The 57,671-nt window shown below is 45.9% G+C and carries 52 protein-coding genes, 1 tRNA gene and 2 pseudogenes (1 of these 55 running past the window's edge); 20 read left to right on the top strand and 35 right to left on the bottom strand.

Annotation, left to right across the window (positions count from 1 at the left end; all coding sequences use genetic code 11):
- A pseudogene (locus tag L5M29_RS18320) lies at positions 1-154 on the bottom strand (IS110 family transposase); the annotation flags it as partial.
- A 491-nt stretch (positions 155-645) separates the two neighbouring features.
- Here L5M29_RS18320 and L5M29_RS18325 point away from each other — a divergent pair.
- On the top strand, positions 646-2,298 hold the full coding sequence (locus tag L5M29_RS18325) for a metal transporter (protein WP_263169406.1): 1,653 nt from the start codon (positions 646-648) through the stop codon (positions 2,296-2,298).
- A gap of 61 nt (positions 2,299-2,359) precedes the next feature.
- The gene (locus L5M29_RS18330) at positions 2,360-3,163 is read left to right on the top strand and encodes an NRDE family protein (RefSeq protein WP_113941261.1); all 804 of its coding nucleotides are present in this window, start codon (positions 2,360-2,362) and stop codon (positions 3,161-3,163) included.
- A 39-nt stretch (positions 3,164-3,202) separates the two neighbouring features.
- Here L5M29_RS18330 and L5M29_RS18335 read toward each other — a convergent pair whose 3' ends face one another.
- A complete protein-coding gene (locus tag L5M29_RS18335) occupies positions 3,203-3,655 on the bottom strand; it encodes a YybH family protein (RefSeq protein WP_263169328.1) in 453 nt (150 codons plus the stop codon).
- A gap of 133 nt (positions 3,656-3,788) precedes the next feature.
- Between L5M29_RS18335 and L5M29_RS18340 the strand changes: the two genes are divergently transcribed.
- Entirely contained in the window at positions 3,789-4,352 is a 564-nt protein-coding gene (locus tag L5M29_RS18340) for a lysophospholipid acyltransferase family protein (RefSeq protein ID WP_113941259.1), read from the top strand.
- 26 nt (positions 4,353-4,378) lie between these two features.
- Positions 4,379-5,002: a LysE family translocator gene (locus L5M29_RS18345; RefSeq protein WP_263169332.1), complete on the top strand. Its 624-nt coding sequence runs from the start codon at positions 4,379-4,381 to the stop codon at positions 5,000-5,002.
- Here the strand turns inward: L5M29_RS18345 and L5M29_RS18350 are convergent.
- Positions 4,999-6,267, bottom strand: a complete 1,269-nt coding sequence (locus L5M29_RS18350) for a mechanosensitive ion channel family protein (RefSeq protein ID WP_131525677.1) — start codon at positions 6,265-6,267, stop codon at positions 4,999-5,001. The two genes, L5M29_RS18345 and L5M29_RS18350, sit on opposite strands and share 4 nt — an antisense overlap.
- Positions 6,268-6,475: 208 nt before the next feature.
- Between L5M29_RS18350 and L5M29_RS18355 the strand changes: the two genes are divergently transcribed.
- The gene (locus L5M29_RS18355) at positions 6,476-7,054 is read left to right on the top strand and encodes a hypothetical protein (RefSeq protein ID WP_105250961.1); all 579 of its coding nucleotides are present in this window, start codon (positions 6,476-6,478) and stop codon (positions 7,052-7,054) included.
- Between the two features lie 26 nt (positions 7,055-7,080).
- On the opposite strand, the gene L5M29_RS18360 is transcribed toward L5M29_RS18355, so the two are convergent.
- Positions 7,081-7,473, bottom strand: a complete 393-nt coding sequence (locus L5M29_RS18360) for a DUF1090 domain-containing protein (RefSeq protein ID WP_105250960.1) — start codon at positions 7,471-7,473, stop codon at positions 7,081-7,083.
- 212 nt (positions 7,474-7,685) lie between these two features.
- On the opposite strand from L5M29_RS18360, the gene L5M29_RS18365 reads away from it, so the two are divergent.
- Positions 7,686-8,315, top strand: a complete 630-nt coding sequence (locus L5M29_RS18365; protein WP_263169334.1) for a DUF3157 family protein — start codon at positions 7,686-7,688, stop codon at positions 8,313-8,315.
- 138 nt (positions 8,316-8,453) lie between these two features.
- Complete coding sequence (locus tag L5M29_RS18370; RefSeq protein WP_263169336.1) at positions 8,454-9,449, top strand: DUF481 domain-containing protein; 996 nt, start codon at positions 8,454-8,456, stop codon at positions 9,447-9,449.
- On the opposite strand, the gene L5M29_RS18375 is transcribed toward L5M29_RS18370, so the two are convergent.
- Positions 9,446-9,877, bottom strand: coding sequence for a VOC family protein (locus L5M29_RS18375; RefSeq protein ID WP_263169339.1), 432 nt, complete (start codon positions 9,875-9,877; stop codon positions 9,446-9,448). The genes L5M29_RS18370 and L5M29_RS18375 overlap by 4 nt on opposite strands.
- Positions 9,878-9,895: 18 nt before the next feature.
- A complete protein-coding gene (locus tag L5M29_RS18380; RefSeq protein ID WP_263169341.1) occupies positions 9,896-10,534 on the bottom strand; it encodes an MliC family protein in 639 nt (212 codons plus the stop codon).
- Between the two features lie 451 nt (positions 10,535-10,985).
- Here L5M29_RS18380 and L5M29_RS18385 point away from each other — a divergent pair, with 451 nt between their 5' ends.
- A complete protein-coding gene (locus L5M29_RS18385; protein WP_113941250.1) occupies positions 10,986-12,314 on the top strand; it encodes a M48 family metallopeptidase in 1,329 nt (442 codons plus the stop codon).
- 128 nt (positions 12,315-12,442) lie between these two features.
- Here L5M29_RS18385 and yedF read toward each other — a convergent pair whose 3' ends face one another.
- The 3 genes from yedF to fdhD all read right to left on the bottom strand — a co-directional run bounded on the left by yedF (position 12,443) and on the right by fdhD (position 14,837).
- Complete coding sequence (yedF, locus tag L5M29_RS18390; protein ID WP_263169343.1) at positions 12,443-12,676, bottom strand: sulfurtransferase-like selenium metabolism protein YedF; 234 nt, start codon at positions 12,674-12,676, stop codon at positions 12,443-12,445.
- Positions 12,676-13,890 carry a selenium metabolism membrane protein YedE/FdhT gene (gene yedE, locus L5M29_RS18395; RefSeq protein ID WP_107946195.1) on the bottom strand — a complete coding sequence of 405 codons (1,215 nt, stop codon included), beginning with the start codon at positions 13,888-13,890 and terminating at the stop codon, positions 12,676-12,678. The genes yedF and yedE overlap by 1 nt, the downstream gene beginning before the upstream one ends.
- A gap of 110 nt (positions 13,891-14,000) precedes the next feature.
- Positions 14,001-14,837 carry a formate dehydrogenase accessory sulfurtransferase FdhD gene (gene fdhD, locus L5M29_RS18400; RefSeq protein ID WP_113941247.1) on the bottom strand — a complete coding sequence of 279 codons (837 nt, stop codon included), beginning with the start codon at positions 14,835-14,837 and terminating at the stop codon, positions 14,001-14,003.
- 141 nt (positions 14,838-14,978) lie between these two features.
- On the opposite strand from fdhD, the gene L5M29_RS18405 reads away from it, so the two are divergent.
- Positions 14,979-15,073, top strand: a tRNA-Sec gene (locus L5M29_RS18405).
- 69 nt (positions 15,074-15,142) lie between these two features.
- Here the strand turns inward: L5M29_RS18405 and selB are convergent.
- From selB to hutC, 9 genes and pseudogenes are all read right to left on the bottom strand, one after another.
- Positions 15,143-16,990: pseudogene (selB, locus tag L5M29_RS23815) on the bottom strand (selenocysteine-specific translation elongation factor); the annotation flags it as partial.
- Complete coding sequence (selA, locus tag L5M29_RS18410; RefSeq protein WP_263169407.1) at positions 16,987-18,408, bottom strand: L-seryl-tRNA(Sec) selenium transferase; 1,422 nt, start codon at positions 18,406-18,408, stop codon at positions 16,987-16,989. The gene selA and the pseudogene selB, both read right to left, overlap by 4 nt.
- A 96-nt stretch (positions 18,409-18,504) precedes the next feature.
- A complete protein-coding gene (gene fdhE / locus L5M29_RS18415) occupies positions 18,505-19,410 on the bottom strand; it encodes a formate dehydrogenase accessory protein FdhE (protein WP_263169345.1) in 906 nt (301 codons plus the stop codon).
- On the bottom strand, positions 19,410-20,051 hold the full coding sequence (locus L5M29_RS18420; protein ID WP_263169347.1) for a formate dehydrogenase subunit gamma: 642 nt from the start codon (positions 20,049-20,051) through the stop codon (positions 19,410-19,412). The genes fdhE and L5M29_RS18420 overlap by 1 nt, the downstream gene beginning before the upstream one ends.
- Complete coding sequence (fdxH, locus tag L5M29_RS18425; protein WP_168826883.1) at positions 20,048-20,959, bottom strand: formate dehydrogenase subunit beta; 912 nt, start codon at positions 20,957-20,959, stop codon at positions 20,048-20,050. The genes L5M29_RS18420 and fdxH overlap by 4 nt, the downstream gene beginning before the upstream one ends.
- A 2-nt stretch (positions 20,960-20,961) precedes the next feature.
- A complete protein-coding gene (gene fdnG / locus L5M29_RS18430; protein ID WP_263169348.1) occupies positions 20,962-23,976 on the bottom strand; it encodes a formate dehydrogenase-N subunit alpha in 3,015 nt (1,004 codons plus the stop codon).
- Between the two features lie 674 nt (positions 23,977-24,650).
- Positions 24,651-26,192, bottom strand: coding sequence for a histidine ammonia-lyase (gene hutH / locus L5M29_RS18435; protein ID WP_263169351.1), 1,542 nt, complete (start codon positions 26,190-26,192; stop codon positions 24,651-24,653).
- Between the two features lie 54 nt (positions 26,193-26,246).
- On the bottom strand, positions 26,247-27,914 hold the full coding sequence (gene hutU / locus L5M29_RS18440; RefSeq protein WP_263169353.1) for a urocanate hydratase: 1,668 nt from the start codon (positions 27,912-27,914) through the stop codon (positions 26,247-26,249).
- Positions 27,915-28,068: 154 nt separating this feature from the next.
- Positions 28,069-28,776 carry a histidine utilization repressor gene (gene hutC / locus L5M29_RS18445; RefSeq protein WP_263147157.1) on the bottom strand — a complete coding sequence of 236 codons (708 nt, stop codon included), beginning with the start codon at positions 28,774-28,776 and terminating at the stop codon, positions 28,069-28,071.
- Between the two features lie 173 nt (positions 28,777-28,949).
- Between hutC and hutI the strand changes: the two genes are divergently transcribed.
- Positions 28,950-30,182, top strand: a complete 1,233-nt coding sequence (hutI, locus tag L5M29_RS18450; RefSeq protein WP_263169356.1) for an imidazolonepropionase — start codon at positions 28,950-28,952, stop codon at positions 30,180-30,182.
- 94 nt (positions 30,183-30,276) lie between these two features.
- Here the strand turns inward: hutI and L5M29_RS18455 are convergent, their stop codons facing one another.
- The 3 genes from L5M29_RS18455 to L5M29_RS18465 all read right to left on the bottom strand — a co-directional run bounded on the left by L5M29_RS18455 (position 30,277) and on the right by L5M29_RS18465 (position 34,827).
- The gene (locus L5M29_RS18455) at positions 30,277-33,414 is read right to left on the bottom strand and encodes a hypothetical protein (RefSeq protein ID WP_263169357.1); all 3,138 of its coding nucleotides are present in this window, start codon (positions 33,412-33,414) and stop codon (positions 30,277-30,279) included.
- A 116-nt stretch (positions 33,415-33,530) separates the two neighbouring features.
- Positions 33,531-34,274 (bottom strand): siderophore-interacting protein, encoded by a 744-nt coding sequence (locus L5M29_RS18460; RefSeq protein ID WP_263169359.1) that lies wholly within the window; start codon positions 34,272-34,274, stop codon positions 33,531-33,533.
- Positions 34,267-34,827: a MarR family winged helix-turn-helix transcriptional regulator gene (locus L5M29_RS18465; RefSeq protein ID WP_263169360.1), complete on the bottom strand. Its 561-nt coding sequence runs from the start codon at positions 34,825-34,827 to the stop codon at positions 34,267-34,269. The genes L5M29_RS18460 and L5M29_RS18465 overlap by 8 nt, the downstream gene beginning before the upstream one ends.
- Before the next feature lie 262 nt (positions 34,828-35,089).
- Between L5M29_RS18465 and L5M29_RS18470 the strand changes: the two genes are divergently transcribed.
- From L5M29_RS18470 to L5M29_RS18490, 5 genes are all read left to right on the top strand, one after another.
- Complete coding sequence (locus tag L5M29_RS18470; RefSeq protein ID WP_263169363.1) at positions 35,090-36,310, top strand: NupC/NupG family nucleoside CNT transporter; 1,221 nt, start codon at positions 35,090-35,092, stop codon at positions 36,308-36,310.
- Between the two features lie 15 nt (positions 36,311-36,325).
- On the top strand, positions 36,326-37,036 hold the full coding sequence (gene deoD, locus L5M29_RS18475) for a purine-nucleoside phosphorylase (RefSeq protein ID WP_263169364.1): 711 nt from the start codon (positions 36,326-36,328) through the stop codon (positions 37,034-37,036).
- Between the two features lie 254 nt (positions 37,037-37,290).
- On the top strand, positions 37,291-37,893 hold the full coding sequence (locus L5M29_RS18480) for a Crp/Fnr family transcriptional regulator (RefSeq protein ID WP_263169366.1): 603 nt from the start codon (positions 37,291-37,293) through the stop codon (positions 37,891-37,893).
- 131 nt (positions 37,894-38,024) lie between these two features.
- Positions 38,025-38,642 (top strand): FMN-binding negative transcriptional regulator, encoded by a 618-nt coding sequence (locus L5M29_RS18485; protein WP_263169368.1) that lies wholly within the window; start codon positions 38,025-38,027, stop codon positions 38,640-38,642.
- Positions 38,643-38,814: 172 nt separating this feature from the next.
- Positions 38,815-40,638, top strand: coding sequence for a glycerophosphodiester phosphodiesterase (locus L5M29_RS18490; RefSeq protein WP_263169369.1), 1,824 nt, complete (start codon positions 38,815-38,817; stop codon positions 40,636-40,638).
- Between the two features lie 7 nt (positions 40,639-40,645).
- On the opposite strand, the gene L5M29_RS18495 is transcribed toward L5M29_RS18490, so the two are convergent.
- Entirely contained in the window at positions 40,646-41,077 is a 432-nt protein-coding gene (locus tag L5M29_RS18495) for a hypothetical protein (RefSeq protein WP_263169371.1), read from the bottom strand.
- 381 nt (positions 41,078-41,458) lie between these two features.
- Between L5M29_RS18495 and mtnC the strand changes: the two genes are divergently transcribed.
- On the top strand, positions 41,459-42,139 hold the full coding sequence (gene mtnC, locus L5M29_RS18500) for an acireductone synthase (protein WP_105253037.1): 681 nt from the start codon (positions 41,459-41,461) through the stop codon (positions 42,137-42,139).
- A gap of 117 nt (positions 42,140-42,256) precedes the next feature.
- Here the strand turns inward: mtnC and L5M29_RS18505 are convergent, their stop codons facing one another.
- The 6 genes from L5M29_RS18505 to L5M29_RS18530 form a co-directional block, all read right to left on the bottom strand.
- Positions 42,257-43,348 carry a hypothetical protein gene (locus L5M29_RS18505; protein WP_263169374.1) on the bottom strand — a complete coding sequence of 364 codons (1,092 nt, stop codon included), beginning with the start codon at positions 43,346-43,348 and terminating at the stop codon, positions 42,257-42,259.
- A gap of 269 nt (positions 43,349-43,617) precedes the next feature.
- The gene (locus L5M29_RS18510; RefSeq protein WP_263142254.1) at positions 43,618-44,004 is read right to left on the bottom strand and encodes a carboxymuconolactone decarboxylase family protein; all 387 of its coding nucleotides are present in this window, start codon (positions 44,002-44,004) and stop codon (positions 43,618-43,620) included.
- Positions 44,005-44,220: 216 nt separating this feature from the next.
- Positions 44,221-44,571 carry a MerR family transcriptional regulator gene (locus tag L5M29_RS18515; protein WP_263169376.1) on the bottom strand — a complete coding sequence of 117 codons (351 nt, stop codon included), beginning with the start codon at positions 44,569-44,571 and terminating at the stop codon, positions 44,221-44,223.
- A 3-nt stretch (positions 44,572-44,574) separates the two neighbouring features.
- Complete coding sequence (locus L5M29_RS18520) at positions 44,575-44,970, bottom strand: GFA family protein (RefSeq protein WP_263169378.1); 396 nt, start codon at positions 44,968-44,970, stop codon at positions 44,575-44,577.
- 25 nt (positions 44,971-44,995) lie between these two features.
- Positions 44,996-45,574, bottom strand: coding sequence for an NAD(P)H-dependent oxidoreductase (locus tag L5M29_RS18525; RefSeq protein ID WP_168826866.1), 579 nt, complete (start codon positions 45,572-45,574; stop codon positions 44,996-44,998).
- Between the two features lie 67 nt (positions 45,575-45,641).
- Positions 45,642-46,001, bottom strand: coding sequence for a MerR family transcriptional regulator (locus L5M29_RS18530; protein ID WP_105250930.1), 360 nt, complete (start codon positions 45,999-46,001; stop codon positions 45,642-45,644).
- A 194-nt stretch (positions 46,002-46,195) separates the two neighbouring features.
- On the opposite strand from L5M29_RS18530, the gene L5M29_RS18535 reads away from it, so the two are divergent.
- From L5M29_RS18535 to L5M29_RS18545, 3 genes are all read left to right on the top strand, one after another.
- The gene (locus tag L5M29_RS18535; protein ID WP_263169408.1) at positions 46,196-46,624 is read left to right on the top strand and encodes an acyl-CoA thioesterase; all 429 of its coding nucleotides are present in this window, start codon (positions 46,196-46,198) and stop codon (positions 46,622-46,624) included.
- A 61-nt stretch (positions 46,625-46,685) separates the two neighbouring features.
- Positions 46,686-46,952 (top strand): GNAT family N-acetyltransferase, encoded by a 267-nt coding sequence (locus L5M29_RS18540; protein ID WP_263169380.1) that lies wholly within the window; start codon positions 46,686-46,688, stop codon positions 46,950-46,952.
- 92 nt (positions 46,953-47,044) lie between these two features.
- Complete coding sequence (locus L5M29_RS18545) at positions 47,045-47,827, top strand: hypothetical protein (protein ID WP_105250928.1); 783 nt, start codon at positions 47,045-47,047, stop codon at positions 47,825-47,827.
- 73 nt (positions 47,828-47,900) lie between these two features.
- Here the strand turns inward: L5M29_RS18545 and L5M29_RS18550 are convergent, their stop codons facing one another.
- The 7 genes from L5M29_RS18550 to L5M29_RS18580 all read right to left on the bottom strand — a co-directional run bounded on the left by L5M29_RS18550 (position 47,901) and on the right by L5M29_RS18580 (position 56,299).
- Complete coding sequence (locus L5M29_RS18550; protein WP_131524567.1) at positions 47,901-48,449, bottom strand: HPP family protein; 549 nt, start codon at positions 48,447-48,449, stop codon at positions 47,901-47,903.
- 123 nt (positions 48,450-48,572) lie between these two features.
- Entirely contained in the window at positions 48,573-48,983 is a 411-nt protein-coding gene (locus L5M29_RS18555) for an acyl-CoA thioesterase (RefSeq protein ID WP_168826862.1), read from the bottom strand.
- A gap of 125 nt (positions 48,984-49,108) precedes the next feature.
- The gene (locus L5M29_RS18560) at positions 49,109-51,565 is read right to left on the bottom strand and encodes a toxin-antitoxin system YwqK family antitoxin (protein WP_263169383.1); all 2,457 of its coding nucleotides are present in this window, start codon (positions 51,563-51,565) and stop codon (positions 49,109-49,111) included.
- A gap of 142 nt (positions 51,566-51,707) precedes the next feature.
- Complete coding sequence (locus tag L5M29_RS18565; RefSeq protein WP_263169385.1) at positions 51,708-53,516, bottom strand: AMP-dependent synthetase/ligase; 1,809 nt, start codon at positions 53,514-53,516, stop codon at positions 51,708-51,710.
- Positions 53,517-53,708: 192 nt separating this feature from the next.
- Positions 53,709-55,025 (bottom strand): ABC transporter permease, encoded by a 1,317-nt coding sequence (locus tag L5M29_RS18570; protein ID WP_263169387.1) that lies wholly within the window; start codon positions 55,023-55,025, stop codon positions 53,709-53,711.
- Positions 55,022-55,885, bottom strand: a complete 864-nt coding sequence (locus tag L5M29_RS18575) for an ABC transporter ATP-binding protein (RefSeq protein ID WP_263169388.1) — start codon at positions 55,883-55,885, stop codon at positions 55,022-55,024. The genes L5M29_RS18570 and L5M29_RS18575 overlap by 4 nt, the downstream gene beginning before the upstream one ends.
- A gap of 42 nt (positions 55,886-55,927) precedes the next feature.
- Entirely contained in the window at positions 55,928-56,299 is a 372-nt protein-coding gene (locus tag L5M29_RS18580) for a GntR family transcriptional regulator (RefSeq protein ID WP_131524556.1), read from the bottom strand.
- A gap of 93 nt (positions 56,300-56,392) precedes the next feature.
- On the opposite strand from L5M29_RS18580, the gene L5M29_RS18585 reads away from it, so the two are divergent.
- Positions 56,393-57,671, top strand: the 5' portion of a protein-coding gene (locus L5M29_RS18585) for an alpha/beta hydrolase (protein ID WP_263169391.1). Its footprint extends 341 nt past the window's final position; only the first 1,279 of its 1,620 coding nucleotides appear in the window; its start codon is at positions 56,393-56,395; the stop codon falls past the right edge of the window.

A 57,671-nucleotide genomic window follows, 5' to 3' on the forward strand; every position in this document is an offset into this window, starting at 1 on the left:
CCATAACGATAAGGCAAGGCTCAATTTTCGCGACAAAGGGCAGCAAGTCTTTGCGTCTAAGCATTTTCTTTTTGATTAACTTGCCCGCTTTATCGACGCCAACAGCATGAAAAACAGACTTTGCGATATCTAAACCGATTGTAGTAATCTTCATAGGTGGACCCGTCCTCTTTCTGATGAGTTTTAGCGACTACATCGTGGCCCATTGCGAGGCCGATTTAAAGTGGATGGGTCCATTCCATTATCCATCCATGGCGATTGCGGTTATTTGCGGACCTAGTGGGCTAAGTTAAAAATAACCAACACGGCATAAAGTACGTTACAACCCGCCGGAACGGAGCGCCTAGGGAGCTCCACTTCCGTGTTGCAACAATTCAAAAGGTGGCCGACATTCTGTCATTGATGCGCCTTGAATTGAAGCACCCTAGGCGCTCTGAAACTCGTATATTCAGGTAGCTTGGGTATAGTACCTTTTCTCGAGTTAGATCTGAAAATTTCTCCGCAGAATGGCCAAAGTGAATAAAATTCTCACCTTCAAAACACAGTATAAAATGTCAGTTGAGTAAATTGCCTGCAAGTCACTGCTCACTTTGCTTTACAGCTGGTATACTATGGCGTTTTTTCAGCAAATTTTCCGTGGAATCCATGCTCTATCTTCTTGCTAGCTGTATCGCACTCTTAATTGGCCCTCTGTTTTATCGCTACTTCTCATCGAGTAGTGGCTTACAAAAGGGGCTCGATGGTTTTATATTCGTCTCATTAGGCGGATTAGTGCTGATCCACATCTTGCCAGAATTACTCGAGCATGGTGGCATGCTTGCGATCGTCTTTGTACTCCTCGGCATCTGGGGGCCTACCGCCAGCGAACGCCTATTTCACCGTTATTCAGAAGTCACCCATAATTTTACGCTTTTCTTGGGTATTGGTGGCTTATTACTGCATACCATCACCGATGGCACCGCTATGGTTTTGGCGCAGCAAGACGATAACTCCATTCTGCTAGCTCTTGGTGTCATACTCCACCAATTACCCGTCGGTTTTGCAGTATGGTGGATACTAAAACCCCATCTCGGAACACGTTGGACACTTATGATCTTTGCAGCCCAGATGCTATTTACAGGCATAGGCTATTTCGCCGGTGAGCAACTACTTCCTTATTTAAATATCGATGACACTGTCTACTTACAAGCCTTTATTACTGGCACAATTCTGCATGTGGTACTACATCAACCCCATGGTCAGCATGAAAGTGATACGCAAGGCAAATATGAATACCAAGCTGGCATAGGTAGTTTGCTCGGCATCGGTTTACTCGTGATATTGCTATTAATGGATTCAGGCGGCCACGAACATGCCCACCATGATCACAGTACAGAGCAATTAATGACTTGGCTATTAAAGCTCGCACCCGTGTTGCTGCTAAGCTATGGTGCGGCTGCGCTACGCTTTAAATTAGGTTTGACGCCGCAGGATGGCAGTTTAGCCCGTCGCTGGTTCCAACGCTTAGCAGGGCCTGAAGCCTTAGTGATCACAGCTCTACTTCTTGGTCCTTGGTTAGCGTTATTCCAATTGCTTGTAGTGTTTATTCTGAGTGCATATTTAAGCCATGCTAACGTCACCATTACCGATCCACACACTAAATTACCCAGCAATTCACTGCGTTTCGGCTTTGCTCATTTAGTCGATCGCAGCGCACCTTGGATTTTACTCAACCTAGTATTAGTGAATTTAATTGGCCACCCTTCAATACCCTTAAGCAATCCATTGCTACAGGTTGTTGTGCTATTGCTTGTATTTTTACCTATGCGTTTCTGCAACTTAGGCGCCGCCGTCCTCGCTCTTGCACTGGCCTATAGTGGCTGGAGTCCTATCGCGATTATGATGCCGCTGATTGCAGCACCTGTGCTCAACATAGCTCAGCTTAAGTTAATGACATGGACGCAAAGGGCGATATTACTGAGTATTATTGCGCTGAGTTTAGCCGCAGCATTACGCTTGCCACTTTGGTTCTCCTTATTTACCTTGCCTGAAGTCGTGAACTTAATTGCACTACTGATCCTCTCAGGGTTGTTTGCTGCCAGCTTACTGCGCTTAGGCCCACGTAAATTTTTACGCCGCTTAATGCTCAGCAAACCTGCAGCTCATGCGCATGGTCACGCCCATAACCATTCCCACGAGAATACACATACTCATGAATCTAGCGCTTCGCACACAGACGAGCAGAAACCTGTTGCGACACCTAGTGCCGATAAACATGTACATGAACACGCAAAAACGGATAAGCACTCGCACCACTAACGCTGTTCATTTGTGAGCAGACAGGCTAAGTTAATCTACCTTTGGATTAATTTAGCCTGCTATGTGCATACTCTTTGTCGCCATTAATGCCCATCCTAAGTATCCCTTAATCATCTGTGCCAACCGCGATGAGTTTCATCATAGACCAACTGCGCCAGCGCATTTTTGGCCGCCGGAAGAAAACATACTCGCGGGTAAAGATCTGCAGGCCGGTGGCACTTGGTTTGGTATCAATAAACAAGGACAAATCGCTGGCGTAACCAATCTGCGCGTTCCGCAAAAGAACCCTGAAGCCATGCGTAGTCGTGGCGAGCTGATTACTATGACGCTCAACTCAGGATCGCTCGTGTGCCCTAATTGGCTCGTTGAACATAGCGACAATTATCAGCCGTTCAATCTCATCTTCGGCCAAGGTACAGACTTATATTGTTTTAACAGTATCAATAAAGACACAGTAAAACTTGCCGATGGATTTCATGCCATTAGCAATGGTGCACTCGATGATATTTGGCCGAAAATGGCGAAGGGACAGCAGGCGTTAGAAGCGGCAATCAGCCAGTCCAGCAGTATAGAAGTGCAAGTACTGTTACAACTAATGAAAGACGATTCCCAGCCGCAAGATAATGAGCTGCCTAATACGGGAGTAGGGATCGAGTGGGAACGGCGTTTAGCTGCGATTTATATTCGTCACCCCGACTATGGCACCCGCTCCACCAGCATTCTGCTTGAAGATGCTGAGGGCGGTATGCATTTCACCGAAGTGAGATACGATGGCAAAGGTAGACAGCTTGGACAGCAAGATTTCCATTTAACCCTGCCCGCCGAGCCGCCCGCCAAACCAGACTGTTTATTATCGCAAATCTAATTTGAACTGCAGTGCAGTACTGAGTGTAAAGGACACGGTTTAGTCTGAACTGTGGTCCATAGTGATCACCCAACGATCGTCGATTTTTTCAATCAACAGAGTAAACACGCCCGTTGGGGCATCTTTTATCCGCCGTAAATCCCAGCGCCCAACAACCATAGCGGCGTAATTACTGAGCATTTTGATTTCTTTGATAGTGAACTTCAGTTCACCAAGCGCTTCTTTATTTGGATAATTTTTCTTATAGGCAGCGAGAGTTTCTTCCCAGCCAAAACGAAACTTACCATTAGAGACAAAACGCAGTTGATCACTCTTCCAATAGCCTTGCATATAAGCATCGAGATCGCCGCGATTCCAGGCGTCTTCTTGGCCTTTGAGCATCTGCGTAATTTCATCCGTCGGCACCGCATTAACATGACAAGTCAGCAAGAGTAACAGTGCCGCAAAAACACGCTGCCAGATAACCTTGTTTACTAGTCCATTTTTCAACATAGTATCGTTCCCCCGCAATCAATCAGGTTAAACTGTACTATACCGAATTAAGTACAGACTATCTTGTTTAAGCCAGTTTAAAATCTAAAAAAGCTGATGATATTATTAATTTTTCGACTCTGGGCACCGAACTATGTTTACACCACTTTGCCGTTGGCTACTTAAAACTTCAGGCTGGCAGATAGAAGGCCAACTGCCCGACTGTGCTAAATACATCATCATAGTTGCGCCGCACACTAGTAACTGGGACTTCATTGTCGGCATTTTAGCCCGTGGCGCCCTAGGTATCCGCATTCACTTTCTCGGCAAACACCAACTCTTTATCCCGCCTTGGGGCTGGTTTTTCCGCGCCATTGGCGGCAGTCCGGTGGATCGGCGCAAGAACAACAACTTAGTCGATGCCGCCGTGCAGCTGTTTGAGTCAAAATCCGATTACAAGTTAGCGCTAGCGCCAGAAGGCACCCGCGGCCCAGTGACGCGCTGGAAGTGCGGCTTTTATCATATCGCCAGCAAGGCCCAAGTACCCATTACACCCGTTGGCTTAGATTTTAGCCGCCGCACTGTCGTTATCCGCACACCACTGCAACCCAGTGACGATATCGTGACCGACATGCAAGAGATTTTGAGCTTCTATCGCACCATTAAAGGCCGTCATCCCAAGGTGATCCCTGATTTTATAGCGAGTGCTAAACATTAACATTTATTCCATTTAGAGCAGCAAATATGCAACCCGAAACTTGGTTACTCTATCTCTTCGCCATTGTATTGATTGGGATTTCACCCGGTCCTATCGCTATGTTGTCTATGTCCCATGGGATCCACTTCGGCAAGATGCGTAGCATAGCCACAGGCCTTGGCAGTGTTAGCGCCGCTTTAATCTTAATGATGGCGTCAGCGGCAGGATTGGGGGCGATTATTAGCGCCTCAGAATACGGTTTTACCCTGCTCAAATGGTGCGGCGCGGCCTATTTAGTATTTTTAGGTATTAAGCTGTTATTGACGAAAAACCAAGGTCAAGCCCTTGAAGTTAGCCCGTCAGAGGGCAAAGGTACGCCTGCGCAGCTTTATAAGCAGGCGTTTCTAGTGGGGATCAGTAATCCGAAGGATTTACTGTTTTTTGCCGCCTTGTTTCCGCAATTTATCAATCTTGCCGCGCCGCAATTACCGCAACTGACCATTCTTGCAGTCACTTGGGCCGTGGTGGATTTTAGCTTTGTGATGATTTATGCCTGCATGGCCAATGTACTTGCGCCCAGCCTAAAGGCGAGCAACAAGCTGCATTGGTTTGACAGAACCAGCGGCGGTGTTTTTCTTACCTTAGCCGCGATTCTGCTCAGTCGAGACTAACCCTCGACCTTCACCGATTTTAAGCTGCGAATATCATTGCCGGTGGGCGCTTGGAACGCCTGCAGACCAAACTCAGGCAATATTGCAAAAACATGGTCGAAGATATCCGCTTGTATCGCTTCATAAAATGCCCAGCGAGTGTCGTTAGTGAAGATATAAATCTCGATCGGTAGACCCTCTGTGGTTGGCGCGAGCTGCCGCACCATTAGGGTCATGTCCTTGTGCACCTTATCGTGACGCTGTAGGTATTCCTGCAGATAAGCGCGGAAGGTGCCAACGTTAGTCAAATGGCGACCATTCACTTTCATATCAAGGTCAGAGACTCTGGCATTCGCCTCACGAATTTCATTTATTTTTGCGGGGAAATATTCTTTTAAGCAATTGATCTTACTGAGACGTTCGCGCTCTTCCTCGGTCAAAAACTTTATACTGTTGATATCGATATTGATCGCGCGTTTGATCCTGCGACCGCCCGACTCAGACATACCCCGCCAGTTGCGAAACGCATCCGACACTAAGGCATAAGCAGGGATCATAGTGATGGTTTTGTCCCAGTTACGCACTTTCACTGTGGTCAGCGAGACTTCTTCTACCGCACCGTCAGCGCCGTATTTGTCCATCTGGATCCAGTCGCCTTTACTCACCATACGGTTAGCCGCTAACTGAATGCCCGCCACAAAACCTAAGATAGTGTCGCGGAACACTAACATCACAAAACCCGTTGCCACACCTAAGCCGCTGAGGAAGTACACAGGTGATTGATCGGCCAAGATTGAGATAGAAACGATAATCCCAACAAAGAATAAAAATAGCTTAGTTAACTGTACGAAACTCTTAACAGGCAAGCGCCGACTCACCAGATTCACATCTGAAATTTCATCAACCGCATCCATACCTGCATACATAGCGCGGATAATCAGCACCACTAACCAAATACTCAGTAATCGGTCGACTAGCCCGCTTAGCAGTGGATGCTCAGTCAGCGCGATTGGCACCAATAGATTAAGTACGATAGCGGGCACAAGCATGGCCAGCTTTTCAAGTACCTTATAACGCATGAATACATCGTCCCACGTCGCCTTAGAGCGCAGGATTACCATATTCACCGCACGAATCACCACGCGTCGGACAATAAAATAAGCGATGCTCGCTAACAGTAAGCAAGCAATGACCATAACTGTGGTCGATATTCCATCAGAGGGTTGGCTATCAATCCCAAAGCCCGCTAACCATGCCGAAATTTCGAGCCTTATTTCCTGATCCACAATTTCACTCCAACGTAGGCGCTAGCGCAACAAACCCATACGAAGGTAACTGCCGAGTTGACCTCGGTTAAATGTCACCCTAGAAAACACTCAAATCAAAACACAAATATTTACAAACACTTATTTTAAAAGAGATTTTAGCATTTTGAATTGACCCCGCACACAGGAAAATGAACAATATTTCCCCTATCCCTAAGGAAACCATCCCATGTGTCGTCATTCATATACGCTAGCCTGTCTTAGCATTGGACTCCTGAGCCTATGCCAACCGCTTCAAGCGGCCGAATATAGCACTTCTAAGCAATTAGTTAGGCCAGATAAATCAGACGAAACTGCCAATGCACCTTATATCGCTCTCATGCTCGATTATATTCCCGCCACAGATAATCTCTATGGCATTACAATCGCCCCCTATCATTTCGATAATAATTACCAACAATGGGGTTATTACCTAGGCTATGCCCGCAGTCGTGAAACCGATATTATCGTGCCAGAACCCGCGGAATCCTATCGCCAAGAAAGCCTCTTCCGCTTAGGCTTAAGCTACAGCTTAACGGCAGATTTAAGCTTTTATGCCGGCGGCAGTGGCTATATCAGCACAGTGTCTTACACGAATAACATTTCACCCAAAATTGTCGATGGCAAACCCACATGGGAAGAAGATAAAACAACCCGTTGGGGCGCAGAAGCTGGGCTAAGATATCGAATCACTGAGCACTTCATACTGAGTGCCGGTTATAACTCCAGCACAGAATCCACTATTTTAAGCATAGGTTACGCGGGCTAAGCTCCTAGCGATTGGGCTTGAGCTATTTATTGCGTTAGCTCGGCTCGCGCCTTAGCAAGATCAGCCTCGACTTCGGCGACTTTATTGCGTTTCTTGTTGATTTTATCCATAGAACGACCTTCTTCTATGGCTTTGGCCAATTCGTTTTGGCGCTCGGTGAGTTTTTCCTCTAAGGCCTCAACTTTAGCGACTCGCTCGGCGTATAAGCTATCATCGTCGCAATGGGTTGAAACTTCGTCATAGGCCTTTTCAAGTCCCGCGACTTTATGCTTATTACCTGCCGCTTTTGCTTGGGCAAGTTCGGCACTAATGGCATCTAATTTCGCCGCGCAACCCACTTTCGGTGCTTCAGCAGCCAAAGTGACTGTGCTAAATGCCAATCCAATCACTAAGCCATAAATTCCATGTTTCATCTGCATCTTAATCTCCTGTTACTTTATTCATTGAGCATACCGCTCATGTCCCCCTAATAGTGCCACAGTCAGCTAGCTCAATCTGTACTAGCGTTAAAATCTCGCCTTTAAATCCACTTTATTCATCAAAACACGACTTAGACAGTGACTAACATGCGGCAAATTGTTTATGTTAGGGCAGAATATTGACTCAGACGGATATCGGAGCCAGAAAATTAATGCACACTTCATTACGCCTTAGCGCACTTAGCTCATTGTTATTGCTAACATCATCGGTTATGGCGGCCGACGTAGCCAATATCACCCTAGAAAATGGCGCCCAAGTCAGACTCAAAGACGACTTTACCTGGGAATACGTGATCACTGAAACCAAAGCCGCGCCCAATGCCTTAGCCACTGCAGCCGTAGCAAGTGCATCGAGCAATGTTGCCAGTGTCCCAAGTGCCGCAGTTACCACTCAAACTGTTGCTGCGCCAGTCACCACATTGACCGCCACTGCGATTACCCAACCTGAGCTATTAGGCTCAACGGCAAAAGATGGGATCAAAGTCAGCTTTGCTGAAGGTCAATGGAAAGGCGACAAACTCGGACTCAGCTTCGATCTCGCCAGCACCAGCAATGAACACGTTACCTTAGTTGAAGTTGAAGCTAGCTTCTTCGCCGATAATGGTACTTTGCTCAAAACCGAAAAACTCGAAGTGTGGGAAGCCATTTTCCGCATGCCTGAGACCTATCTACGCAAAGGCGAACAGCGTAAAAGCAGCGTCATTTGGGTCGAAGGCATAGATAAATCCCAATGGCAGAAGCAGCTCATTAACCTCAAAATAACCGAAATTAACTCACGCTAACTGGCCAAGAAGTAAGGGATTGCGAACCCGTTTTCAATCCCTTATCAACACTTTTATCAAATGTTATTGCTTTGTAGAGCCTGTGTTCGAGTAGAATGACAACACTTACTCTCCCCTTATTTTGAGCCCACAAGCAAGATGCATAATCTGATATCCAATCCAGCATTGTACCTTGTTGCTACGCTCTGTAGTGTCAGCCCCTTGTGTTATGCCGACACAGTTTTTTTGCTCAATGGCGATAAAATTAGCGGTGAAATTAAAGAGTTTAACGATCAAAATCTCATCATCAACACCAGTTATACCCCTAAAATTACCATTCAACGCAGTGCCATTCTCAGCCTCGAAGTCACAGATACTAGACCTTGGAGTGTCAGTCGTTCCATACAGGACATAAGAATTCAAGCCTCTAATGAACATGGCATGGTATTAATTAATAACCAGCACACTCCCGTGAGTGAGTTGAGATTCTCGCAGCACTATGCAAACTCAGATTGGAATTTTAACGGTAGTGTAGAAACCACACTTGATGTCACCAAAAACAAGAAAAATAGTCAGAAGCTACATATCAAAGGCGATATCACAGCGGAAACCTTGCAATGGCGACATAATCTCAAGACCGAAGTGCGCTACGAAACCGAAGATGACGTGACTAAGCGCAACACCCTCGAAGGACATTATTCATTAGACTATCTACTCAATGAGCATTGGCTGTTACGTCAGGAAGATTTTTATGAAGAAGATAAACTCGGCATCGATAGCCATAGCTATTATGCAGCGCTCGGTCCTGGTTATCGCTTTTGGGGTGCTGGGCGCGATAAATTAGACTTCGTCGTAACCTACAACCATTTTTGGCTTGAACAACAGTCCTTTAAACAAGAACTAAATGCTTGGGCGGCCTCACTTAACTATAAACAATATTGGTTTGGTGGCATTTTAGAGTCCTATGCCGATCTGCAAATTGCCTTCCCAGATATGCCTTCGATTGATTACATCTCAAACTCGACAGTAGGACTTAAATATCTGCTAACTCAGCGGATTTATTTGTCATTTAAATATGACTTCAATGACACTAAAACTGTGATAGGCAATACGAGAGATACCAGCTACACCTTAGGATTAGGGGTTAACTTCTAATCCTGATACGCTAACCTGTGAGCCATAGGATGTTCATCATTCAATTGCAGTAAATCCCATAAGTTACCGTAAAGATCTTTAAACACAGCGACTGTGCCATAGTCTTGTTCTTGCGGCTCGCGCGCAAACTCCACGCCATCGGCGACCATGCGGCGATAATCACGCCAAAAGTCATCGGTATTTAAAAATAAAAACACCCGACCACCCGCCTGATTACCGATAAAATTGAACTGTTCAGGTTTAGACGCCCGCGCTAACAAGATAGAAGCGCCCTTAGAACCCGGTGGGGCAACAACGACCCAGCGCTTATCTTGTTCGGCTTGATAAGTGTCTTCGACTAATTCGAATTTTAATTTATTCACATAAAAATCAATCGCCTCGTCGTAATCTCTTACGACCAAGGCGATATGCACGAGAGCTTGTTTCATGGCGACCTTAAATCAATCCTATTTAGTCACCAGTTTACAGGTCATTTCTGGTGCTTCGTAGCCCCAAACCACTTTCGCTTCGCCTTGATGTTCCCATAGGCTTTCATTGCGGCCTTGATACTTAGCGCCGCTGCCGCTGGGTTGCACAAACATTAATGAAGTACTATCACCATGTTCAGCAATCAGGGTGGCAGGTTCGGTTTTAAAATAAGTCACCACTACTTCGTTAGCTGGATTGCCGTCACAGGCATAAAACACTGGGCCGGTCATGTCGACTAAACGATATTGTGCCTGCAGTTCGGCAATGCGGGTTTGATAGCTAGATTCAATACACGCGTGCTTATCGTCGCTCTTCCAGCATTCATTACGGCCTTTCACCCAGCCACGTTGCATCGCCTTTAAAGTAGGAGGTTGTTCATTCTTCGCTTTTTCAAGCGCTTGGCTATAAACCTTAGCTAACTGATTATCAAGTTGGTTCAGCCCTGCATCCTTACAGACCATGTCTTCAATACTGCCAGCATTCACTTTCGTGCAGTCAAAAGAAGGTGCGTTAGCCGCCATTACTCCCGCACTTAACGCGCTAACCATCATGCCTGCGGCACAATACCATTTGAAACCCAGTCGATTACTTATCATCTTATTTGTTAACTTAGCCATCTCAATTCCTTTGTATTTCTGTGGTTTGTTTCAACGCTTGCCATAGCTAACCCTATATAGGCTTAACCGAGCCTGACTCAAAGCACTATGCCTTGAAGAACCATGCCTTAAAGTGCACTCATAGTGATGTGATTTACTTTTATCTCGGTTCTAACTTAAGACTTAACCCTCAGCCGATATACTGCGAAAACACCTAATTCTAGTGCGCTGCGAGGAAAATGCCCAGAGACTAAGAGCCACTTACCAACCTGTGTCCGCCTGCATAATTGGACTCTCTGGCGCTAAAAAACCACAAAATGCTGATGAAATCGACCTACTCCAATTTGCGCATAGCTGATTAAACTAATGACAAAACGGTTAATTTTTTGCTTTGCACGCGATAGTGGTTGAATTTTCGAGTAAAATTGACTACTTTCACGCCGTTTGTCTCTTCACAAGGAAAAGGATCAACATGGAACAAGTTATTACCGCAGGGAACGAGAATCCCATTCAAATGACAGATATTGTCTATTCGAAGGAAAAATCGCTGTTCACTCTGTTAGCTATTATTTCTGGGATCGTCTGGGCGGCATTGATCATAGGCACTTTTGGCATGGCGCTGCTCTATGTGTTGATGTTTTTCATTATTTATCTCTTTAGCCACTCCGCCTTTATCAGCTACTTAAAAGGCACGGCTGTCGAAATCAATGCAGAGCAATTTCCTGAATTACATAAACAATATTTAGCGTGTTGCGAACGTTTAGAAATGCGCGAGCCACCACGCGCTTACTTATTGGCAGCTGATGGCATGTTAAACGCACTGGCGACACGCTTCCTCGGTCGCAACTATATAGTGCTATTTTCATCGATTGTGGATGCGCTTGAGTCAGATAAAGATGCGCTCAACTTCTATATCGGCCACGAGTTAGGCCATATTCGCCGCAATCATATAGGTAAAGCGCCCTTCTTAGTCTTCGCCACTTGGTTACCTTTAGTGGGTGCGGCTTATTCTCGCGCCTGTGAATATACCTGCGATCTCCACGGATTACGTTGCTGCAACAGCTTACGTTCAGCCACAAATGCCGTTGCTGTGTTAGCCGCTGGTGTCGAGCAATGGAAACGTATGAATGTGGATCAATATATCCGCCAAGCCAGTGAGTCGAGTGGTTTTTGGATGTCGCTGCACGAGCTTAATGGCAGCTATCCTTGGTTGACCAAGCGCATGGCGAGAGTCCAAGCCAAAGCACAAGGAGTGGAATATGCACCGCCATCACGCAGTGCATGGGCCTATGTACTCAGCTTCTTTATGCCACGTTTAGGCACAGCAGGCGGTGGATTGATAATCTTCGCTGCGATTATTGGTATTGCTGCAGCAGTCGCGTTGCCAGCGTATAAGGACTATCAAGAGAAAATGGGTGCCGCCACGAGTTATGAGGCGCCAACCACGACCGAAGCCACACCAGCAGCATTGAATGTACCCGATGCGGCACTGGCCATTGCCAGTATCGACCAGCAACATCAAGCACTGGCACCGATCACTGACATCTTAGTCGGTTACTATCAAACCAACAAAGCTTGGCCAACCGAATTGGATGTGCTTGGACTCACGGACGAGCAGATTGCGACATTTAATCTGTACACAGATGGCATAGTCGGTTTTATAGGAAGCGAAGCACTCGGGGATTATCAAGGCTATGAAGTCTATCTATCGCCTCAAGTTGATGAGCAAAATAATATCACTTGGGTTTGCAGCAGCAACGGTATTCCGGATGAATATCTGCCAGTAGATTGCCAAGGCTAATCCTGAATTTGCCCAATTAGCTGAAAGAAACTTTTACTGAGGAAGCTAATTGTATTTCCTGAGGAAATAGTAAAAAGCACAAACATAAGTTTGTGCTTTTTTGTTTTCATAATCGCGAAGGTCAGTGATTAACGCTGGATAAGATAACGAATAGTCGGACCATTCTGCTCAATTTCCAGCACTTTATAACCATGATTTCTAGCGTCGAGGGGAATGTTGTTAATAGACTGCGGGCAGTCACTAATCACCTCGAGAATTTCACCGGGCTTTAACTTTGGCATAGCCTCAAGGGTAGCCACTGCGGGATAAGGGCAAGGTTCACCCACCATATCGAGTTGATAATCTGGAATATATTGAGCCATTACGCCGCCTCCGCTAGCAATTGTTCATCACGCTTCGCCTTACGAGCAAAGAAACGTTTTTCCCACAGCAACATAGCGCCAAAGGAGAGCCCCAGCAGCACATAGGTCAGCAATAATCCGCCTTTATCGCCAAAGCTGGTCAGTAAATTAACTTTGTCCCAGTTCGTTGCTAATGGCTGAGCGATATCATCCCAGTAATACGCCAGTAAGGTTGAACCCAACACGTTACCTAAGCCCACCCACCAGAAATGCACTTGGCCTTCGACTGCACGATACATCCAACCCGTTTCACAACCACCAGCCAGTACAATACCAAAACCAAACAGTAAGCCGCCGATCACCGCATTAGGGCCAGCCCACATGATCTTAGGTGGCACACCCAGTTGCACATAGCTGTAAATGCCTATCGCACTGACCGCCATGCCTAAGATAATCGCCTTCGCCATGTGAGTACGACCAGTGATCCACATATCGCGGAACGCTGAGGTAAAGCAGATTTGCGCCCGTTCGATTAATAAACCAAAACCAACACCACAGAGCATAGCAATGCCTAGTTTAGGCGCATTGAACATAGTCAATAACCCCCAACCGACGATGCCTACAAACACCAGCATACCGATACGGAAACGACGTCTAGCTTGGTTTTCGTCCTGCTTGATTGAAGTCGCTTTATTTACCTTTTTCAGTTTTATCGGAATACGGAACATCGGCAGTAAGGTAAATCTTGCACCAAAGTAAGAGCCTGCCGCAGTCGCCAAAGCAAAGAACCAAGCATGTAAAGAGAACTGAGGAATACCCGTGAAGAAGGCGGCAAGGTTACAACCCATAGCTAAACGGGCACCAAAGCCAGCAATAATGCCGCCGATCAGTGCCTGAGCAATACGGATACGGCTCTGTGGCATACGCAGTTTGACGTTATTGGCCCAAAGCGCAGCGGCAATACAACCACCAAACATACCGATAATCATCATGCCGTCGATACGATCTAGAGGAGAGCCCTGCAGACCTATCACTTTAAAATAACCCCAGGTTTCAGGCTCTGCACCTAAAAACTGCAGTAAATGACCACCCCAACGAGTGAATTCCCCAGTAACAGCCCAGAAAGTTCCGGTCAAACCAAAATAGTAAGTAGAAAGGATACCCGCAGCGATAACCGCTGGCATAGGTGCCCAAAAACGGACTAAATATTCTTGTTTAAATTGTTGCCATGTCATGTCATTACCCTAATGAACGAGACTATAAAAAATAAGCGCAATGCGCTTATAACCTGTGTGCCAGAGTGATTGAAGTCGTTCGACAACTTCAATCTCAAGTGGCCTCACGCTTAAATGGCTTTAGCTAAGCTGACACACTGCTGCCCCAACAGGCGATAACCGTGGGTGTAAAGCGTTGCCCTGCCATTACGGCAAAATCCGATAAGCGTGATATTGCTTTTCTCTGCTAATTCCAACGCCAGTGAAGTCACGGCGGACATAGCAAACAGAATTTGGATATTGGCACTAGCGGCCTTTTGCACCATCTCAAAACTCGCGCGACTGGTGAGCAATACGGCCACTGGACGTTCCACATTGTGAGCGGAAAAGGCGCCAATTAGCTTGTCTAGTGCGATATGCCTGCCTATATCCTCATAGGCGGCAATGATCTGTCCTTGATGGTTAAGCCCCATGGCCGCATGAGTGGCGCCCGTCAGCTTAAAATGTTGTTGATTATCTTGAATTTGCCCAAGTGCAACCTGTAAGTGTTCGATATCGAATCTGGCATCTGAGTCCACCCGCATCACAGGCTTGACGGCCTCTTCGAGCTGGGCAACACCGCACAATCCACAACCTGTGCGCCCCGCCATATTGCGCCTTTGTTGCTTGAGTTCCATAAAGCATCGTTGGTTGATTTCCACTTGGATCAACACGCCTTCACTGGTGAACTCGAGCTCCACCCCTTTGATATCATTGATATGGGAAACGATACGTTCAGATAACGTAAAACCAATAGCGAAGGCTTCTAAATCTTGAGGGCTCGCCAACATCACGGTATGCGCTATGCCGTTATAGACCAGTGCGACCCGCACTTCATTAGCTAAGTAGTCAGTCAGCTCAGATGCGTGCCCATGTTCTAACAAGATCACGTTTCTTTCTGTCACCACTTCATGTGAATGATATTCCATAGCGCCCCTTTAAAACTATAAAACCAAATAAAAACAATTAGTTTGATGACAATTTAAGACTTGTATCACAAACCCATAAACTAAATAAGAATCGCCTTGAATCATCTTTACGCATTTTCTACTATCCCTAAGTCTTCTATTGGAAGAACGTCGTCTCCGGTGAGGCGTCCGGATTTCAAATCCGGGTAGGGCTGCCAGCAGTCCTGGGTAGGTTCGACTCCTATGTTCTTCCGCCAATTCTCATGGGAAAAAAACAACTCCGCATCCCGAACTTCTCGGCTATTACTGCGATACTTCCTACGGGTAAAACCACTTCTGTCAAAGAACTCAAGCAGTTGAATACTCACCTTACGTCCAAGCCCAACCATGTCTTTAAATTCTGCCGTTTCGAGCTTGCCGTGTTCTGTAATATGAGCACGCACTAAACTGGCGTAGTAACAGATTTGTTCACTGAGCAAATACCTGTCCTTCACCACAGCAGTAATAAACCCCTGCTGCACCAGCTGAAAACACAACAACCTTAATTTGGCAGGTTCTAGCGCAAGGTATTCGCCCATTTCGGTGACCCATACAGGAGCGGTTTGCTCGGCAAGCCAAGGTGCAAGCGCCTGCCAACAATGCTGAGCCTCAGCGTCTAGTACTATTTTGTGTTCAGCGAGCTGCAACAAGGCACCACGCAGTACCATGCGACCTTCTTGGCAAAGCGTGTCGAGCACTTTATTGGCTAATTCGGGCGGCAAAGCGCTATGGCTCATGCGTTGCAGGCGATTACGTCCCAGCCCAAGTTGGTCAGGATGCTGTTGATGGAACTCGTGAAGTAAAGTAATAAACTGTTGTTTTTCTTGCTCAAGTAAACTTGTCGCTATAGCAAATGCCCCAAAACGGACTAAACCCGCTTGGGCTAACAGCATAGCGAGCCCTTCGTCGGTTAATTGCCAACGCCACGCAATTTCAGCAAGTTCTAGTGCCTGAGTTTGACCGAGTAAAGCCACCACATGGGCAGGATTATCCAAGCGCGCTAATTGCTGTAACCTCGCAACTCGTTCAGGCGTGCGCTTCTTACGATTGGGTACTTTAAGTGCCAACACTCGCCCTGCACCTAAAGTCTGTTTGCCGCCAATGTGTCGCAGGACGATGGGATCGTCTTGGCATAAAAGTAGCGGCTTTTCGAGTACCAACTCTGCTAGATAACAACCTTCTGCATCAGCTTCATTTAACAGGGAAACTCGACCTAAAGTATGATCGGCGCCATGGTGACAGTGGACATTTTGCCAATGCACCAATGACTCACAGCCTAAAAAATCGAAGGCTCGAATGTGCACTACTGGGCGACTACAGAGCTCGGCTTGAGGCAAGCTGCTCAGCCAATCGCCACGCTCTGGCTCCCTATGGTTATCAACGCCGGTTAAATTGAGTGCTACGCGTGTCCCCGTGACAGCCCTTTGGGCTTCTTGTCCCTGACAATGTATGCCTCGCACTCTGAGTTTGGCCTTTTGCCCTGAGCTAAAAAGACTATCCCCCACGCATACGCTGCCGCTGATCACTGTGCCCGTCACGACACAACCCGCACCTTTCACACTAAAAGCGCGATCGAGCGTCATCCTAAAGCTGCTGGCATCCTCCGCCCGCTTTGACTCTTGCTCACCTAAATCAAGAATATGCGCCTTCAGCGCCGCCACGCCATGAGATGTTAAGTCGGCGGTGCCATTCGCCGACACTTCAAAAACACCACTGGCTTCAATGCCATACTCGGCGAGCAAAGTGAGTCCATCGGCGACAAGCTGTGCCGCCGTGCCACTATCAACTAAATCCCGCTTAGTTAGCACTAAGGTCAAACTGTGCAAAGGTAAGAGCGCAAGAATTTGCAGATGCTCACGGGTTTGCGGCATTACGCCATCGTCACAGGCCATCACCAACAGGGCGTGTCGAGCATGACTCACGCCCACCAGCATGTTGTTGATAAATTTTTCGTGGCCGGGCACATCAATAAAAGCAAGCCGCGAACCATCTCGAAGTGGCATAAACGCATAGCCAAGATCGATCGTCATACCACGGCGTTTTTCCTCCGGCAGACGATCGGTATTCATCCCCGTCAAAGCGCGAATAAGCGTACTCTTGCCATGATCGACATGACCCGCAGTAACAATGATCACAACTGCACACCTAAAGTGCTCAACTCGGCGAGGAGTTCGGCTTCACTATCAAGACCGCGCAGATCTAATCTGAGTTGGTCCTGACTCATGCGACCTATGATAGGCCGTGCCGCCTGCTTAAAATGTTGCTCTAATAGGCTTAAACTGCCGCCATTGAGTGCGGTAAAACACAGCGCCACTGAGGGTAAAAAAGTATCTGGCTGCGAGCCACTGCCGACCTGTGTTTGGCACTCGACTAACTCAATGCGATAACAAGGTTCAAAATGTGGAACCAAAGCTTGCTGTAAGCGACGACCAATCTGCCATAACGCCTCTTGGCTACGGGCAAATTTCGCCATAATAGGCAGCTCAATGTCTAAGGTTTCAGGGTTAAGATAGTGGATCAATGTCGCTTCTAACGCCGCCAAGATCAGCTTATCGCAACGCAGGGCGCGCTTTAGTGGATGACTCTGTAACTGCTTAATCAGCGACTGTTTGCCAACGATCAAACCAGACTGAGGGCCACCCAATAGTTTGTCGCCGGAAAAACTCACTAAATCGACCCCATCGGCTAGCATGGCTTGGGGCGTAGGTTCTTGCTTTAGACCAAAGCGGCGCAGATCAGTCAGTGAACCGCTGCCAAGATCCGAAATGAGTGATATGCCACGCTCACGGCATAACTGACCCAGCCTTGCCTCCTCCACTGCGGCAGTAAAACCACTGATATGATAATTACTGGTGTGGACCTTCATTATCGCAGCGGTATTTTCAGTAATGGCCTGCTCATAATCCTTAAGGTGAGTCCGATTGGTGCTGCCGACCTCGACTAAGGTGCAGCCCGCTTGGCGCATAATGTCAGGGATACGAAACGCGCCGCCAATTTCCACCAACTCACCACGGGAGACGATGACTTCTTTCCCCGCAGCCACCGCTGACAACATCAACAACACAGCTGCGGCATTGTTATTCACGACACAACAAGCCTCGGCACCCGTTAAGCGCTGGATTAAAGCACTGATTGCATTATCCCTGTGACCACGTTCACCAGCCGCAAGCTCAAACTCCAGCGGTGTGGGGTAGCGCATAACAGAAGTGACAGCTCGAATTGCCGCTTCTGACTGCTGCGCTCGGCCAAGGTTGGTATGCAATATGGTGCCAGTGAGATTCCACACAGGTTTTAAGCTGTGGCTGTAATCATTAGACAGTTGATCAACCAAACATCTGTGCAATTGCGCAAGATCGCCACACCATGTCGGCAAACGGTGCTCGCGGCCGATTAAGCTGCGCGCCGCCTTTAACTGGGTATCCAGTGCGGCCTTTACTGCCGCTTTGCCGTAGGACTGCTGCAATACCACAAAACTAGGCTCTGCAAGTAGGCTATCCATTGAAGGCAAAGCTCGGTACAGAACTTGTAGTGTTTCAGGTGCTTGGGTCATCATCTGTGTCATTTTGTTTATATTATTGCCATTGGTTTATAAAAAGCAGGAAGGGATCAGCAACCCGACTCCCTCCCGCATTTGTTTAAGCTATGTGGCTTACGTGGTTTCGTGGGCCAGTAGCAGTGGGTTCAGTGTTGTTGCACCAAAGCCCTTAGCATTTAGCTCACTGTCTAACATCAAGGTTGCGAGATCGTCTGCCGCCACATCCATAGACGGCGAGTTTTCGACGAACATCATCTTGGTATAGCCATGACATTCATCGCAGCTTTCGATCCGCACTTGAGCCTTGGCATCATCTAGCGACCAAATCGTCATCTCTTTGTCCTGACCGCAACTGGTGCAATGGGCACGAATGTAATGCCATTCGCTCTCGCACAGACTGCAATGCAGATAGCGCAAACCAGCTCGAGGCTGATCGACAATCACACTCGCCACCGGATGACATCCACACACGGGACACATACTCTGCTGCGCCACCTTGCGCTGATCCATCCGCTTGATGACCATAGGTGCCCAATGCGACCAATAAACGCCCATCGCCGCCCAGATGAATAAGCTAAAACGGGCAGGCACTTCACTGACATGCCCTTGGCGTAGTGAACGCCCCCACGAACTCAGTTGCTTGGGCGATTGCTGCATCAGCAAACGCACTACCCGAGCTATGGATTCATCCACCTGCGGCAACAAATCACTTAACAGTTGCTGTAGCAGTCCTTGCCAATAGCTATCTGCCTCTGAGCCCAAAAGGGAAAGCGGAGTCGCCTCATCTTTCCCCCAAGCGAGAAGCTTACCGAAGTCAGCCTCCTGCGCTAACCTGGCCTGTATAGAGACCAAACGGCGACATAGCTCAAAGTAGTCAGCCAGCGGCGAGTCCTTGGCCAATGACAGCAAACGCTGCGCCCTTCTGTGATACACAGCTTGGGGATCTGCCGCTTTTAACGGTTTAAGTTCCAGCGGTGATTCGCTGCCTTGGGCCAGAGGTATCTCGGCTGTATGACTCATTAATGTTTCTCCACGTCCGAATGTTCATCCAACATCACAGGGTGATGTTTGCGGCACCAAGCCTTAGAGACTTTGCCGTAAAGCATGCCTGTAACCGACCCTTCCACCCATGTCGCCATCCAAAAATGTACCATCACAAAAATCAACATGATGAGCGCACAAATGGCGTGCAACAGAATGGCCCAACCCACCACAGTGGCTGAGAAATAGGGCGCAAAGTAAGGCTGCCACATGATGATTCCCGTCACCGTTAAAGTGATAGATGTCAGCACGAAGGCGCGAAACAATACCTTTTGCCCAGGGTTGTAATGGCCGATAGGCGGGATTTTCTCCTCGTTCTCGAACATCACATCCTTAATGGCGAGCATCCAAGCGAGGTCGTGCTTTTCCCATTTGTTGTGTTTGTAGTAACGCACCAACATCAACATCAGAGGAAAGCACATCATCAAGCCCGCAATGGGATGAATAAACTTCGCCAATTGCGGTGTGCCCGCTATCGCCCCCAGCCATTGAAACGACGGATAGAAGAAGGAGAAGCCAGTGAGAAATGTCACTAGGCCAACCGCCACAATGAACCAATGACAGATGCGATCGAACAGCTTGTGACGCACTATCATTTCTTGCTTATCATGCTTGCTCATTTGTCGGCCCCCTCTTCCTGCTTAGCCTCTTCCTCTGGCGGTTGATAACCCGGTTGGTCTTCTTCGACTATATTGCGACCGACGGTGATCTTATGCAGACAAGCGACGGCGGCAGTGGCAAGAATGCCCATAGTGCCTAAAGGTTTGACCCAGTCCTGCCACAGAGTGAGTGACAGTGGGATCTGCGGGTTATCAGGCATGTTGTAGCTTTCGGGCTGATTGATATCGTGTAATATCATCATCATACCCGTGCCACCTACGCCCTCAGGGTTATAAAGTCCTGCCTTAGCAAAACCCTTTTCCTTCAGTTCTTCGACCCGTTTTTGCGAGTAGAACAACATGTCCTCACGGGTGCCAAAACGCAGCGCCCCTGTGGTACAGGACTTAACGCAGGAAGGTTCCAATCCCACAGCCAAACGGTCAGAGCACATAGTGCACTTGTAGGCCTTGTTATCCTTAGGATCGATTTTGGGCACATCGAAAGGACAAGCACTGGCGCAATAACCGCAGCCGATACATTTGTCCGAATCGAAGTCCACCACACCATTGGCGTGCTGGATAATCGCGCCCGAGGTCGAACAGGCCGTTAAGCAGGCAGGGTCGGCACAGTGCATACAGGCCGAGTGGGTAAATTGCCAACGCAGCTTGTTGCTTTCCATCACCTCATGGAACTCCATCAGGGTCCAACATTGGCCCGATAGCGACATAGGGTTTTGGTAACTGCCTTGGAAAGTACCTACCTCTTCCCGTAAATCATTCCACTCAGAACACGCCACTTGGCAGGCTTTACAGCCATTACACTTAGTGGCGTCGAACAGCTTGGCGACCTTTTCTGACGAATTACGCCCCTTTGCCGCAGGCGTCACCGCTGAAGTACCGGAGCGGCGGATAATGTCTTGTGATGCCATAATCAGATCCCCTCCGCTTTAGTGATGTTAACCAAAAATGCTTTGAACTCAGGCACCTGTGTATTTGCATCCCCCACTTCCGTGGTGAGTACGTTACAGGAGTAACTCTTACGAGTGAGTGCATTATGGCTGCCGTGACGGGGTAACCCGACGGTATGGACTAACTGGCCATTTACCTTTAACGGCTGTAGCCGTTTAGTCACTAAGGCTTTGGTTTCAATGCTGCCGCGTTTAGAGCTGACAGTGACCCAATCCCCATTGGCGATACCTTTTTCTGCCGCTAACATTTCATCGATTTCGACGAAGGTTTCAGGCATAGAAATCGCAGCTAAACGAGCATGCGTAGACCAGAAGTTAAAGTGTTCAGTTACACAGTAAGTAGTTGCCACATAAGGGAAGTCCTTATGGGAACCTAAGGTTTCCTTCACACCCGGTAACATACGTACCGCAGGGTTACTGGTGACCTTGTGTAACGGGTTCAACCCAATAGGCGACTCCATCGGCTCGTAGTGCTCAGGGAACGGACCTTCGGCCAATAATTTAAGGGCGAAGAAACGACCCACACCTTCGGGTTGCATGATGAAGGGGCCAGCGGATTCCTGTGGTGTTAACTTCATATTGAAGTCGCCCACATCGATACCGTGCCACTTACCGTCAACCCACTCGACGATAGTGCGTTTTGGATCCCAAGGTTTGCCGTTGATATCGCAAGAAGCGCGGTTATACAGCACACGACGGTTTGCTGGCCAAGCAAATGCCCAACCCGGAGTAACACCTTTACCGGAAGGATCATGGTTGTCACGGCGAGCCATCAAGTTGCCTTCTTCGGTCCAAGAACCCGCATAAATCCAACAGGCGCTGGCGGTACTACCATCAGCTTTCAGTTCAGCAAAACTACTGAGCTGACGTTGAGTCACGAGATCCTTACCGTTAAGCTCGCGAGCGATTTCTTCAGCGTGCGGTGAGTGAGGATTGTGGTAATTCCAGCTCATCGCGTGCACTGGCTCAGGCAGCTTACCGCCCTCTTGTTTGTACAGTTCACGCATTGCCATTAAGACGCCAGAGAGAATCTCAGCATCTGGCTTGGCTTCACCCGGCGGGTTAGCGCCCTTCCAATGCCACTGCATCCAACGGCCAGAGTTGACGATGGAACCTTCTTCCTCGGCAAAACATGTCGTAGGTAAACGGAACACTTCCGTCATGATTTCAGCGGGATTGACTTCATTGAAGCCATCGGCATTTTGCCAGAAGGTTGCGGTTTCCGTTGCCAAGGCATCCAACACCACCATGTATTTAAGATTACTCAAGGCTTTGAGTACCTTATTACGGTTTGGCATAGAGTTAATGGCGTTAACACCTTGGATAATGTAGCCATTCACTTCGCCGTGGAAAGCCATATCTAAGTGTTTAGTAAAGTCGTACTGCTTGTCCCATTTCGGCAACCAGTCATAACCAAAGTCATTTTCAACCGTGGCGTTATCGCCCCAAAAGCTCTTCATTTGCGAAACAAAGAATTTAGGGTAATTTTGCCAATAGTTGGTTTGACCCGGACGCAGAGCGACAGGTGTATAGTTGTGGAGATAGGTTTTAAGATTAATGTCTTTTTCGTTCGGCAACTTGAGGTAACCGGGCAAGCTTTGACACAATAAACCCATATCGGTCGCGCCTTGCACGTTCGAGTGTCCGCGCAGAGCGTTAACACCACCGCCCAACACCCCAATGTTACCCAGCAGCAACTGCACCATGGCCATAGAGCGAATGTTCTGCGCCCCTTTACTGTGGTGAGTCCAACCTAAGGCATACATAAAGGTCGCGGCTCTATCGTGGGTATGAGTGCTACCAATTTGTTGGCAAACGATCTCATAGTCCGCAATCGGCGTACCGGTAATATTGCTTACTGTTTCAAAGTCATAGCGTTCTACATGTTGCTTCATTAAGTTCCACACACAGCGTGGATGTTCGAAGCTAGGATCGATTTTCGCGTAACCCTGTTCGTCTAACTCGTAGTACCAAGACTCTTTATTGTAGCTATCTGTTTCTTCATCGAAACCGCTGAACAGACCTTCACTAAAAGAGAAGTCTTCGCGCACTATGTAACTGGCATTGGTATAAGCCTTCACATAGTCGTAGTTCACTTGTTTAGTTTCAATAAGATAGCGGATCACCCCGAGCAGGAAGGCGATATCTGTGCCCGAGCGGATCGGCGCATAGTAATCGGCCACAGCGGCGCTACGGGTGAAGCGAGGATCGACCACCAAAAGTTTAGCGTTGTTATGTTGCATAGCTTCTGTAACCCAGCCGAATCCGACAGGGTGAGCCTCTGCAGCATTACCGCCCATAATAATGATCAAATTAGAGTTTTTAATATCGATCCAGTGGTTGGTCATGGCACCACGTCCAAATGTCGGAGCAAGACTTGCTACCGTTGGAGAGTGTCAGTTACGCGCAATAGTATCGATTGCAACTAGGCCCAGTGCCCGTGCAAATTTCTGGGTGATATAGCCACCTTCATTCGGCATCGCCGACGAGGTCATCATCCCAGTGCTAAGCCAACGGTTAACCGTCATCCCAACAGAATTCTTTTCAATCAAGTTAGCATCACGGTCATTCTTCATCAGACGGGCGATGCGTTGGTAAGCTTCAGTCCAGCTGATACGAGTCCATTCATTACTGCCTGGCGCACGGTACTCAGGATATTTAAGACGATTAGGGCTGTTCACATAATCCACTAGACCAGCACCCTTAGGACACAAGGCCCCGCGGTTGACTGGATGGTCTGCATCCCCTTCGATATGGAAAATACTTTGTTCGGCGTTTTTGCCGTTACTTCCTTTGCTGTACATCAGCAATCCGCAACCCACTGAGCAATAGCAGCAGTTATTGCGGGTTTCTTTCGCGCTAATGAGTTTGAATTCTCGAACGGCCGCATAGGCCTTTTCGGACATCAATCCCAACGCTGAAATTGCTGAGGTGGCAGCTCCGGCAGCACACAGTCTAAAAAACTGGCGTCTGTTCATTGCGTCCTCTCACACTCTTGTCGTTATGAGTCTAGTGGTTGCTGTGGTAAAAATGGCAACCGATTGAGTGAGTCCTACTAAAGACCACACTTAATTTAAGATTATCCCCAAAGAAGAAATAGATAACAAATAATGACATGAGATCAAGATCCCAAATAAACAACCACAGAACTTAACTCCAAAAAATATTACAAATAAAGAGTTAAAACCCAATGAATAATAATCAAAGAACAATAAAAGGAATTAAAAACCAAAAAACCACAAAGGACAATTTGTCCAACATTGCAAGCCCATATTGTCCCATATCATAGGGTTGTGGTTATTAAAAATGATTACATACATTCAAATATGCATAATGATGGCGGATAAAAACACAAAGGTAACGGTTTCTAGAGGGATAGACAGCCACAAAAATTGACAATGTAAAGATTAGGGTAAAAATTGCAGAGTCTGCGGTGTTAAACACACCAAAATGGCAAAGACAAAGATCGAGGAAAAGCAGGAAAAAACCAAATAAAAAGGCACAAGCAATCTGCCTGCACCTTAAATTTTGCCTTTTAACGCTTATTTTTAGTACATTGAGGTGCAAAATCTGGGCGCGATAACAAAAGCGCCCAGTGCAGCCTATTCCCGCGGAGTAAACACCTGTTCAGCCATTAAACTAAAACAAACGCCTAAAAGCTGGCTAGCGTTCCTGCAGGCAGATAAGTGTTAAAGCTCGCTGTATACAACAAATCGGTCGCGGCTTCGATATCTGGCGCGAAGTATCTGTCTTTATCGTAATAAGCGACGACTTCACGCAATTCGGCTGTAGCCTTAGCCACTGCAGCACTTGGGGCTAAAGGAGCGCGAAAATCTAAACCCTGAGCCGCCGCTAACAATTCAATTGCCAGTACACCACGGGTATTTTCGCTCATATCGCGCAAACGACGCGCCGCAAAGGTCGCCATAGAAACATGGTCTTCTTGGTTAGCCGATGTTGGCAAGCTGTCAACTGATGCCGGATGTGCGTAGGTTTTGTTCTCGGACGCCAATGCCGCCGCCGTCACTTGGGCGATCATAAAGCCTGAGTTCACGCCGCCGTTTTTTACCAAAAATGGCGGCAGTTTAGATAGACTAGAATCGATCAATAACGCAATACGACGCTCGGCAATGGAGCCCAGTTCAGCAATCGCAATCGCCAGATTATCCGCCGCCATAGCCACGGGTTCGGCGTGGAAGTTACCGCCAGAAATGATATCGCCTGTATCTTGGAACACCAGTGGGTTATCGGTTACGCCATTGGCCTCTGTGCCTAACACATCGGCCGCGTGACGAATTTGGGTCAAGCAAGCACCCAGCACCTGTGGCTGACAGCGCAGTGAGTAAGGATCTTGCACCTTTTCACAATTAACGTGACTTAAGCTGATCTCAGACTCTTCACCCAGTAGATGACGGAAGACCATGGCCGAATCGATTTGACCTTTCTGACCACGCGCCGCATGGATGCGAGGATCAAACGGGCTACGACTGCCCATCGCCGCTTCGACGCTCATGGCGCCGATCACTGAACTTGCTGCGAACAAGTCTTCGGCGTGGAATAACCCTTCCAGCGCTAGCGCAGTCGAGGCTTGTGTGCCGTTAAGCAAAGCGAGCCCTTCTTTAGCCGCTAAATCGATTGGCTTAAGGCCGGCGATTTCTAAACCTTCGGCGGCAGAAATTAACTCACCTCGATAGCTCATCTCGCCTTCGCCCAGCATAGGCAGACACATGTGCGCCAGTGGCGCTAAATCGCCCGATGCGCCCACTGAGCCTTTTTCTGGCACGCAGGGATACACTTCGGCGTTCACTAAACGGATTAAGAAGTTAATCACTTCTAAACGAATGCCCGAGAAGCCACGGCTTAATGAATTGATTTTTAACACCATCATCAAGCGCACTGTGGCGTCTTGCATGTATTGCCCCGTGCCAGCGGCGTGCGACAACACAATAGAGCGTTGCAGCAATTGCAGATCTTCGGGCGCTATCTTGGTATTGGCCAACAAGCCAAAACCTGTGTTGATGCCATAAACGGTGCGGCCTTCATCTAACACTTTTTGCACGATTTGCGCGCTGGTGTTGATGTCGGTAATGGCCTCTGGCGCGAGTTCGAGTGTTAGCTTATGGCGGCTGATTTCGCGCAATTGCGCTAGGCTCAAGCTGCCCGGCGTTAACACTAAGTGATTCACAGATTTCATATTTTTAGCTCCAAGCTTTTAGTTATTATTGTTATTTTAAGAAGTTAGCATCGGCTACTCTTGCATAGGTAAGTCGAGCCCCTGCTCTTTGGCGCAGTTTTTCGCAATCTCGTAGCCCGCATCGGCATGGCGCATCACGCCTGTCGCTGGGTCATTCCACAGCACACGGCCAACCCGTTTTGCTGCAGCGTCGGTTCCGTCGCACACAATCACCACACCCGAATGTTGGCTAAAGCCCATGCCGACGCCACCACCGTGGTGTAATGACACCCAAGTTGCGCCGCTGGCGGTGTTGAGTAGTGCATTCAATAATGGCCAATCGGATACCGCATCTGAGCCATCCAGCATAGATTCGGTTTCGCGGTTCGGGCTGGCAACAGAGCCAGAATCTAAGTGATCGCGGCCAATCACCACAGGCGCCGACAACTCACCATTTTTGACCATTTCGTTAAAGGCTAACGCTAAACGAGCGCGATCTTTTAAGCCGACCCAGCAAATACGCGCAGGCAGACCTTGGAAGGCGATGCGCTCGCGTGCCATGTCTAACCAATTGTGCAAGTGTGGATTATCAGGAATAAGCTCTTTCACTTTGGCGTCGGTTTTGTAGATATCTTCTGGATCGCCAGACAGTGCTACCCAGCGGAACGGGCCAATGCCCTCACAGAACAGCGGGCGAATGTATGCAGGCACAAAACCTGGGAAATCAAAAGCGTTTGCCACGCCCATTTCAAACGCCATTTGGCGAATGTTGTTACCGTAATCGAGCGTTGCTGCACCCGCGGTTTGCAGGTCGAGCATGGCTTGTACTTGCACCGCCATCGAGGCTTTTGCTGCTTTCACTACGCCCGCTTCGTCGGTTTTACGCATAGCTGCGGCCTCTGCCATAGTCCAACCCTGCGGCAGATAACCGTTTAATGGATCGTGGGCCGAGGTTTGGTCGGTCACCACATCAGGGGTAACGCCGCGTTTAACAAATTCAGCAAACACATCGGCGGCGTTCGCCAGTAAGCCAACGGATACTGGCTTGCCAGCTTGGTTCGCTTCTTCAATCATGGTTAATGCTTCATCGAGCGAAGTGGCTTTTTTGTCAACATAGCGAGTACGCAAACGAAAATCGATGCGGGTTTCGTCGACTTCACAAGCTAACACTGAAAAGCCAGCCATAGTGCCCGCCAGCGTTTGCGCGCCGCCCATGCCGCCTAACCCGCCGGTGAGGATCCACTTGCCTTTAGAGACCCCCTCAAAGTGCTGTTTTGCGACCGACACAAAGGTCTCGTAGGTGCCTTGGACTATGCCTTGAGTACCAATGTAGATCCAAGAACCCGCCGTCATCTGGCCGTACATAGCCAAACCGAGCTTATCTAACTCGTTGAAATGTTCCCAGTTCGCCCAATGTGGCACTAGGTTTGAGTTAGCAATCAGTACGCGCGGTGCATCCGCATGGGTGCGAAATACGCCCACAGGTTTGCCCGATTGCACTAATAAGGTTTCGTCGTCTTCGAGGCGTTGTAAGACTTCGATGATTTTGTCGTAGCAATCCCAATCGCGGGCGGCGCGGCCAATACCGCCATAGACGACTAAGTCTTCTGGGCGCTCGGCGACATCTGGATGTAAGTTGTTCATTAACATACGCATTGGCGCTTCTGTGAGCCAACTCTTACAGCTTAATTGTGTGCCATGCGGTGCAATAATACGGCGGCTTGGGTCGTGGCGCTTATCCATTAATTTTCCTCTTTCAACCTGTGGTGCTAACTCGTATTCGCTAAGTCGCTAATACGGGTTAGCACTATTGTTTTTATTGTGTTTTTATCTTTTAACTTATAAGGGTACAGCTATCAAAGTTACTGATTTACACCTGTTAATCACGCCACTGGCGTTACTTGCTAAAGGTTAAGTGGCCGCCGAGTTTAAAGCGGCTACCTGGGTGAACTAATTTTGCGAAACTCACGACGCCTTGGCGTGACCAAGTGCGGCGTAAAATCTGTAAACAGGGCTCAGTGGCGGGGATTTCGAGCCTTTGCTGTAATGCTTCACTGGCGATAATCGCTTCAATCGTGTGATGCGCCTCGGTCAGCGGTGCCACTTGGGACAAATATTCGTGGGGTGTCTGCTGGGTAAAATCCTGCAATAAATAATCGGGTACCAGCTCAGGATTCACATAACGCTCTTCAACTTGCAACGGTAAGCCCTGCTCGCAATGCACTAAGATCGAATGGAAGACTGTCGCACCGTGCTCAAGCCCAAGGGAAATTGCGATACTCGTACTCGCCACGACTTGTTCTAACACCCATTGCTGCACGCTATAGCCGTGGCCGCGGTCTTTTATCTCATCGGCAATATTGCGGATCGCCAACATAGACGACTGGGATTTACACCCTGCGACGAAGGTGCCTAGCCCTTGAGAACGCTCAAGCACACCGCTATCCGTCAGTTCGGTTAACGCACGTCGCGCCGTCATTCGGCTGCAGGTAAACAAATCGGCAAGCTGATTCTCAGAAGGCACGCGAGCATGTTCTTCCCACTCACCCGACTCGATAGAGGAGATAATGTATTGCTTAATTTCTGCAAACTTAGGAGTAGCCAAAACATTTCCTCAATATAAAGCGCTAGAATCTAGGTACTATTCACTCTTTCAAACGTTCAAAATTGCGGCTACAATCCTAGCTTGTATATACAAGTAAATACAAGCTAGCTCACATAAATTTAATAAACCGTTAATCACTTGGTTAACATCTGCCAGCACAGCGAGGGGAATACATGTCTTGGGATCAGGTTTGGATAGACGTTAACTTAGCCACAATGGACCCTTCCGTATCAGCACCTTATGGTGCGATCACCAACGCGGCCATCGCAGTAAAAGATGGTAAAATTGCTTGGCTTGGCCCCCGCAGCGAACTGCCCGCCTTCGATGTTTTGTCAATTCCCGTTTACAGGGGCAAAGGCGGTTGGATCACCCCAGGATTAATTGACGCCCACACTCACTTAATCTTTGCCGGTAATCGCGCCAATGAATTTGAGTTACGCCTACAGGGCGCCAGTTACGAAGAAATTGCTCGTGCAGGTGGCGGCATTATTTCGACCGTTAAGGCCTGCCGCGAAGCTGATGAAGCAGAATTATTTGAACTCGGCCGCCAGCGCTTAAACGCGCTCGCCAAAGAAGGAGTTACTACGGTTGAGATCAAATCGGGTTACGGCTTAGATACTGAAACTGAATTGAAAATCCTGCGTGTCGCCCGCGAGCTCGGCAAACATCACCACGTAGATGTGAAGACCACATTCCTTGGCGCCCATGCAATTCCGCCTGAGTATAAAGACAATAGCGACGGCTATGTCGACTTAATTATCAATAAGATGCTACCCGCAGTGATCGCCGAAAATCTTGCCGATGCAGTGGATGTGTTCTGCGAGAATATCGCCTTTAACCTTGAGCAAACTGAACGGGTGCTCAGCGCAGCCAAAGCGGCGGGCTTAGAGATTAAGCTCCATGCCGAGCAGTTAACCAATATGGGTGGCAGTGCACTGGCCGCACGTCTTGGTGCTAAGTCTGTAGATCATATCGAATATTTAGATGAGGCAGGCGTTAAAGCCTTAAGTGAAAGCGGCACCTGCGCCGTACTGCTGCCAGGCGCGTTTTACTTTTTGCGGGAAACCCAAAAACCACCTATCGATTTATTGCGCCAATACGGCGTACCTATGGTACTCGCCAGCGATTTCAACCCAGGTTCATCCCCCATTTGCTCAACCCTGTTGATGCTGAATATGGGCTGCACCTTGTTCCGTTTAACGCCAGAAGAAGCCCTAACAGGACTCACCTTAAATGCCGCCAAAGCACTTGGGATTGAAGATAATGTCGGCAGTTTAGTCGTTGGCAAACAGGCCGATTTTTGTCTGTGGGATATCGCCACGCCTGCGCAGTTGGCCTATTCCTACGGCGTCAATCCCTGCAAAGATGTGGTGAAGAATGGCAAGCTAGTGCATCAACACACCTAACTACACCAGTTAAAGAAAATGCCATTGATAGCTTCACAAACAAAGCCATCAATGGCAAAACTAACTAAATATTTTGAATATTCAAAACTGACTACTAGAACCCTAATTGGAATTTTCTGCGATAAGTTGATACTAGGTAAAGGATAAAAAGTAAAAATAGCGATAGGCTTCCCCCCCCCTCCCCGTTACTGCTTGGAGGTGTAGACGGATTCTCCGTGGTATCATGATTGTTATTGCTTTCTAAAATTTTTAATTTGATCTCCTTTGTAGTTTCAACATTCCCATCTGAGACTCCAACAGTTAAATTAATTACTCTTGGTTTTTCATTATTAGGAATCACACCATTTAGAACACCGTTATTGGAAATAGATAACCAATTTACATCTTTACTAATAATTTTATACGTCAACAGGTCTAAATCCTCATCAACAGCTCTAATGGGGAAATAAACGGATTGTCCATTGTAATAACTTTCTATTTCATGGCTATAAATTCTTGGAGCTGAGTTTGGAAGTGGTAACGTACAGTTATCTGCGCCATTATCTAATTCAATCAGGCAGTTTTGATCGAGAGCTAACAATTCATAACCAATTCCAACTACATTCGCATTAAAAAAATATCTTCCTTTACTATATGTAAAGTTACTGATATTAGCCTCTGGCTCCAGATAGCTCAACTTAACGTAAACATGTTTCTGTAACTTTAGATCATAAATACGTATGGCATCTTCCATTAAATTACCATTTTTTATAGTTACAGCACATACAATCCACCCTCGAGGGTCATCAGCATCACTGTGGCAGTCACCAGTGCTAGCAACCACCAACTCATTATCAGCATTATCAATCTTAACAAGGTTTCCATTACTGAACTGATATTGATAATTATAAAAAAATCCTGCTGCAGTTCGATGAATCACATTATATTCTGGATAAAAATAATCAGAAAGATATGTTGTATATATTTTATTTAATTTAAAGTCATAATCATTAAGATAATAAATCTCCATTTTATCAGAATAGTTGACATAAGCATATGAGTCACCTTGTTCACTTTTCACAATACTAACACTAGTAGCATCATTTGGCTTAAGTGAAATATCTTTAATTGTAAAATCGTTACAGTTAATTATAAAATAACTATCATCAGTAGATGTAGAGTTGTTGTAACTAGATAACAGCAAAGAGTCCAACAAACTATAATAATCAAGTTCTAAACTAATGTTCCTACCATTCAGATCTATCCTTGATAAAGAGCTATTGTTACTCCTCCAAAGGCTATTACCATTAGAATCACTCCAAATGTAAAATATACTATCATCACATTGAACAGGATTTGAACTCATGTAACCATTCAAATTTGGTTTAAAAACATCAAATACATTGTAATCATTAACATTTAAAACATAATTATTATCAAAAAGAATATTACCTTTATTGTATGAAATTGGTTTAAATAACCTAATCTTTGACGAATCATTATATGAATACAAACTTCTTACCGCGCCATCTTTAAAAATGGAGACGTTATTTAATGAACTAAATATAAATCCATCGTTAGAATCAAGCCAATAATTAACAAAACCGTTAAAAATATCAGTCTTTGTAAGATCATCATGAACCATAAAAGTATAATAAGAATTATTCTCGAGAGTTTTAACGCTAGAAGAAACAATCCCATCGCGCACTTTATTAATGCCATGGATACCTGAGAAATTTAACTGCCCAGTATTCCGTCCAAAATTGCTTAGAAATATCAGATTAAATAAATCATAATTTTCATCAAAATTAAACAACCCTTCAAACCTTTGATTACTTAATAAATTTTCAGAAATAACATCACGCTTTAAAGAAAACAACCTCCCGCTAACAATAAAGCTGCTACGATACTGACCATGATAGTTTTTAATAGGAAAATTACTTAAAGCAGCCTCTTTTATTTTGTACTTGTATAACGTTTTTTTATCGTCCAAAACAGCTGTTGTGAGAATAAATATTTCATCTACAGACTTTGCCAATATATCAGCAACAACATTTTTATCTATATTAACACCAACCTCTTTAACCTCAGATGTAACAAGATTGACTAAAACCATCTTAGTCTCAACTATCATTCCAGCTTCAACATATCTAGCATTCACTAAAACATTACTGGCATCTACATTAAATAGGGTTACATTATCTAGCCCTTGAGTAATCTCAGGTAGCACATTTATATTTTTACAGGTAAGTTCTTTATTTAGACTACAACTTTGTATCTGATAGCTATCACCATAGTTAGTAGCACGGCTCTTTTTCAAGAATGTAATAGTATTCTCACTTGAGATAATGCCAGAGTTACTTGAAAATCCATAACCATTCCCCAGATTTATCTCTCCAGAATAGCCACCTCCATTTAAGTACAAATAATCATTCGACTGTTCAAAACCGAATGAAATGGCAAAAAAACCTTTACTATTTAAATCTGCTGGCGGAGCGTTGTACTTATCTCTTAATGTAATATCACCCGAATCTCTATATACAAAAGCTTGTTCACCATTAGGATAACTATACAAATCATCCAATCTTACGTCGTCAGTCTTATAAAGTATGCCATCATACTCAAAATATATATTACTACCATTATTCTGGATCAATTCACTACCCCAGTCATCACCATCCATTAACTTGGTAAGCAAATCATCCTTACTATTATATGAGTAAACTTTATTATTTCTCGCAAATATCAAATTTTCATTATTTATAAAAGATATCCAACTTAACTCAGAAAATAATTGAGAGCCTACACCATCTCTAATCCGTGAAATTTCTTTATTATTTTTTAAATCATGATACAACCCCCAATTAACTAGCTTTTTATGCTCTAAATCAAAGTAAAAAATATCGTCAGTCGTATCTAAGTAAAATATGTATAAATCATCCCCTATTTTCTGTAAGGAGTTATGGTCTAATACTGTGAATTTTTCCTTGTTAGCGACAGGAATATTTACTTCGATGGGAGCTGTGGCAGATTGGTCAAAATAATATAACGAAGTAAAGCCATTCTGGTTAATTCCAGTAAATAAAAAACCATCCTTTGTTGATATCACTTTCGAACTAGAAGTATCAACACTAGGCAAAACAATGGCGTCGTTTGTATCAAAAACCTTTATTGCTGGCTCAAAATTAGAACTTACAAAGAACGGAATAAAGATTAAAGCTAGACCTAAATATTTATTAAATAGTTTTCCCATACACAATGAGCCTCACATCCATGATTGATTACTATGCTTTATGCATTAGCTCATCATACCAACCCTTAAAATGTTAAACAATTGATACCAAGTTGTTTTAAGGCCATTATCTCAAACTAAGCATTTTCTAACTGCTCATCTTCTTGTTTTACCAGCTTATGCTCGCCCTCGTTACAGCCAATTTTCCAATAGCTCGAAGTGTAAAAATGGCTCTTAGGTAATGAATGCGCTTGCTTGAAGTGTCTTCTTAGTGCGCGCATGCTGTTGAATTCACAAGCAATCCACACGGCGGGCTCGCCAGCAAGCCAAGGTAATTGGGCAATTCGCTCGATCAAAGGGCGGCCTTCGGGATCGGCTTCAGGATTGATCACCCAATGCAGCTCAACATGTTCAGGATGCACGAGAGGTTGAATGTCGGCTTCGCTCAATACTTCAATCACGGCATAACCCACGGCATCCTTTGGTAATTGCGCTAAGTTCACGCTAATGGCGGGTAAGGCTGTCATATCACCTGCGAGTAAAAACCAATCCGCCTCAAAGTTGATCAGTTTTTTAAGTCCGGGTCCGCCAATTTGAATGAGTTCGCCCACCTGCGCCGTTTTCGCCCAACTCGATGCGGGGCCGTCGGTATCGTGCAGCACAAAATCCACATCGATTTCATCATCGCGTTGCTGACGGATAGTGTAAGTTCGCATTAATGGACGCTCACCCGCTTGTGGGAATAACAACTTGATATAGGCACTCTCTTGACCGGCAGGAAATCCAGCCAATCCCACACCGCCTAAGGTGATACGTAGCATATGCGGGGTGATATAAGTCGAGCGGATCACTTCTAGCTCACGTGGTGCAGGTTTATTCATTATGATTTTCTCCTATTGCGTTTTCTGCCGTTAAGCGCAACTCAATGGCTCCTTTTCCAGCCGTATCTTTTGGCTTACTAGATGGTCTTTTTTGAGTAAGGCAATCAGCTTCACTTTTGGCGGTAGCGGCATCATCCACACTTTTACTGATCCTATTGGCAAGTTTAATAAAAGTATCGACTTCGTCTGAACTGAGCGCCTGCGTCATGCGCGCCACGGTTTTACGTTCTGAGGCATTGATCTGAGTCATGATCTTTTCCCCCTCAGCCGTGGGTCGCAGCAACTGGCTGCGGCCATCCTTAGGGTTATCGATTTTAGTGATCAACCCACTCTGCTGTAGCTCATTAAGAACACGGGTAATTTGTGCTTTATCCCGCTGCATTCGCAGGGTGATAGACTGGGCCGTCGATTCAGGATTGCGACACACGCCCTTCAAGGCACGGATATGAGTGACAGGTAAATCAATCTCTTGTGCAGCAATATCGCTACGCAATTGCTTTTTGTAGGCATGCACTAATCTGTGCAAAGTTTCACTGAGTGACAATGAAGGCATAGAAGGCTCTCGATATAGTTGACTGTGTCAACAATATCGATTTTGATTGACTATATCAACTATAAAGGGGCATTTAACAAAATAGAGATGATGACATGCCGATTAATATTTAAGGCAAAGCTTGCACACCCCTATGTGATATGCAGCAAATAAGCACATTTTTATGATTAAATCGGAAAAATGTCCGTTTTTTTATAAAAAAAATCCTCAATGATTCATCTACAACAAAAATGATCTTCTACAAAAAATGATGGATTAACCTATGTCTACACTAATGAGCTGTATCGGTGTTGCTGTTCTGATCTTGATTGGTTATTTATTCTCTGAGAATAAACGCCATGTAAAATTTAAAACGGTTGGAGGCGCATTAACACTGCAAATTCTACTGGGTGCATTTGTAATGTTTGTACCGGTAGGTGTCACTATTATTGAAGCCATGAGTAGTGGCGTCAACAGCGTTATCGCTTTCTCCAATGCGGGTTTAAGCTTTGTTTTTGGCGACTTAGCCAATTATAAAGTGGGTTTCGTTTTCGTGATTAACGTCCTATGTGTCGTGATATTCATCTCTGCGTTAATCTCAGTTCTCTACTATTTAAAGGTAATGCAGTTTGTCATCAATATCATTGGTGGCGCGCTTGCCAAAGTATTAGGTACCAGTAAAGCGGAATCACTCTCAGCAACGGCCAATATCTTCGTCGGTCCGATTGAGGCACCTTCGATGGTGCGTCCACTCGTAAAAAACATGACACGTTCAGAATTATTTGCCGTGATGACGGGAGGATTAGCCAGTGTTGCCGGTGGTACTATGGTGGGCTACATCAACCTGGGCATTGATCCTAAATATATTCTCACAGCCTGTTTCATGACCGCGCCAGCGGGTCTGTTATTTGCCAAGTTACTGTGTCCGCAAACAGAACAACATTTAGTCAAAAATGAAATCGAAATTGATGCGGCAGAGCAGCCTAAAGGTTTACTCGAAGCCATTACCGATGGTTCGTTAATGGGGATGAACCAAGTCATCACTGTTACCGCGTTATTAGTGTCGTTTGTAGCGCTTATCGCCTTATTAAACGGACTCATTGGTAGTTTTGGTCATTTGTTCAGTATTGATAATCTTACGCTAGAAATGATCATTGGTTATCTCCTTGCACCACTGGCATTTTTGATGGGGGTTCCTTGGTCAGAGGCAATACAAGCAGGTTCAATCATTGGCCAAAAGATTGCCATTAATGAGTTTGTTGCTTACATCCATTTTTTAGAAATCTCCAGCACCCTGTCAGATAAAACACAGGCAATTGTCGTGTTCAGTCTGTGTGGATTTGCCAATATTGGCTCCCTTGCCATGGTCGTCGGTGGCATCGCTGCTATGTGCCCAGATAAAAGAGAAATTATCTCTCAAATTGGTCCAAAAGTTCTTTTGGCAGCCATTTTAGCTAATTTAATGTCCGGCACGATTGCTGGCGGCCTAGTGTCTTTAATATAAATTTTGAGGTGAAACATGTCGACTCCACATATCAATGCAAATCCAGGTGATTTTGCAGAAACCATTATCATGTCAGGCGATCCATTGCGAGCAAAGCTCATTGTGGAAACCTATTTAGAAGACGTTAGAGAAGTCACGAATATTCGCGGAATGTTAGGTTTTACAGGTAAATATAAGTCTAAAGCAATTTCTGTTATGGGTCATGGTATGGGGGCTCCTTCTGCCTCTATCTACTTTCATGAACTCATGACAACCTTTGGCGTGAAAAACTTTATTAGAGTCGGTAGCTGCGGTGCGATATCAGATAATATCCACTTAAAAGATTTGATTGTGGCTATGGGCGCTTCAACTGATTCTAAAACAAATCGAATTCGATTTTTAGATCATGACCTTGCCGCCATCGCAAACTTCGAACTATTACAAGCGTGTTATGAAGTGTTAAAAACAACGACGGTTACATTTAAAGTAGGTAATGTATTTTCATCGGATCTATTTTATCGCCCCAATGAAAACGATTACACTGTAATGGCAAAATATGGTGTGCTAGGTGTCGAGATGGAAGTCAATGCACTTTATACTCTTGCTGCTGAACATCAATGCCGCGCGCTTGCACTATGCACAGTCACAGATCATATTACTCGTCATGAATATTTAACCGCTGATGAACGCAGAACCGATCTGCACGAAATGGTAAAGGTAGCATTGGAAACAGCAATTCAAATATAATAAAAACGGATAAGTGACTAAAGGTTAGTCACTTATCAACTTAAAATTAAAAACTAAATAAAAAATATCAGCAGTCTACAATATTTAGTACTACAACTTAAATATAAAGTGTCTCGTCCTGAAATAAGCTAACTCTTCATATGCCTGCATGCCACATATCCTTGACTTACAAAATACAAGCTAAGATTGCCATTAAATACCGCAAGAGTATAATAAAGAAATATGATTTGCGACTAACTGTATAACAATGACTTATGGAAGATATTGCTGCTATTATTAAAGCTATTGGGATCGCAGAGATTAAGTATGACAAAAACACCTACTTACTTAGGCAATCAAAGCAAGTTTTAGAGCTTATATTTTGCGAGGATGCTAGCTTGACGGTATCTTATTTAAACTCGAGTGGAAATGAGTTTATTCTTAAAGTAGAAAGTAACTACACTGGTTTTTTAGGCGAAATGGAATTCTTCCAAGAGAACAACCATTCTTTATTTAACATTAGGTCAAATAAATCAGGAGTGCTTTACAGGATATCTAAGGCTAACTTTATAAAAATAGTAGATAATAATGCTAGCATGCTTATGTACATTACCTCCCTAATAACTAAAAGGTATAATCGAAATATGCATGAGCTCATTAGTAACTTAACACAATCGACAAAAGTCAGCATTATCAACCAAATATTAGAAGCGAGAAACTTAGCTAACGAAGAGCAGTTTAAAATATCTTCTACATTAGGCGCAAAGAGACTAGGAATTACAACACGGTCATATCGAAGAATCATTAACGAACTAATTCAAGAAGGTAAAATTATTAAATCAAAACCATTTTACAAGATAATTAAACCTTTAATTTAAAATATACGTTATACATCATCAATAATTCGTCTGTTCATAATTAAATTTTGACGTATTAAAATCCCCTATCGACTCCCAACTTTTTCCTTGTAATATAACGCTTTCACTCATGTTGAAACCCAAGGATGACAATGTATACCCCTAAGAATATGGCGATGACAGATCAGCAGGCAATCACAGGTTTTATCACGCAAAACAGCTTTGGTTTACTGGTTTCGAGTTCACTGAATGCGACCCATATTCCCTTTGTACTCGATGCAACTGTGGGAGAGAAAGGCGTCATGTATGGCCATGTTTCACGGGCGAACTCACATTGGCAAGAGCTTGAAAAGCAGCGGGTATTAGTGGTTTTCAGCGGCGCACACGCTTACATTTCGCCAACTTGGTATGATGCTAAACCTGCGGTGCCTACATGGAATTATGCGGCGGTGCATTGTTATGGTGTCGCAAGCCTGCTGAGTGATGCCGAAACCCAAGATATGTTGGACACATTAGTGGCGAAGTACGAGCCCAAGCTATTACAAGATAAACAAATTATGCCAGATGAGTATCAGCAAAAGCTGCGCCAAGCCATAGTCGGCTTTAAGATTGTGATTGATGAGATTCAAGCAAAGGAAAAGCTCGGTCAGCATAGATCTATGAGCGATCAACAGGGAGTGTTCAGCGGCTTAAGTGCCAGCCCCCATGCCGATGCGACACAATTAGCCCACTATATGAATCAACGAGATATTGGCAAAGGCAATGGCTGAGCCCATGCAGCCAAACCAATACTTTGATTAGTCGCTTATACGTCTTCTGTAAAATCATTGAGAAGAAGACTTTAACGGCTTGCCCATATCTAAAACATTGCACGAATGACTAACCGTCAACCTGAAACGCTGCTAAATTACAGTCCTACACTCGCACGATTAAGGAAGCTGCATGCTCAATCCTGAACACAGTTACTGGCATGACACGCTTAAAGCCATTCGTCGTTGCGGTAGAAAACTCATTGAATTTGAACTGTTATTCACCTTAGTGTCGGCGGGTATTATCGTCCCGTCTTTTGGTTGGCTACTGCGCCATCTGATTGCCAAAACGGGCAATGTCACCATCACCAATTACGACTTAATCGCCTTTGCCATGTCTCCCTATGGCTTACTGTTTATGGTCATTACTCTATTCAGCAGCTTTACCGTGTTTTTTACCCAACGTGCTGGAGTCACGATTCTCGCAGCATCTGGGTTATACGATATTCCCATTGGCCCAGTGCGGGCGCTGATTTTCGCGACAGCGCGCTTACCCGTATTTATTCGCCTTGGTAGCATTTATGCAGCTTGCTTACTGCTGCTCAGCGTACCTTTTATCGGGTTAGGATATCTGATTTTCAGCGTGTTTCTACAGGGACACGATATTAATTACTACTTGTATTTCAAGCCCATAGACTGGTATCTCGCCTTAACGAGTATGGCCTTCTTAGCGATAATCTATGTCCTTGTTGCCTTATATCTGTGGGCCAAAGCGGCCTTTTCACTAACGATTATTGTGAGTGAAACGACCGATGCTTTGACGGCACTCAAACGCAGTTGGCAATTAAGCGCAGGCAATGAACGCCCGATTATGTGGCACGCTGCGGGTTGGTGGTTGAGGATAGGTGCTTTGGTGTATCCCTTAATGCTGCTGATCTCCTGGGGTGCCGATAGCTTACTCGATAGGGTTACGCTGACACTTTCGACAGAATTAGCCATATTGGCCCTCGTCTCTGCACTGATTTTTATGCTCAGCGCGGCATGGTCCTTACTCGGAATGTTTGGGGAAGCCTTTATCATATTGCTGTTATACCGCCAACTGGGAGAAAAACCCGCAGGGTTAGAACGCCTTGGGCGACAAACGGTAAAAAGAACGTCTGAACTGTCGATTTATACGATAAGCGGGGTGTTGATCGGCACTTTTTTAATCATGTTGGGGTTAGGGGTATATGCCCTCAATAGTGAACCACAAAGGGATGACATCCTGATTACTGCCCACCGTGCTGGCGCTGCTAGGGCACCAGAAAATACCCTTGCGGCTTTGCGTTTAGCGATTGCAGAAAAGGCGGATTATGCCGAAATCGATGTGCAAACGGCATCCGATGGCACCTTAATGGTATTGCACGATGCTGATTTAATGCGCATAGCGGGCGATTCTAGGCGAGTTGCCAACCTCAGTGCGAGTGAAATACAACAACTCGATGCGGGGAGTTGGCACAGTGCCGCCTTTGCAGGTGAATCCGTACCAACACTACTAGAGATGCTTAATGAGGCACGCAACAAAATCGGTTTGAACATTGAGCTTAAATATAATCAAGCCGATCCCAGCTTGGCACAGGCCGTTGTCGCCTTATTGCAACAAGAGAAAATGACACAACAAGTCGTCATTACATCACTCGAAGCAAGAGCCATTGAAGAAGTGCAACGACTCGACCCTTCCATTCACACTGGCCTTATCGTCACTCAATCCATTGGCGATCCCATTAAGGCGAATACACAATTCTTAGCGGTCAATCAATCGATTACTAACGAAAAATTTATCGCCCGTGCACACAAAGGAGGTAAGCAAGTGCATGTATGGACAGTAAATAATCCACGGCAAATGCGGCGCATGTTGGCGCTGGGAGCCGATGTGCTCATTACCGACTATCCGCAGGAGGCCGTGGAAATCCGAGAACAGTGGCTCGCGCTATCCCCTGTTGAACAAACGGCACTGCGCCTACGCTATGTACTGTAAATTCTGCTTATTTACTCAACCTAGCTTCGAAGCGCTTAGCTCTACGTTGAAGCAACCAAAAGAGGCTTAGCCCCCCAAATGAAGCGGCTAAAGTGGTCAGCGTTAGAGCAAAACCTTTGAATGAAAACAGGTTTAAAGTAAAACCATCTAACACCAGTACCGCCAAGCCAAGCGGCATTTGGATAAGCACAGCGGTAAACCAATCGAAGGGAAGTTTAGGAAAGATCCTGTGGTAAGCATAAAGCACTAAACCTGCAAGCAATATCAGCAAACTCGCATCGTGAGCCGCCAACAAAAGATACTCCACACTGTTATGCGAGATGTGAGGCACCGCACTCAACATGTCCAACATATAACCCACGCTGGCGACCAATGAGAAGCTGATAAAACTCAATAAGGCTAATAGGATACCAAAGCCAAGTGCGGGTAAATATTTCATGTAAGGTCTCTCTATTCGCAGGTGAAATATGCTGTCTCGTCTCCCGAAAACCACAGCATGCAAGGTATAAAGGAGTAAAGAGACTTTAACTACAATAGCAGCCTAAATTTCCCTTAGCTATTAAGACCATAGTCTTATGTCTACCACAAACTTGTGCGCAATAAACGAGATGAAATCCAGTATCAAGTTAGTGTTTTCTCGGATAATCAGTGGATAAGCTTTTAAAATTACTAGATTAATCAAATTTCAATCTTATCGCTTAGTGATATCACCCACAATTTGCCCATGTGTTTGGGTGAAATAGACTAGCCAATTTCACCAATAACGCTTAGGATCGGAGTTGCATTTTTTAGCCAACATATTGTGGAGTATCAAAACATTATGGGTATCAGAGCCATAGTCGTAGACACAGCAGGCACCACGACAGACCTAAACTTTATCCAAGATGTACTATTCCCCTATTCTGTCAAAGCCTTGCCAGACTTTTTAGAACAGAACCAACACAATGTATTGGTTGAAAACTGTATTTGTGACACTAAAGATATCGCCCTAGAGCCCGAGGCTGACTTAGCGCGTGTAACTGAGATCCTGCAACAGTGGGTCAACGAAGACCGTAAAGCTACGCCACTTAAAACCTTACAAGGGTTAATTTGGAAACAAGGCTATGCCCATGGCGAATTTAAGGGCCATATCTTCCCGGACTTTATTGAAGCGGTGAAACGTTTTAGCGCACAAAATCTGCGTATTTACAGTTTTTCATCCGGCTCTGTCGACGCGCAAAAACTGTTGTTTGGCCACAGTGACGGCGGCGATTTAACTGAAATGTTTAACGGCCATTTCGACACCCGCACGGGCAACAAATTAGATAAGCAGGCTTACTGCAATATCCTCAACACTATCAGCTTAAGCCCCAAACAAGTGCTGTTTGTGTCTGATGTTATTGAAGAATTAAAGGCTGCCGACGCTGCGGGTATGATGACCTGCCAAATGGTTCGCGACAGCAAGCAACGCACTGGCGAGTTCCGCAAAATCAGCAGCTTCGATGAGCTGCTGATTGAATAATGCGATTATTGAATAACGTGATGGTTGTTGAATAGCACGATAGTCGACTCAGTCAGCTCAAACTGATTTAGCCGATAAAACGAAAGCGACCTTGTGGTCGCTTTTTTATTAATTGACTCAATTGCCCTTCACCGCCAGCGGAAACGCGGCCGAGATACATTTTTCCACCTCAAAACGATAACCATAATCCGCATTCTTATCGGGTGTGATCAACAAAATCTCGTAATCATTTAATTCAATCACATTCGACTCGGCAGGCTTTTTACAACGCGAGCGGCCATTGGCTTCAAGTGAAAATGCGAACGTAGCTAGCCATTGCCGCACTAAGTACTGATATTGAGTTCGCACCGAGGCGTAGGCCTTTTTGCGCTCTTCCTCTTCCAGCTCGCCGTCATCATTACTATTCTCAGCCTTGCTCGATTTATCGCTTTCAGAATCAAGAGCAGTCTGAGTTAGCTCTACAATCGGTACCGTCAGCACATCGGTCGCATCCGGCAACCGTCCCGATTTTGGCTCGCGAGGCGCATGCTTAGCGGCTTCTTGGGGAGAGGTAATAAAGTTGCCAAACGAGGTTTCAATGCGCGTCTCTAAATCAATTAACAGGCTCAAGTGATACAAAACCACAGTCGCTAGCACGATACGGATCAAAAAAGTCGTTTTACGGAATGAAGTATGCGAGGTAAGCCGTAACGATTTGACACCTAAAGGTTTAAGCAAAAAGATCAATATTAAATAGATAGGAATAATCAACTGTAATGCCAGCAGCACGATCGCGCTTACCATCAAAAACCAAGCGGGCATATAGAGTAAAATCGCTAAGTTATGGGTGTAATTGAGATCGCTTGCTGATACCCCAACCACTTCGTTAACTATCGCGCCAGACCAGCCCAAAGCAAAGTTGGCAATCATCGCATAAAACAGCAACAACACAGCTTTGCCCGCCAAACTGTGCCAAACCCGCTCGAACACAGGCCAAAACTCGATGGCCATAGCGATTACGGCAATCACAGCGACCAACCCCATTAACTCGCTACTAAAAGCCAATATCAAAGCAATAAGATACAGCTTTTGCGCAAAGGATAACTTAGCAACCCCTAGGATAAGACAGCGCCAGAACTTGCCCAAACCTAAACGGATGTCACTCAGTGATGGTAAGCTGAGCTTTCGCAAGTATTGGCGAGCTGACCCAATGTAACCGATTAAATTCATTATTATTTTACATTCCATTGAAATAGTAAGACGGGCAACATTTGCCACTGTAATGTGCAAAGCACAGTGATGGCAACTGTGCCACTCAATCTCGGTATATTGGTCACTTTGGCTATCTCTAGCCAAAGTCGAACGTTCTGTTTAGAGTCGAATGAAAGCTCCGCAACACCCCATCGCCCGTTTAAATCCAACTAAAATGAACTTGAGAGAGGAAATCAAAGCGGCCTTATGGTCACTCTTGCAAATCGATAAACCTGACTCAGGACTAACTAAACGACGCTTAACTCCCGCTCAGAAAATACGGTTTTAGCGACAAACATGCCATTAAGTGCAGCAGGAAAGCCAGCATAAACCGACATTTGCAATATCACCTCAACAATTTCCTGCGGCGTACAACCGACATTCAATGCGCCATTAATATGTACGTTTAACTGTGGCTGGCAATGCCCTAGCGCCGTGAGTGCGGCAACTGTCACTAGCTCCCGCGTCTTAAGGTCGAGCCCTTCACGCTGATAAATATCCCCAAAAGGATATTCAATAATGTACTTGCCTAAGTCAGGGCAAATATCGGCAAGACTGCGGATGACTTTCTCCCCCGCCTCACCGTCGATTTCAGTCAGTTTAGCGAGGCCCTGCACATATCTTTGATTACTCATTTTTAGCTCCTGCTGGATTAAATCACAGCAAGCAGCCTAAACCTTAGAGTTAACTCTAAGTCAATGGTTCATTGATGCATGACACAGGCAATGCGGATCAGTAAGACTGCCCCTCTACTTAACTCGCTGGCTAGAGGCACAAGCAAGCAAATAGAAAAGTAAATAATATTAGCTTTTTAGCATTTAACCACAAATGTTAGCGACTGAGCTTAGCCACTAAAAATGAGTTTGGTAATAGTGAATTTTTTGCTTAAGAGCAGCCAAATGCTCCTGCTCTTGGCGAATACGCTCAGCCAATTGTGTTGCATGTTGCTCGAGCAACTGCTGTCGCTGGCCAGCGGTTACATCGCCTTGGGCACGCAGCTCGGCATAGGTCAATATCTGCTTTAACGGCATGCCCGTTTCTTTTAAGCGATTGATAAACCCAATCCATTCCGCTTCTTTCGCCGCATAATCACGATGCCCGCTGCCATTTCGCACAACAGACTGCAGTAGGCCAATTTTCTCGTAATACCTGAGCGTATGCGCCGACAGTCCAGTGAGTGCAGCAAACTGACCTATGTTCATAGTCTAACGATCCGCAGGATGGTTAACACCATCATTCGTGGGAACATTTTCGAGATCGAATGGGTTAACCCCTTCGAGGCAACCAATGTTGTAACCATACTCATGGGGATTGGAACGCCGCTGGTGATGGGTGTAAATACCGCAGATAGCGCAGAAGTAGTGTTTGGCAGTTTTGGTATTGAATTCATAGAGTTTCAGCACATCCTCACCCTTGAGGATCTTAATCCCCGCCAGCGGCACAGAGCCAACCATTGCGCCCTTACGACGACAGATAGAGCAATCGCAACGGCGTGGATTTTCGATGCCATTAGGCAATGACAACTCCAATACCACGGCACCGCAATGGCAGGACGCTCTGTGTTTTGGCTGAATAAGAGTATTGCCCACTTGTTTAATCACACCCCACTCCTTGTTTCGCTCGATTCTATAAACCTAAATTCCCCAGCCGCTGCACCAACGCTCGCCATTGTTGCAATTGCGGCTCCTTAGCACTCATCACTGGCCCCAACATATTGGACTTAGCCCGCTTAAAACCACTAAAAACTAAGGTGGCGGTATCAAGCTGTTTCAGCGCGGGAGCGCCTTGAAACCACTTGTAATACCAAGGCGGCGTGTCCATAGTCATGATAATTCGCGAAGTTTTATGGCGCAGCAACTTAGCGGGTATCAATTTACCTTTCTCATATTGAAATGCAAATCCAGATAAAAATGTCCTATCGATTAAGCCTTTAAACTTAGCAGGAATACCGCCCCACCAAATCGGTGTGATAATCACCACATGCTCCGCCCACTGGATATTCGCTTGAAACGCTAGCAAATCGGCTTCGAGTGGCTGAGGTTGACGATAACCGTAGGTCAGATTCGGGTCAAAATTCAGCTCAGCTAGTTTGACGATTCTCACTGAGTGTTTATCTGCCGCCGCTTGGACATAGGTTTCAGCCAGATGCTCACAAAAACTCTGCGCCTTAGGATTACCACAGATCACTAAAATCTTTTTTGCCACGATGAAACGCCATAACAGTCAATGTGGCAAATAGCATAAACTCTGCCCCTAAGGGGAGAGTCAAGACCTAAGGTAACAGCTGCGACTCACAGGAGGTGAGCCCATCAATACAGGCATCTAACTGAGTGACTTTATGTTCTAACTCACTTATCTGGCGTAAAAAATCCGCTTTAATACCCAACAAAAAAGCCTGCACTGTGGCTAACTGAGCATGCTTATCGCCTTGTTCGAGTAAATCTTTTAGTTGGACAAGCTTAATACCGAGGGCTTTGGCCTCTTTGATCAGCAACAACAGCCTAATATCCGCCGCACTATAAATACGATAACGCCCCTGACGTGCGGGAGTGTCGATTAGCCCCCACTCCTCATACAAGCGAATCGCTTTTATCGACAGCCCTGTTTGCTTTGCCGCTTGTCCAATATACATAGCTCAACCTAACCCTTTAAAGACATTACTCATATCTGCATTGCTTGCCATTATCAGCCACAGTATCAGCTTAGGCCAAGACTTGTCGCAGCAATCTTATGCTGCTAGTCTGGCCGCTTAAACGAGCGTTTTAACTTGGGATTTTTATCATGGGATTTAAACAACAGTTGCAAGAAGGTGTACAAGAACAGGCAATGGAAAAGTTTTTCACCCAACACCCCATAGTCACAGAAATCCCCGTTGCATGGGGTGAAATGGATGCCCTACAACACGTAAATAATGTGGTGTATTTCCGCTATTTTGAAACGGCACGTATCGACTTTTTCAATCGCCTCTTCCCGCTAGATACCCTGTATAAATCCGGCATTGGCCCCGTAATCAGCGAAAATCAGGCTCGCTATAAACGCCCAGTGACTTTCCCCGATACTTTATTGGTAAGTGTCAGTATTAGCGATATTCACAACGATAGATTTACCATGCATTATCAGGCTTTTAGTAAACAGCAGCAGGCAGTAACGACGTTAGGTACTTCAGTCGCGGTGATGTTTAACTTTAAAACGGGCAAAAAAGCCGAGTTACCGGCAGAACTGCTGGCGATTCTCAAACAGCACGAAGTCGCTTAAGCTATTCAAATCGATAACGAATTGCCAGCACACTTTAGGCCATACCTTGAGGGAAGCATGTATGTCAGATAACGAAAATATCGAGATCGCCATTGAACATCAACAGGATAGACAGCGTTTTATTATCCCTGTCGACGGCTATGAAGCCGTATTGGAATACCGATTATCAGGCAAGGATATCGATTTCAGCCGCACCTTTGTCCCCAACGAACTGCGCGGTAAAGGCCTTGCCGAACGCTTAGTGCGCCACGGTTTAAAGTGGGCTAAAGGCCAAGACTTTACTATCCAAGCCAGCTGCTGGTATGTACAGAAATTTTTGAAAAGCTAGCAAAACTGATATAGAAACATCTTTGAATGGATACTTCATTAATATTAAAATAGTCATCACATATAAGCAGAGTTATAGGATATTTATAAAAAATGGATAGTAAGGCGCTAAAGGAAAATACTGAAAAAAATAATTTCAGAGAATACATGTCAGACTCAAATACACTGCTTAGTTTTATACTTACCTTACTGGCTGTTTTAGTGCCGACATTTAGAGGCTCAGACTTCTTAAGACAGCTATTTCAACTTAACGTTGATGGATTATTACTCTATCAAGCTATCTTTGCATTTTTAGCTCTCATATCAGCATTTTCAATTCTTTTTATCGTCAACAGACTTGTTTCCAAAGTAAAAGATCGAAAAACATGGAGAAAATATGGATATTACACATTTGTTTTTTTGATGTTGGGAGCTTTGTCCTTAAGCCTAAGAGAATTTTATGCTCCATCATCGTCGCTAAGCAGTTACTTTCTTGAAAAAGAAGAACGTATTAGCTATAGCATGGTACAAGTAGAAGCTGGATTAGAAATAGAGCTAGATTATTGTTCAAGATCTGGCTCTCAAGTGATATGTAGTCTGTTTGTAAGAAATGTTTCAGACGAAGATCTAGAAATTGGCGGAGTTAATAACACTAGGATTTATGATCAAGAAAACACTAGAGCTGAGCTAGAAAGAGTACATATAGCAAATGAGTTTATTAGATCATCAAGAAGTATTCCTTTGACAAAAAAATCAGCTACATCACTAAAGCTATTTTTCAAATATCCTACAGAATCAAATCCAGTCATGATAAAAAAGTTAAATTTCAAGTTAGATTATTCTGATGGTACAAGAATTATAGCATTTAGAAATATAGCTATAACTAGCGGTATTTAATCTGAAATATAAACATAAATAGATGAGCGCAATAACAGTTGCGCTCATCTACTTGGGATAATGTTAACTTTCACTAAATCCAATAAACAGGGTAATGGCGCTTGGGATCGGTGGAGAGGTTATTGACCACCAGCGCGACCAGTAAGAGTAATACTGAGCCGAGGAACACTGGCATTAACGCGTAAAGAAAGCCGAGTTGATGCACGTTTTCACCGCCAATCACGGCAATCAATGCCGTTGCGCCGCCCGGAGGATGAAGAGTACGAGTCAGGTACATGAATGCGATAGACAGGGATACCGCTAAGGCGCTCGCCAGCACCACATAATCGCCACACACTTGGTACACTGCGACCCCAATTAAGGCCGATAACACACTGCCACCAATCAAGTTACGCGGCTGAGAAAACTCCGCCAGCGGTGCACCGTACACTAGCACTGCCGACGCGCCGAACGAGCCAATGACAAACATAGTGTCGACGAGGTTTTCACTCATATAATTTGCGAGACTCGCGACCAAGTAAATGCCACAGAAAGCCCCAACCCATGACCACACAATCTTTTTAAGTGGCTGTCTTGGTGGACAAATGTCCTTCGATCGCATGCGGGTAAAATAGAATCTCATGGTTAATCCGAACCGATAAAAATTAAGCGATACAGACAAGTGATCTGCATCACAGTTAGCGGGTCGACAAATTAACCCTTCAGCAGCGCAATTGCAATTACGCTGACCGAAAGAGTAAGCAGACTAAGCACTTTCACCATTCAGATTAGCGAGCATTTCGCGGATATCTTCAGGAATCGGGCGGCTTTTTTCACTGCTGTAATCGTAGTGCACTAAGGTAGTTTTTACTTCGGCGGTCTTGTTGCCCGCTTGCCAACAGGTTTGGGTCAGCTCGAAGCTGCTATTACCGATACGGCTGACATAGGTTTTTACTGTGACACTCTTGCCATAGTAAGTCGGCGCGATAAATGCCACGGTAAACCCCGCCACGATTAAGTTCCACTGATGTAAATCCAACTCAGGATTAAAAATTTCAAAGATTGGCGTGCGCGCCGCTTCGCACCATACGGGGATCACAGTGTTGTTGATATGACCTAGGCCGTCGGTTTCAGTAAATCTTGGATTGATTTCGAGACTGTATTCTGTGGCTGACATGCAAACTTCCTTTTTATTATTTTATGAATGGAAGAGCGTGGTGATTAACGTAATTAAACCAACCACCAAACTCATCCATTATCCTAAGCCAAACAGGTTCTAGCCACTAGCCCAAACCTAGCATTTTAAAACTGACAACTCGCCGTTTCTGGGGTTTGCTTGCCGTTAGCATCGTACTTTTTAAGGCATCCAGCCTTACCCATATCATACATTTTCTCGTATTCTAACTTGCCATTTTTATAAGACTTATACACTCCATGAGTTTTTGGGTTCTCTAAGTGATAAATCTTACGGCCCTTAGTGATATGTGAGTAATCGGCAAAACCCGGCTCTTCGGAATAGATGACACCGTTAATGTAGCGCTTGTGGATCACATGCTGTTCATCGATACGCAGCATTTCATTCGCTATCTTGCCATTCATGTCGTAACACACTTTATCCACGGCATAATTGCTATCGAGGTCTTCAATACAACTCACGGCACCATTATCAAAGTACTCGCGCTGTATACCGCAGCGCGCAATGGCGTTATCCCAGAAATAAGGTTCACCGTTCCAGGTTTCGCCTTCTTGCTGGCAGTAGTTCCACAGGCTTCTTAATTGCCCATTGGGATAGAAACTGTAATGGGGGCCAGAGACACGGTTATTCACTTGGTGACCATATCGGGAGAGTGAGTAACCACCATCAGTGGAATAACTGATACTTGGGCCGTATTCCTTACCCGCTTTGTACGTTTTTAAATTTAATAAACGGCCATTGGAATCAAACTGATATTCTTTATCTACAGCGCCATTGGTGTAATAAGCCAATTTATACAAGGAGCCGCTGCTATGATATTCGCGCTGCTCACCGTTTTTTATCGATGAAATTTCTTCATTTTTACCATTAATCACCCCTTCACAATCATCTGAGTAGGGATTCTCACGCATAATACATTCATCGTGCGAAGGCTTAATCGTCACCGCTTCATTGAATTTATAACTCGTTAGTTCAGTCAGCTCACCGTTCTGGGGATTAAAGCGCATTTGCTGGCCATCCAACTCTCCTTGGCGGTAGTTAGCGATATCCACCACGACATTCGGACTTGAATACCAAATACTCTGACCATTAAGGCGACCCTGCTCATAATGGCGGGTATTAAACATCAGATTATTTTTGTCGAATGATTTAGACTCTCCTTGACGTAAGCCATTGACATAGCTCACTTCGGTACGAGTCCCATCTTCGGCTTTAAATACCCAAGGGCCAGTGCGTTTTCCTGCAAGATAGGCACCTTCACCAACTTGATCACGGAAATGTCCGCTCGTCACTTTATCGACCCAAGGACCTTGTTTGACACCCTTTTGATATTGGCCTTTGCTGCCATCAGCCTCAAGCCACTCGCCATCTTTTACGCCATTAAGATAAATACCTTTTGCCACTAATCGCTTATCGCCTTCTGCACTGGAGTCATAATCGGGCTCATAGACTTCGTAGGGGCCGTCGAGCACATCCTGATTGTAATGGGCAAAACCAAAGTTATCGGCCTCATCGAACATCGACTGTGCAATCCATTTACCTTGCTTTTTACCGTCAAGATATTCGCCTTCCCAATAAATGGCTTGGTTCTCTGTCTCCATCCACTTACCGACTTTTTTGCCCTGTTTGTAGTTACCAGAGTAAACCACGCTACCATTGCGACCATCGTAGGCTGCATACGGGCCATCGAGCACACCTTGGGCATAATGACTTTCACTGGCAAGCCCTGCCCAAGTGCTCCCCATGCCCATACTCATAAAATCATAGGATGGGCCTGTTTTAGGGATCACGGCACCACCACTTTTAAGCCAATCAAAGTCATCGGCCTCAAAGGCCACGCTCACCAATACAAAACTACCGTCTTCTTCACTATAACCACTGCGATCAAAGGTGGTCACTAAGCTATATTGACGCTCAATCCCTTGGGCATCTTTATCTTTACGAGTCAGTGGATAACGTAATTTATATTCGACGGCTGTCTTCACATCGACGGGTGAACCTTCGGAATTACGATAACCCACTAAGGTCGGCTTGAGCTTAGTAGAACCATCGACAATCGCTTTAATGGCGGGATCTTCAATCGCGTCAACATCATAGGTCATACGGTATTGTTGCGGCGGAATTTGGCTTAACACTTTACGAACGCTACCCACGGTAAACGAGGTTAAGGTTGGTGCGACGTCATCGAGCACAACCTGTAGACGGGGGAGTTTTGTGAGATCATCCCCTTCAAAACCATAGCCCCGTAAATGCTGACCATCGGCATCTTTCAGCATGACAACCACTTCTTTGGTGCCACCTTTATCAAAATCGAGGTAAAAAACCGCAACCACTTCAGCAGAACCATAATCATCAAGACGCACGCCGGGCGCATCGCCATAGAGCATTTCGCCCCACACTTTATGATCTTTTTGATAGAAATTGAGCCATTGCCCGTTAGGTAAGTCCACTGGGCCATGGACGATTTTGTCGTAATCCTCAGCGTCAGCTGCAGGAATGACAGTTAAAGAAGATAACAACACCGCACTCACTGCAGCGAATAAACTACGAATCGAAAGTTCCATTTAACTACACCTTTTATACCGACGCCTCGCGCCTCATGCGCACCAGTAAACGGGGCGAATTTTAAGCGAAGAAAAGCACTTCAGGAAGTAGTAGATAAAAAAAAGGCCGCTTCTGCGGCCTTTAGCAACAACAAGTTAACAATTAGTTGTTGTACATAGCATTTATTTCATGGGCATATTTATGGTAAATCATCTTGCGGCGCAGCTTGAGCGTTGGGGTGATTAAACCCGCTTCCATCGAAAACGCTTCAGGCAACAGAGTGAACTTTTTAATCTGTTCAAAACCGGCCAACTCATGCTGTAACTGCTTTAAGCGTTGCTCAAAATGCTCAACCACATGACTATGGCGCAGCAATTCTAAAGGTGACTCATACTTCAGCCCTTTGTCCTTCGCCCACGCTTCCAGTGACTCAAACGCTGGCACAATCAAAGCGGTCACATAATTACGCGCATCGGCAATAATCGCCACTTGCTCGATAAAAGGACAACAGCCAACGGCGCCCTCAACCCTTTGCGGCGCGATATATTTACCGTTGGAGGTCTTCATCAATTCTTTAATACGATCGGTAATAAATAAATTGCCGTTCGCATCGAAACGCCCTGCATCACCGGTTTTTAACCAACCATCTTCAAACGCAGCGGCGGTATCTTCAGGACGATTGTAATAGCCCCGCATCACAGTCGCGCCGCGGACTAAAATCTCATCGTCCTTACCTAGCTTAATTTCGGTTTCCAGCAAAGGTTGTCCATTGGAACCCGGCACTCGATTACCTAAGGTATTGCAGGTCACAGTCGCGTTAGTTTCTGTCATACCGTACCCACAAAGTACTGGAATATTAATCGCATGGAAGAAACTACCGACATTCACATCTAAGGCTGCGCCACCGCAAGGCATAAACTTCAAACGGCCACCGAGCACGGCTTGCAGCTTGCTATACACCAGCTTGTGCGCCAAACGCCATTGCAGCGACAACCACAATCCGCCCTTAGCACGACCTTGGCCTACTTCGAACTGACGTTGGCCAACGCGCATCGCCCAAGCAAACAACTTCTTACGACCGTCGGCTGATTTGGCGACTTTATCTTGTACGGCGCTATACACTTTTTCGAGGAAACGCGGCACCACACACAAGGTATGTGGACGCACGGCGCTAATCGCCTCTTTCACTCTTTGGGTATTTTGCAGATAGACGTTATGACCGCCACGGCACAAGACGTAGAAACTCCAACTGCGCTCAAATACATGGCTCAATGGCAAAAATGCCAAAGACACATCGCCAGAATGGAAGGCCAGTTTTTGATCGTGCTGGCGTATGGTAGACGCCATATTACGGTAATCCAGCATCACGCCCTTAGGATCGCCCGTCGTGCCGGAGGTATAAATTAAGGTCAGTAAATCATCGAGATTTGCAGCGTGTAAACGCTGATGAAGCTCGGCTTCTTGCTCAATGTTTAACTGAGTGTCACCCGCCAATAGGGTATCTAGATGCCAATGCTGATTGGCCTTATCGGCAGCGAGTGTCACGCTGGCATCGAATACAATCACATGCTCTAGGCTTGGGCATAAGGCTTGCAACTCACACGCCATGGCGTATTGCTTAGCATCGTCGACAAAAATCACTTTAGCGGTGGCGTCGTTAACGATAAAGCTAGCCTGTTCGACGGTACTGGTGGGATAAATTGGCACCACAACGGCGCGAGTTTTGAGAGTGCCGACATCGGCACAAGTCCACTGCGGGCAGTTTTGCGCCAGAATAACGCAACGGTCTTGCACTTGTACGCCAAGTTCGATCAACACTTGTGCAATTTTACTGCTGATTTGGTCGAAGGCTTGCCAACTCACCTGATACCAAGGAGCGGCCATTTCAAAACCTTCCAGCGCTACTGCGTCTTTTAAAGACTCGCTCTGCTGCTGTAATAGTCGAATAACATGATATTGATCGAGAGACATAAGAGACTCACCTTTTTAGCTTACAAGTGTACCGCTTTTGCAGCATTCTACCTGAAGGCCAAATAAAAACTAAGAGTTTTTGCTCTAATGTTGTGCAAATGTCGCCCAAATCACGCTGTAAATAGGCTTTAGCGGCGTACCACTCTTAGTTTCACTTACTTGTCAGGGCGAACAAAATTTAATCTCAGAACGTCAACATGACCTCATAACATCGCCCTTCCAGAGGGTTCTCTTGCCCCAAATCAGCACCGCTTGCCCCAGCAGTATTAAGAGTAGATCCCATAGCAACCAATTAGTTAAATTGCCGCCATCACGTAAAGAGGTAAGGCTGATAGACACCCACAGGGAATGCCCCGCGACGACCATCATAGTGAGCGTGATATGCAAAACTCGGCGACACATACAGCCAAAACCTAACGTCAAGGCGCAGGCCCAGTAAGTGCTGAGCACCAGATGACCCACTAACTGCATATTCAGATCACCATTGAGCCAGCCCAACAGCAGACTACACGCCAGCATAATGCCGACGACCACATTCAGGAGTCTTTGCTGTCCAAGGCAAAATGCCGCTATGAATCCTTTTCGACCATCAAACCCTGGCATCAACAATAAGGTTTCTGTCGAGCGCGAGCGTTGCACTCGGCTCCAATGCACCAGCGAACAACTAATCACACTGAACTGCGCCAAAAACAATAATACAGGGATATTCAAATGAAATTGATGCGACAACAGCCCAAGCACTAAGCAGACTACGGGCAATAGCAGCAGTAAAATCGTCAACATAGGGCCAATAAAAAAATTGGTGGGATGCAAATAACGCTCGAAGCGACTCAAGATACGCATGGATTGCAGATTCGGCAGCCAAAACCACCCCATTTCGAGACCATTGAGATATACCGTCCTCGCCTCAGCGCGCCAAGGTAAAATACGGCATGCACGCGCAATCAGCATACCTAAAATCAGCAGGGCAATCGCACTTAGCCAAAGAGGAATGTGCTCTGCAATCAATGGGATAAATGGCATTAAGACAAAAAGTAAAAACGAAGCATAAAACCACTGAGTGCTGAGTAAACAAAGCCAAATAAAAGTTAAACTCATCACCAAAGCCAGCACTAAGCTCGCTAGGCTAGCCGTCAAACCTAAAGCCAAACAGAACAAGACTCCTATGCCAAAAACGCTGACTAAAACAGTGACACTTTGAATGTAGATATGGCGACGATAATGGGGAATTAACTGTGCACATTCATTCGCCATCAGACGTATGAGTTGCCATGCAACCGCCGCCGAGCTTGAGATAATCCCCATAGAAAACAACAGTTCAGCACTGTCATTTTTACCATAAACCGCGGCGATACAAGCTAAGATCACCCCCAGTATAGCCGTACCTAAAAAGCTCACACTGCCGATATCAAAACACCAAAAGCGCAGCATGCCCTTGAAAGGATTCATTCGTTGACTCGTTATTTTGCCCTTCGCGACTTGTATCTGCTTATGGTGCGCCGCACTCATCTGTGTAGCTCCATAAACAGTTGCTCCAAGTTTAAAGCTTCATTCTTTAACACGCCTGATATTGACGCGCTGTGCTCACCTAGATCCACCAGCACCGAATCGCCAACACGGTTCAGCACAGTAATTGACTCGGGCAAAACCGTTTCGGGCACGAGTGTTAACAAACGCACTTCTTCACGCAGGGCATCGATTTCCTTAAACAGCACTAACTCACCCTGTTTAATCAATGCCACATGGCTGGCAACTCGCTCTAAATCAGAGGTGATATGGGATGAAAACAGCACGGCAGAGCCAGATTCGAGGGCAAGATCGAACAAATCGACCATAAACTTGCGCCGGACTATAGGGTCGAGGCTGGCAACGGGTTCATCGAGGATTAACAACTCAGGGCGATAGGCCATCGCCATAATTAACGCTAATGATTGCCTTTGCCCAACCGATAAACGTTGCACCTGTTGGGTCACATCTAACTCGAAACGTACCAACCAATCTTGCTCTAATTGCATGTCCCAATTGGGATAAAAGCTGCGGTGTAAATCGAGGGCGCGTTCAATGGTAAAACCTTCATAACCAAAAGGTTGCTGCGGTACATAACCTAAACGCTCCTTTGCCTTTGAGGTTAAATTTTCGGGCGTTTCACCTAAGGTAACAATACTGCCAGAATCCGGTGTGAGCACACCCAAGGCACAGCGCATTAGGGTTGATTTACCCGCCCCATTTTGCCCCAATAACCCCACCACCATACCCGCCGACAAAGTTAACGATAAATCCTTAAGCGCCCACTTTTCACCTGCGCCTTTACCGCGAAAGACTTTATTCACTCGGTTAAATTCAAGTATTGGCGTGCGCTCTTGGCCCATCGAATTTCATCCTTTTTATGCTATTTATCGGTACATTACTTTCTAATCTTGCCAGCGCTCATTTAGCAGTTGCAGCAACTCGGGCAAGCTGACACCTAACTGCTTTGCCTGCGACAACAGGGCATAGATCTGGGGTTCGAGCAGGCTAATACCCGATGCCATAGTCTCAGTTCGCAAGGCAACTTTTGTCGCTTGGCCACGGCGGCGTTCGAGCCAACCTTGGTCAACCAACTGTTGAATAGCGCGGGAAACTGTCATGGGATTTACCGCTAAATGCTCGGCAATCTGGCGCACTGAGGGTAATACGTCTTCCACTTGCAGTTGACCGCCCACAATTAAACGCACGACTTGTTCGTGTAATTGTTTGTAAATGGGTTCACCACTGCTGGGGTTGACATTTAAAAGTTCTAACATTAGCCTTTACACACTGTATTAATACATTGATACACCGATACACTGGTATTTAAATTAACACACTCGTCCTGAAATGCAAAAAGGAAAGCGCGCATGATACATAGCATGACACACAGGAAGTTAAGCAACACAGTTCAACGCCTTGTGCCAACTCAGCCACGGCATGGTGCCACATGGCGCACGCGTACTTTGAGAATGAGCGCCCTCATACTGGCAATGGCAAGTACGGCGACGTGGGCGAGTGATGTGAAAAGCCAAGAGACACAAGCGACGGCAGATATCGCTAATAAGATCGACACTTGTTATGTGGAAGGCGTATCCGATCGCCTAAACTGCGGTTTTGTGACTGTGCCAGAAAACCCTAACAAACCCGATGGCAAACAGATCCAAGTGCATTACGTTGTTTTGCCTGCGGTGAAAAATGCCAACCATGAAGAAGCCTTGCTGGCGATTGCAGGCGGCCCAGGACAATCGGCCATAGAGAACGCGGCAGGTTTCGATGCCATGCTGAGCAAAGTTCGCCAACAGCGGGATATTTTACTGATCGATCAAAGGGGCACTGGCCGTTCGAATGTACTGGCCTGCGATGAAGGAGCTCAATCTCCACTGTCCTTCGATGACGATAATGTCGATACCTTAGCCGAAACGCAAAAATGCTTAGCCAAAATTGATGCCGACGTGACTCAATACGGCAGCCTCAATGCGATTAAAGACTTCGAAGCCGTACGTGCGCACTTAGGCTATAAAAAACTGCATATTTACGGCATCTCCTACGGCACTCGCATGGCGCAACTTTACATGCGTTTATATCCAGAGCACTTAGCCACAGTGACCTTAGACGGCATAGTGCCCATGCAGCAAAGCGTATTAGAAATTGGCTCGGCAATTGATCGTGGCTTCGACTTATTGTTTAAGGATTGCCAAGCAACCGCCGCCTGTAACAGTCAATTCCCCGAGTTAAAAGCGGACTTTGAGCGAATCGACGCTAAGCTCGCCACAGGCCCTGTGATGGAAAACGTTTACGATCCCGTCACGGGCGAAAAAACCATGTTAACCATGACGCGCGGTAAATTCTCTGGCTCGATCCGTATGGCACTCTATCAAGCCAATGTGCGCGCCCTCTTGCCCCATGCGATTCATCAAGCATCGAAAAACAACTTCCAACCCATACTCGGCCTATATGCCCTCACTATCGACAATGCTGGCATGGCGATGGGCATGCACGCATCTGTGGTCTGTGGCGAAGATATGCACCGCATTACCCCAACCATGCGCGAGCAGGCCAAAAAATCCTTTATGGGCAGAACCATGCTCGAAGGCTTAGAGGCGACTTGTTCAGTATGGAAAGTCCCCGCGGTCGATGACAGTTTTA

Source organism: Shewanella sp. SM95, assembly GCF_025653595.1.
Taxonomy (GTDB): domain Bacteria; phylum Pseudomonadota; class Gammaproteobacteria; order Enterobacterales; family Shewanellaceae; genus Shewanella; species Shewanella oncorhynchi.

Bases quoted from the DNA above. Each gene is read 5' to 3' on its own strand.
- L5M29_RS18355 (WP_105250961.1), top strand. From the start codon at position 6,476: ATGTGTCGTCATTCATATACGCTAGCCTGTCTTAGCATTGGACTCCTG.
- L5M29_RS18470 (WP_263169363.1), top strand. From the start codon at position 35,090: ATGTCTACACTAATGAGCTGTATCGGTGTTGCTGTTCTGATCTTGATT.
- L5M29_RS18515 (WP_263169376.1), bottom strand. From the start codon at position 44,571: ATGAACATAGGTCAGTTTGCTGCACTCACTGGACTGTCGGCGCATACG.
- L5M29_RS18530 (WP_105250930.1), bottom strand. From the start codon at position 46,001: ATGTATATTGGACAAGCGGCAAAGCAAACAGGGCTGTCGATAAAAGCG.
- L5M29_RS18580 (WP_131524556.1), bottom strand. From the start codon at position 56,299: ATGTTAGAACTTTTAAATGTCAACCCCAGCAGTGGTGAACCCATTTAC.
- mtnC (WP_105253037.1), top strand. From the start codon at position 41,459: ATGGGTATCAGAGCCATAGTCGTAGACACAGCAGGCACCACGACAGAC.
- L5M29_RS18510 (WP_263142254.1), bottom strand. From the start codon at position 44,004: ATGAGTAATCAAAGATATGTGCAGGGCCTCGCTAAACTGACTGAAATC.
- fdhE (WP_263169345.1), bottom strand. From the start codon at position 19,410: ATGAGTCATACAGCCGAGATACCTCTGGCCCAAGGCAGCGAATCACCG.
- L5M29_RS18570 (WP_263169387.1), bottom strand. From the start codon at position 55,025: ATGAGTGCGGCGCACCATAAGCAGATACAAGTCGCGAAGGGCAAAATA.
- L5M29_RS18550 (WP_131524567.1), bottom strand. From the start codon at position 48,449: ATGAGATTCTATTTTACCCGCATGCGATCGAAGGACATTTGTCCACCA.
- L5M29_RS18535 (WP_263169408.1), top strand. From the start codon at position 46,196: ATGGAAAAGTTTTTCACCCAACACCCCATAGTCACAGAAATCCCCGTT.
- fdxH (WP_168826883.1), bottom strand. From the start codon at position 20,959: ATGGCATCACAAGACATTATCCGCCGCTCCGGTACTTCAGCGGTGACG.
- hutU (WP_263169353.1), bottom strand. From the start codon at position 27,914: ATGGATAAGCGCCACGACCCAAGCCGCCGTATTATTGCACCGCATGGC.
- L5M29_RS18480 (WP_263169366.1), top strand. From the start codon at position 37,291: ATGGAAGATATTGCTGCTATTATTAAAGCTATTGGGATCGCAGAGATT.
- L5M29_RS18455 (WP_263169357.1), bottom strand. From the start codon at position 33,414: ATGGGAAAACTATTTAATAAATATTTAGGTCTAGCTTTAATCTTTATT.
- L5M29_RS18345 (WP_263169332.1), top strand. From the start codon at position 4,379: ATGCAACCCGAAACTTGGTTACTCTATCTCTTCGCCATTGTATTGATT.
- L5M29_RS18375 (WP_263169339.1), bottom strand. From the start codon at position 9,877: ATGAAACAAGCTCTCGTGCATATCGCCTTGGTCGTAAGAGATTACGAC.
- L5M29_RS18385 (WP_113941250.1), top strand. From the start codon at position 10,986: ATGGAACAAGTTATTACCGCAGGGAACGAGAATCCCATTCAAATGACA.
- L5M29_RS18495 (WP_263169371.1), bottom strand. From the start codon at position 41,077: ATGAAATATTTACCCGCACTTGGCTTTGGTATCCTATTAGCCTTATTG.
- deoD (WP_263169364.1), top strand. From the start codon at position 36,326: ATGTCGACTCCACATATCAATGCAAATCCAGGTGATTTTGCAGAAACC.
- L5M29_RS18485 (WP_263169368.1), top strand. From the start codon at position 38,025: ATGTATACCCCTAAGAATATGGCGATGACAGATCAGCAGGCAATCACA.
- hutI (WP_263169356.1), top strand. From the start codon at position 28,950: ATGTCTTGGGATCAGGTTTGGATAGACGTTAACTTAGCCACAATGGAC.
- L5M29_RS18360 (WP_105250960.1), bottom strand. From the start codon at position 7,473: ATGCAGATGAAACATGGAATTTATGGCTTAGTGATTGGATTGGCATTT.
- L5M29_RS18555 (WP_168826862.1), bottom strand. From the start codon at position 48,983: ATGTCAGCCACAGAATACAGTCTCGAAATCAATCCAAGATTTACTGAA.
- L5M29_RS18465 (WP_263169360.1), bottom strand. From the start codon at position 34,827: ATGCCTTCATTGTCACTCAGTGAAACTTTGCACAGATTAGTGCATGCC.
- selA (WP_263169407.1), bottom strand. From the start codon at position 18,408: ATGATGACCCAAGCACCTGAAACACTACAAGTTCTGTACCGAGCTTTG.
- L5M29_RS18340 (WP_113941259.1), top strand. From the start codon at position 3,789: ATGTTTACACCACTTTGCCGTTGGCTACTTAAAACTTCAGGCTGGCAG.
- L5M29_RS18505 (WP_263169374.1), bottom strand. From the start codon at position 43,348: ATGAATTTAATCGGTTACATTGGGTCAGCTCGCCAATACTTGCGAAAG.
- L5M29_RS18330 (WP_113941261.1), top strand. From the start codon at position 2,360: ATGTGCATACTCTTTGTCGCCATTAATGCCCATCCTAAGTATCCCTTA.
- L5M29_RS18575 (WP_263169388.1), bottom strand. From the start codon at position 55,885: ATGGGCCAAGAGCGCACGCCAATACTTGAATTTAACCGAGTGAATAAA.
- L5M29_RS18460 (WP_263169359.1), bottom strand. From the start codon at position 34,274: ATGAATAAACCTGCACCACGTGAGCTAGAAGTGATCCGCTCGACTTAT.
- L5M29_RS18560 (WP_263169383.1), bottom strand. From the start codon at position 51,565: ATGGAACTTTCGATTCGTAGTTTATTCGCTGCAGTGAGTGCGGTGTTG.
- hutH (WP_263169351.1), bottom strand. From the start codon at position 26,192: ATGAAATCTGTGAATCACTTAGTGTTAACGCCGGGCAGCTTGAGCCTA.
- yedF (WP_263169343.1), bottom strand. From the start codon at position 12,676: ATGGCTCAATATATTCCAGATTATCAACTCGATATGGTGGGTGAACCT.
- L5M29_RS18490 (WP_263169369.1), top strand. From the start codon at position 38,815: ATGCTCAATCCTGAACACAGTTACTGGCATGACACGCTTAAAGCCATT.
- L5M29_RS18380 (WP_263169341.1), bottom strand. From the start codon at position 10,534: ATGGCTAAGTTAACAAATAAGATGATAAGTAATCGACTGGGTTTCAAA.
- L5M29_RS18370 (WP_263169336.1), top strand. From the start codon at position 8,454: ATGCATAATCTGATATCCAATCCAGCATTGTACCTTGTTGCTACGCTC.
- L5M29_RS18545 (WP_105250928.1), top strand. From the start codon at position 47,045: ATGGATAGTAAGGCGCTAAAGGAAAATACTGAAAAAAATAATTTCAGA.
- L5M29_RS18565 (WP_263169385.1), bottom strand. From the start codon at position 53,516: ATGTCTCTCGATCAATATCATGTTATTCGACTATTACAGCAGCAGAGC.
- L5M29_RS18540 (WP_263169380.1), top strand. From the start codon at position 46,686: ATGTCAGATAACGAAAATATCGAGATCGCCATTGAACATCAACAGGAT.
- fdhD (WP_113941247.1), bottom strand. From the start codon at position 14,837: ATGGAATATCATTCACATGAAGTGGTGACAGAAAGAAACGTGATCTTG.
- L5M29_RS18325 (WP_263169406.1), top strand. From the start codon at position 646: ATGCTCTATCTTCTTGCTAGCTGTATCGCACTCTTAATTGGCCCTCTG.
- L5M29_RS18335 (WP_263169328.1), bottom strand. From the start codon at position 3,655: ATGTTGAAAAATGGACTAGTAAACAAGGTTATCTGGCAGCGTGTTTTT.
- yedE (WP_107946195.1), bottom strand. From the start codon at position 13,890: ATGACATGGCAACAATTTAAACAAGAATATTTAGTCCGTTTTTGGGCA.
- L5M29_RS18365 (WP_263169334.1), top strand. From the start codon at position 7,686: ATGCACACTTCATTACGCCTTAGCGCACTTAGCTCATTGTTATTGCTA.
- L5M29_RS18420 (WP_263169347.1), bottom strand. From the start codon at position 20,051: ATGAGCAAGCATGATAAGCAAGAAATGATAGTGCGTCACAAGCTGTTC.